This is a genomic window from Asticcacaulis taihuensis, assembly GCF_900100255.1.
GTDB lineage: Bacteria > Pseudomonadota > Alphaproteobacteria > Caulobacterales > Caulobacteraceae > Asticcacaulis > Asticcacaulis taihuensis.
Genome location: NZ_FMTS01000001.1, coordinates 1,307,231 through 1,364,901 on the forward strand (window position 1 = coordinate 1,307,231; position 57,671 = coordinate 1,364,901).

The window sequence follows — 57,671 nt, forward strand, 5'->3', positions numbered from 1 at the left end:
CGGCTTCAATGTCCAGCTCGCCGGCGGCATGAACCTGATGCGTGAACCGCGCAACGGTCGCAATTTCGAATATGGCGGCGAAGACCCGCTTCTGGCGGGCATCATTACCGGTCATGAGATCAAGGGTATACAGTCGAACCACGTCATCTCGACCCTGAAGCACTACGCCTTCAACGACCAGGAAACCAACCGCAACCAGATGGATCACCAGATCGAGGACAAGGCGGCGCGCGAATCCGACCTGCTCGGCTTCCAGATCGCCTATGAAACCGGCAATCCCGGCTCGGTCATGTGCTCCTATAACCGCGTCAACGGTCACTATGCCTGCGAAAACGACTGGCTGCTGAACCAGGTGCTGAAGACCGACTGGGGTTTCAAGGGCTATGTCATGTCGGACTGGGGCGCGACGCACTCCACCACCCAGGCTGCCAATGCCGGCCTTGACCAGCAATCCGGCTGGGCCTTCGACCGCTCGCCCTATTTCCACGGCGCCCTGCGTGAAGCCGTCAATAACGGCTATGTCTCTCAGGAACGCGCCAACGACATGGCTAAGCGCATCCTGTGGGCCATGTTCGAGGTTGGCCTGTTCGATACGCCGGTCAAGGGCGACCAGGCGACGACCATCGACTTTGAGAAGAACGGCAAGGTCAGCCAGACCGACTCCGAAGAAGGCATGGTCCTGCTGAAGAACACGCCGGGTCTCCTGCCGCTCAGCAAGACGGCGAAGTCAATCCTGATCGTTGGCGCCCATGCCGATGTCGGCGTGCTGTCGGGCGGCGGTTCGTCCCAGGTCTATCCGAAGGGCGGCTCGCCGGTGGCGGATGAATATGGCAAGGGCTTCCCAGGGCCTAAGACCTGGTATCCGTCCTCGCCGATGAAGGGGATTCAGGCCCGCACTACCGCCGCCGTCACCTATGTCGACGGCAAGGACGTGAAGGCTGCCGCCGCGGCGGCGAAAAAGGCCGATGTCGTCATCGTCTTTGGCGAGCAATGGACCGGCGAAGGCTTCGATGTGCCGGACCTGAACCTGCCGAACAATCAGGACGCCCTGATCTCGGCCGTGGCCAAGGCCAACAAGAAAACCGTGGTGGTGCTGGAAACCGGCGGCCCGGTCGTCATGCCATGGCTTTCCAAGGTCGGCGCCGTTATCGAAGCCTGGTATCCCGGCTCAAACGGTGGCGAAGCCATTGCCCGTGTCCTGACCGGCGAGGTCAATCCATCCGGTCACCTGCCGGCCACCTTCCCGGCCTCGCTCGACCAGTTGCCGCGCCCGGTGCTGGAAGGCGATCCCAAGCTCGATTCCGACTCGCATCCGATGAGCAATTACAACATCGAAGGCGCGGCCGTCGGTTACAAGTGGTTCGACAAGAAGGGCTATAAGCCGCTCTTCCCGTTCGGCCACGGCCTCTCCTACACCACCTTCGCCCTGTCAGACCTGACAGCCGCCGCCGAGGGCAAAGGCGTGAAGGCCAGCTTCTCGGTGAAGAACACCGGCGGGGTGGCCGGCAAGGAAGTGGCGCAGATCTACGTCTCCGGCACCGGTTGGGAAGCGCCGAAACGCCTCGGCGCCTTCCAGAAGGTCGAGGTCGCACCGGGTGAAAGCCAAAGTGTTTCCGTCACGGTTGATCCGCGCCTGCTGGCCACCTACGACTCCGCCAGCAAGACCTGGAACATCGCCGCCGGCGATTACAAGGTGATGCTGGCGACCTCGGCAGACGATATCGTCCAGACCGTCACTGTGCATCTCGATGCCCAGACTCTGGACGTCAGAGGCAAGTAATGGGCCTGCGTTTCGAGGTGACGACAGACACGGCGAAGATCGATTTCGATGCCGTCTATCGTTTCCTCAACGCTGAGTCATCGTGGGCTGAGGGCATTCCGCGCGATCTGTTTGACAGGGCGATGCGGAATGCCCTTTGTTTTGCCAGCCTTCTGGCGGGCGAGCAGATTGCCTTCGCCCGCGTGATTACGGACTGCGCCACCTTTGCCAATCTGGTCGATGTGTTTGTGGTGCCGGAATATCGCGGCAATGGCTACGCCACCCGTCTGCTGGAGCAGGTGTTCGCCCATCCGGACCTGGTAGGGTTGCGGCGCTTTACTCTGGCCACCAGCGACAAGCACGGCCTCTATGAAAAGTTTGGCTTTCATGCGCCTTTAAGGCCGGACACCCTGATGGAAAGATACGATCCGGACATCTATAAGAAATGATGCGCTATCTGCTGCCCGTCTTGCTCCTAGTCCTCGCCCCGGCCGCCCTTGCCGAGGATTACCAGAGTTCTTCCCCGCGCCAGCCGGCGGTCGAGAAGGACTGGGGGCCGTGGCTTGGGCCCTACCGTGCAGGCATCGTCGCCAAGATGGGCGAGGACTTCGGCGAGCAATATATCTATGCCGCGCAGAATGCCGCCCTGCCAGCCCCGGCGGCGAATGAACAGCGCGTGGTTTTTATCGGCGATTCGATCACCGACCGCTGGAACCTGGCCAAGTTCTTCCCCGGCAAACCCTATATCAATCGCGGCATCGGCGGACAGGTCAGCCCGCAAATGCTGGTGCGCTTCCATGCCGATGTGGTGGCGTTGAAACCGAAGGCCGTGGTGATCCTGGCCGGCATCAACGATATCCAGGGGGCACTACAGGTCGAGACCGAAGCCCAGATCGTGGCCAACTACACCGCCATGGCCGAAATCGCCGAGGCCAATCACATCAAACCTATCTTCACCCTGCTGATGCCGGTCAATAACTACACACCCAATGCGGTGACCATGCTCTCGGACCGCAAGCCGGAACGCGTGGCCTGGCTCAACGCCTGGCTGTCCGGTTTCTGTCAGGCGCATGGTTACGGCCTGATCGATTATGGCCCGATCCTGCGCGACGGCAAGGGCCTGCTGAAGGCCGAATATACCTCCGACGGCATCCACCCGAATGACGAAGCCTATGCGCTTATGGCGCCGGTGGCCGAAGCGGCTATTGAAGCGACGGTGAAAAAGTAAGCGGTTCAGTGCTTAGCAGCACTGGTCATTACAAGAAGTGATCCACAGATTACACAGATTGCACAGATTTTATTAGTTCTCTCTTACCGCCGATAACCTGTGGTGCGAAGCGCTATTCCACTATGAAGGCATTCACTGAATCGGCCGGAAACGTCCTGATAATCTGTGCAATCTGTGTAATCTGTGGATACCCTTCTTCTCTTGAGCCACCCTGAAAAGCCTGTTAGCGTCGCGCGATTATTGAAGGACCACAACCATGGGATTTGACCGTATCGCGGCGGCCGCTGATGAACCTGAGCGCATCGCCCGCCTGCGTCTGGCGCGTACCCAGCGCATTGGCCCGGTCAATTTCGCCCAGTTGATGCAGCGTTTCGGCACCGCCATCAGGGCGCTGGAAGAACTGCCGCATGTGGTCAGGCGTACCGGCGGCTCGCTGACGCCCTATCCGCTCGCCAAACTGGACGAGGAACTGGCCCGTGCCGATGCGGCCGGCGCGCGGCTGATCGTGTTGGGCGATGCCGATTACCCCGCCCTGCTGAAACAGATCGACGCCGCCCCGCCGGTTTTGTGGACCCTGGGGCCGCTCAAGCCGCGCCAGAAGGCCATCGGCATTGTCGGGGCGCGTAATGCCTCCGCCGCAGGCCAGAAGATCGCTCAGACCCTGGCCCATGACCTCGGTGAGGCCGGTTTTCACGTCATTTCCGGACTGGCGCGCGGCGTCGATACCCGCGCCCATGAGATGTCAGTGAAAACCGGCACGATCGGCGTCCTGGGTGGCGGTGTGGACGATATCTATCCGCCGGATAATCGCGGTCTGTACGAACAGATCCGCGCCCACGGCCTGCTGGTATCGGAAAGCCCGGTCGGCCACCGCGCCACGGCTTCGGACTTTCCCCGCCGCAACCGCATCATTTCCGGCCTGTCGCTCGGCACTGTCGTGGTTGAAGCCGAACTGCGCTCCGGGTCGCTGATCACCGCCCGCCTGGCCGCCGAACAGAACCGCGAGGTCTTTGCCGTCCCCGGTTCACCGCTTGATCCGCGCTGCCGCGGCACCAATGACCTGCTGCGCCAGGGCGCCAACCTGTGCGAAGGCGCCGAGGATATCATCCGCGTTCTGGAAGCCCAGATGGGCTTCAATGCCCCCGAAGCCAGTGAACCCGACTCCGCCTTGCCGGAAATCACCCTCCCGCCACAAAGTGAGGATGATATCGCCCGCGTCAGCCGCAGTTTGCTCGATCTGGTCAGCGAAACGCCGGTCCACCGTGACGACCTGCTGCGCTTATGCGGCGCGCAGACCTGGATCGGCCTGGCCGCGCTCAGCGAACTGGAAGTGGCCGGACGGTTTACGGTCAGTGATGGTGGTTTTTACAGCCATTCCTAACTGCGTTCGCCGTCAAGGCTGCTTGAGATATTTCCCTCATTTGACGAAATATCCCCGGAGCCATGCGCCATCATCAGCGCCCGTCTAAGATCATGCCCCAGCGCGACGCAACCGGCACGTTCGGCCATCTGCGCCAGTTCCTGGGCGATTTCATTGATATATTCCAGCACATCGCTTTGTTGATGAACCAGGCTATTATCTGAGGTCGTGGACATGTAAATACTCCCCGCGATTACATGGTTAATATGTATCATCGATTGCATTTAAAAAACTAACAATTTTAGATTGTGCTTTGAAATATTTTATTAGCGTTGACAGAAAACAATTCGCTCAGCATGTATGCCGCCTGTTCCTTGAGCATCCGGCCGGCCGCGACACTTGATTAATCGGCGCGGCGCATGATCTAAGGGCTGCGTTTGTCGTCCCCATTCCTTTGTCCGCACGTTCCTTCGCGGACGCGATTTTCGCCTGACAAGAGATTTTATGACCGTTGTTATCGTAGAAAGCCCGGCCAAGGCCAAGACCATCAACAAGTATCTTGGCAAGGGTTTCACCGTTCTGGCCAGCTTTGGCCACATCCGCGACCTGCCGTCGAAGGATGGATCAGTCAGACCGGACGATGACTTCGCCATGACCTGGGAGGTCGATCCGAAATCCTCGAAACGACTCAACGATATCGCCGACGCCATCAAGACGTCCGACCGCGTTATCCTCGCCACCGACCCGGATCGGGAAGGGGAAGCAATCTCGTGGCACGTTCTGGAAGTGCTCAACAAGAAAAAGGGCCTGATGAAGGACAAGCAGGTCCAGCGCGTCACCTTCAACGCCATCACCCAGTCCGCCGTCCAGACCGCCATGGCCTCGCCGCGCGACATCGATATGGAACTGGTCGATGCCTATCTCGCCCGCCGGGCGCTCGATTATCTCGTCGGCTTCACCCTGTCGCCGGTGCTTTGGCGCAAGCTGCCCGGCGCCCGCTCGGCCGGCCGCGTGCAATCGGTGGCGCTGAAAATCGTCGTTGATCGCGAAATCGAGATCGAAAAATTCAAGACCGAGGAATACTGGACGGTCGATGCCGAGGTCTCGGCCAATTCGCCCCCCTTCAATGCCAAGCTGTTCACCTATAACGGCAAGCGCCTGGGTAAGTTCGACCTGCCGAATGAAACGGCGGCCTTTGCGGCCCGCGACCTGGTGAAGCGCTCGCAGTTCACTATTACGGAGGTCGACCAGAAGCCCGGCAAGAAGTCACCGCCGCCGCCCTTCACCACCTCGACCCTGCAACAGGAAGCCGCGCGCAAACTGGGTTTCAGCGCCTCGCGCACCATGCAGACTGCGCAAAAGCTCTATGAGGGCGTCGATATCGGCGGTGAGACCGTTGGTCTCATCACCTATATGCGGACCGACGGCGTCTATGTCGAGCCGGGCGCCATCAACGAGATGCGCAAGGTGATCGGCGAGCGTTACGGCGCGCCTTATGTGCCGGAAAGCCCGCGTCTCTACAAGGCCAAGGCCAAGAACGCCCAGGAAGCCCACGAAGCCATACGCCCCACCTCCGCCTTCCGCCGCCCTGAAACCCTGCGCCTCGAAGGCGATCAGGCACGTCTTTATGAACTGATCTGGAAGCGTACCCTGGCCTCGCAGATGGAGCAGGCGCGCGTCGAGAACACCACGATCAACCTGTTCACCGCCGACAAGCAGACCTCCCTGCGCGCCACCGGCCAGGTCGTGACTTTCGATGGCTTCATGGCCGTCTATGAAGAAGGCAAGGACGATGATGGTGACGAAGACGGCGGCCGTCTGCCGATGGTCCAGGCCGGCACGATCGCCGATGTGCATACGTCTAAGGCCGACCAGCACTTCACCGAACCGCCCCCGCGTTATTCGGAAGCCACTCTGGTCAAGAAGCTGGAAGAACTCGGCATCGGCCGCCCCAGCACTTACGCCTCCATCCTGACCGTGCTGCGCGATCGCGCCTATGTCCGCATGGACAAGAACCGCTTCATCCCGGAAGACAAGGGCCGCCTGGTCACCGCCTTCCTGGATCAGTTCTTCCATCGCTATGTCCAGTACGATTTCACCGCCGACCTGGAAGAAAAGCTCGATCTCGTTTCCGCCGGCGAACTGAACTACAAGACGCTGCTGGCCGATTTCTGGAAGGATTTCCACGCCGCCGCCGAAGGCATGACCGAACTGCGCACCACCCAGGTTCTGGACGCGCTGAACGAGTCTCTGGGGCCGCTCATCTTCCCCGACAAGGGCGATGGTTCTAATCCGCGCGCCTGCCCGGTCTGCGGCAATGGCCAGCTTTCCTTGAAAACCTCGCGGTTCGGCGCCTTTATCGGCTGTTCCAACTATCCGGAATGCAAGTTTACCCGCCCCGTGGGTTCGCCTGACGCGGAAGGCGCGGAAAACGGCGCCTCAGGTGACCGCGAACTGGGTGTTGATCCCGAAACCGGCAAGACGGTGGCGCTCAAGATCGGCCGCTTCGGTCCCTATGTGCAGTTGGGCGAAGCGGAATCGAAAGAGGACAAGCCGCCGCGCTCTAGCCTGCCAAAGGCCTGGCCGGCCGCGACCATCGATCTCGAACGGGCGCTGAAACTGCTATCCTTGCCGCGCACCGTTGGCATCCATCCGGAAGACAAGACGCCGATCAAGGCGGGTCTCGGCCGCTTTGGTCCCTTCGTGGAAACCGGCGGCACCTATGCCAACCTGTCGAGCTTCGATGAAATCTTCGAGGTCGGCCTCAATCGCGCCGTTGACCTGATCGCTGAAAAGCGTGCCGGTGGTGGCGGCAAGGGCCGTGGCGCGGCCGCCGCGCCGCTTAAAGAGTTGGGCACGTTCGGCGAAGGCGGCGACAAGATCTCGGTCATGGCCGGGCGCTATGGCCCCTACATCAAGTGCGGCAAGGTCAATGCCACCCTGCCCAAGGACGTGACACCGGAGACGGTGACGCTTGAGCAGGCCATAGAGCTGATCAACGCCAAGGGCGGTCCCGCCACCCAGGCCAAGAAAGCGCCGGCAAAGAAGGCCGCTGCCAAGAAACCGGCTGCCAAGACCACGGCCGCGAAAAAGCCGGCTGCAAAGAAGACGCCAGCGAAGAAGGCAAAGGCAGGTTAATCTTGATCCTCCCCTGCGGAGCGGGGGAGGTGTCGAGCAAGCGTAGCGCGTCGAGACGGAGGGGGCGATCCTCTAACGATTGCCCCCTCTGTCGCGGCCTTCGCCGCGCCACCTCCCCCGCTTCGCAGGGGACGATCAACTACAGCGCCTTCCGAAACGTCAGATTGTAACGATGCCCACCTATGGGATGGTGTCCTGCCCTCAGCGTCAATACACCATGAAACGCCTTGCGCGCCGGGCCGCCCCAGACCACGACATCACCATGATGGAGCGTAATCTTCTCCACCGGATCGCTGCGTTTCAATCCGCCAAATTGGAAAGTTGCTGGCAGGCCCAAGGACACCGACACGATCGGCGCCGAGTAATCGCCTTCATTGATATCCTGATGTAGCCCCATCTTCGCGCCAGGTTCATAGCGGTTGATCAGGCAGCCATCGGGCGTGAAATCAAACCCCGCGACCGCCGCCGCCCGGTGCGCCAGATCAAGAAACACTGACGGCATATCCGGCCACGGTTCTCCGCTCAACGGGTCCAGACGATCATAACGATAGCCCTTGGTATCCGCCACCCAGCCGATCCCGGCATTGGTCATGGCCACCGACATGCGGCCGCCGCCCGGCACAATCATATGCCGAAACGGCGCGGCGGCCGCCACCGCCTTAATAGCTGCCACCAGGGCCATATCATCTGCCAGGGCAAAGCCGCGCAGGATCGCCACGCCTTCGCGCTCGAATGCCTCTCCAAACAGATCAGGCTGCGTCATGGAAAATGATACCCAGCGCATGCCGCCGCCCTGACCTGACCCGCGATACGCCGTGGCGCATGGTGACGCGATAACTGCCGCGCGTCCCCGAAACCGGCCGTTGCGACACGGCGAAGATCACCGCATCGCCCTGCTGGAGCGGCACCACCGATGGCACGGACTGCATTCGCGGGCGCTGCTCGGTCAGGACAAATTCGCCGCCGGTGAAATCCTCCTCCGGCCGCGACAACAGGATGGCCACCTGTAACGGAAAGACGTGCTCGCCATAGAGATCCTGGTGCAGGCAGTTGTAATCGTCCGCGCCATATTGCAGCAGAAGCGGCGTCGGGCGCGTTTGCCCGGCGGCATGACAGCGCGCCAGGAAATCTTCATGCGCGGCTGGAAATCGCACCTCCAGCCCCATGCGTTCCTGCCATCGGTTGGCGATCGGCACGAGTTGCGAATAAAGCCGTGCACGCAGGTCCGCCACCTTGTCCGGCAGCGGATAGGCGAAATATTTGTACTCACCGCGTCCGAAGCCATGCCGCGCCATATGGACCTGGCTGCGGAAGACCGGCTGTTCGTAAAGCCCAGCCAGCGCCTGGCAGGCTTGCGGCGCGATCAGCCCCGGCAGGACCGCGAAACCGCGCTCATCGAGATCGCGCCCGATGGTCTGCCATTCGTCGAATATCTGATCAGAGAAGAGATCGGCTTCAAACATTTTGGCCCTCCTTCAGCAAAAGCGCGCGCTTACGATCCACACCCCAGCGATAGCCGGATAATGCGCCGTCGGTTCGCACCACGCGGTGGCAGGGAATGGCAATGGCCAGGGCATTGGCGGCGCAGGCGCCGGCCACCGCGCGCACAGCGGCCGGGGCGCCGATCATCTGCGCCACCTCGGCATAGGAGCGCGTTTCTCCGGCCGGAATGGCGCGCAGGGCCTGCCAGACGCGTTGTTGGAAGGCGGTTCCGCGAATATCCAGCGGCAGGTCCAGCATTTGCCCCTGATCGATCAGGCCGACCACCCGTGCCACGGTCTGCTCGAACGCGGCATCCGCCCCGATCAGATTGGCCTTGGGAAAGCGATCCTGAAGATCGCGTACCAACGCCCCAGCATCGTCACCCAGCGTAATCGCGCAGATGCCCTTGTCCGATTGCGCCACCAGCACCGCGCCCAGCGAACACTGGCCGACAGCAAAACGGATATCGCCCGCCCCGCCCGTCTGGAAGGCTTTCGGCGTCATGCCAAGGATCGCATCCGAGCGTTCATAAAACCGGCTTGAGGAGCCGTAGCCTGCCTCATAAAGCGCCGCGGTCACCGCCTCGCCGGCGGTCAAGCCTTCACGCACCTTTTCTGCCCGGTGCGCATCGGCATAGGCTTTCGGCGTCAGGCCGGTGACCGCCTTGAAGCGACGGTGGAAATGGTGCGGGCTCAGCCCTGCCCGCGCCGCCATATCCGCAAGCGGAGGCGTTTCTTCCGCCCCTTCGATAAACCGGCAGATATCGGCGATCATTTCGGCCTGTTTAGTCCGCACACTGTCTTCACGCGGTCGGCAGCGCTTGCAGGCGCGAAAGCCCGCCATCTCAGCCGCCTCGCAGGTGGCATAAAAGCCGACATTTTCCGGCCTGGGCAAACGCGACGCGCAATCCGGCCGGCAGTAGACGCCGGTCGTTTTGACGCTGTAGAAAAAGTCACCGGCTTCGCGGCGCGTGAGGGTGTCCCAGCGCGGGTCTAGCGTCACCGATGTGGCGGTATCTGGCATAAGATCAAGCATAGCATTTTCCTTCCCAAAAGGCGTGTGAATTCCTGTTTAGATGAAGGCTGCGCCCGCAAAACTCCGGCCCTTGCGGTCTAATTCGCACAGGCGGGTCAAAATGCGAATCGCCACGCACTTTCCACATCGATTTTTTGTGCAAATTTAACGCACGAGACGTAAAGATCGCGCGCGGCATTCCCTTGCCGCATATTTCGAGGGCCCGATTATTCCTACCCCCACGACCCGTTTCGCCTTGACCGCCGGCCCAGTCATGCTGGGTCTGGGGCTTTTAGCGACGGCTGTTCAGGCCCAGGAAATGGCCCAGGAAACGACAGCAGTCGAAGTACCGGCGGTCAAGCCGGCCCAGGAAGAAGCGCCGCCCCTGCCCGACAATCCGCAGGACGCCCCGATCATTACGGATGACGATTTCAACGCCGCCCTGCCCCCGATCGAGGCAACGACCGCCCCACCAGCGGAACCCACGCCTGAGGCGACCCCAGACACCCTGCCTGAGGTCACCGCCACCGATGATCCGGAACTGGATGCCCCCTTGCCGGCGCTGGAAGGCTATGATGTCCAGCCGAACCAGATGGCCGCCACCGAAGAGGCCCTCCCGGAAATCCGCTATGTCACCGTGGTCGACGGCCTGCATGACATCCACCTGAACGATGAATTCAAACCCCTGTCGGCCCTGATGAACGGCAAGGGCAAGGCCGCCAATGTCGCCCAGGTGCGCGCCCGCGCCACCGAAGACGAAGCCCTGATCCTGCGTCTGCTGAAATCACAAGGCTATTACGACGGCACTGTCACCACCAGCCTCGCCCAACCGAGCGAGGCGGGCGGCCCGGTCCAGGCCCATATCGTCGTTACACCCGGCCCGGCCTATCACTTCGGCCTGATCATGGCCGATGCCCAGCCGACCCTGCCGCCCGACCTGATCCGCAATGCCCTGCCGCTTCAACCCGGCGAGCAGATCATCGCCACCCATGTGCTGGCAGCCGAGGCCAACGTCAGCGTGGTCCTGCAACAATCCGGTTACCCGTTCGTCAAGGTCGGCGAGCGCGATATCCTGCTCGATGGCGCCAAACTGACCGGTGACTATACGCTGAAGGTCGATACCGGCCACCGCGCGCGCTTCGGCGGCTTCAAATCCGATGGCAAGGAAGCCTTCAGCGCCGATCACGTCGCCGCCCTCACTCGCTTCGAGAAGGGCGACCTTTACGACAATCGCAAGGTTGATGACCTGCGCGAGGCCCTGGTCTCGACCGGCCTGTTCCGCTCCGTGGCGGTCGAACCCGTGGCCACCGGCATCTTCGCCGCTGACGGCTCGGAATATGTTGACCTGCTCGTCCACCAGCAGCGCGGCCCCTATCGGACGATCGCCGGTGAATTCGGCTACAATACCGGCGAAGGCGTCACCGCCACCGCTTCCTGGCAGAACCGCAACAAGTTCCCGCCCGAAGGCGCCCTGATCATCACCGCGGCACTGGGCACACAGGAGCAGGGCCTGACCACCACCTTCCGCCGCTCCAACGCCAAAAAACGTGACCGCACTTTCCAGCTTTCCTCGGCCCTGACGCACAATATTTATGACAGCTACGAAGCCTATACCTTCAATGTGGCCGGCTCCGTGGCGCGTGTCTCGACGCCTTTGTGGCAGAAGGTCTGGACCTGGTCCTATGGCTTCGACCTGGCCGCCTCGCGCGAAGCCACCGACGGGGTGGTCAATTTCAGCGACGCCGCCGATAACTACTATATCGCCGCCCTGCCGACCAAGCTGGCCTATGACCGGTCCGACAGCCTGCTCAACCCCGCCACCGGCTATCGCGCCAGCGCCGAGGTAACGCCGCTGATTTCGCTGTCAGGCGGCGGGGCCAGCATCCGCACCGTGTTTGACGCCAGCTATTACTATCCGATGGGTAACAAGGCGGTCATAGCCGCGCGCAGCCGCCTGGGTGTCATCTATGGCGGCGAACTGGACAAGATACCCCCGTCACGCCGCCTCTATGCCGGCGGCGGCGGCAGCGTGCGCGGTTACAGCTATCAGCAGCTCGGCCCGCATGATGCCACCGGCACCGCCACGGGGGGCTTGAGCCTGTTCGAAGCTTCGGTCGAATACCGTTACCGCATGGGCGATATCGGCATCGTGCCGTTTATCGATATCGGCCAGTCCTATGCCTCGACCACGCCGTCCTTCTCCGACCTGCGCGTCGGCTTCGGTATCGGCGCGCGGCTCTATACCAATTTCGGACCGATCCGCATCGATGTGGCTACACCGGTCAACCGCGACAAGTCCAACGGCGAGCCGCAGATCGCGCTCTATGTCGGCATTGGGCAAGCATTCTAATGGCGCGCAAACCGAGACAACCAAAACCGCCCGTGGAACCGGTGGAAACACCGGAGGCGTTGTCGCAGCCCGCGCCACTCCACAATGACGACCTTCACCTGAAGGATCGCGTGGAAACCGTTACCGAAGAGGTCGTGGAGACCGTCAAGGCGCGCACCGGTTTTGACCTGAGGCGCATCAACTGGTGGAAAGTATCACGCTATATCGCGCTGTTTGTCATAGGCCTGGCGGTGTTGCTGGTGGCGGCGCTGACCGCGCTAAATACCCCGCCGGGTCGCCGCCTGCTGGTCGAATTCGCCACCGGCATCAAGCTCAATTCCGGCTTGCAGATCGAGATTGGTGAGATCGACGGCTCGCTCTATGGTGAAATGACCCTGCACGACGTCAAGGTGAAAGACCTCAAGGGCGTCTTTATCCAGAGCCCGGCCATTCACCTCGACTGGCGGCCTTTCGGCTATCTCAACAAGCACGTCGATATCCGCGATTTCTCGACACCCAGGATAGAAGTCCTGCGCCAGCCGGTGCTCAATCCCAGCGAAACACCGAAGAACAATGGCCCGCTGCTGCCGGACCTCAATATCGACATCAACCGCCTGAAGGTCGACGCACTGGTGCTTGATGCGCCCGTGCTGGGGGAAGCGCATACGATCGCGTTCAATGGCCAGGCCCATCTGCGCCACAAGCGATTGAAGATCGACGCCGCCGCCATCAGCGAAAAGGGTGATCATGCCCAGGTGCTGATCGATGCCGCGCCGGATAAGAACGAACTCGATATCAAAGCCAATCTCGACGCCCCGGCCGATGGCGTAGCGGCTAAAATGCTCGGTTTCGACAAGGCCTTTACCGCCGATATTGGCGGAAAGGGGACCTGGAAACAATGGAATGGCCGCGCCATTGCCGATTTCGGGCCTGATAACCTGCTGAATCTCAATGTCACGGCGCAGAGCGGGACCTTCCATATCACCGGCGCCACACACCCCGATCTGGTCCTGGCCGGCGATACGGCTGCCCTTTTCAAGCCGGCGGTCATGATCGACCTGACCTCGAAGATGAAGGACCGGGTGTTTGACAATGTGCTGGCCCTCTATACCGACGCCCTGCGCGTCGACGCCAGGGGCACGGTCGACTTGGGCCATAACCATTTCCGCAAGCTGGAGTTTCATGCCCGATTGCTCAAGCCGGATGTGCTCGGCAAGGATTTCACGGCTTCCGACCTGCGCGCCGATCTGGTTGTCGATGGCAATTTCGACAGCCCCCGCATCGATTATGATCTGGCCGCCAAACGCTTCGATCTGGCCGGCATTAAGCTCGATGGGCTTACCGCCAGGGGCAAGAGCCGCATCACCGATGACGGCGTGATCCTGCCCATCAATGCGCAACTGATCTCCCTGACAGGCATCGCCGACCAGGTCGATCCGTTGCTAACGCACCTGAAGCTCGATGGCGAGGTCCGCCTGAATGACGGCAAGCTGACCAGCAACACCATCCGGATCAATTCCGATCGCATCAAGGCCACGGGCACGATCACCGGCAATCTGAAGGACAATCTGTTCCTGGCCAAGGTGAAAGCCAATCTCAATAATTACGCGGTCGAAGGCGTTGGCACGGTCAATGTCTCGACCGTCGCCGATGTCAGGTTGAACAAGGGCCGCGTCAGCGTCGCCGGCACCGCCAATGCCCAGACGACAAAGCTGGAAAACGGTTTGAAAGGCTTTCTCGGCGGCAATGCCAAACTGAGCGGCGCCTATGCCTATAGCGAACAGGGTGTGGTGACCTTGCGCAATCTCAGCGGCAAGGCACCCGACTTCACCCTGATTTCAGCTTCCGGTTCGCTGGCTCCTAACGGCACCATCTCGCTGAACGCCAGGGCCAATTCGACCCAATATGGCCCGCTCGATGCCGTGGCATCCGGCACGCTTGACCACCCCAACGCGGTCATCCACGCCGCCAATCCGGGCCTGGGTGTCCAGATGGTCGATGTCACGGCCAGGCTTTCCAGCACGCCGCAGGGTTTTACCCTCCTGGCCGATGGCGGCAGCGCCTACGGCCCGTTCGACGCCGATGCCCTGATCATTACCGAGGGAAAGCCCCTGCGCATCGATATCCACAAGGCGACTTTCGCGGGTGTAGATGCCTCGGGCCTGCTGACCCAAAGCGATGCCGGCCCTTTCACCGGCACACTGGCGATCAGCGGTTCCGGCCTCAAGGGCACCGCGCTTCTCTCGGCGCAGAATGGCGACCAGGCCCTGGCGATCAATGCCACCGGCAATGCCGTCACCGTGCCGGGCGACGTAAAGATCTATGTCGGCCGCACCCTCGTCGCGGCCAATATTGTGCTGCATGACCAGATGTCGCTAAATGCCGATGTCCAGATGGCCGACATGCGCTACCAGGATTTCGTGCTGGCCACCGGCCGCGCCAAAATTGCTATGACCGGCGAGCGCGGCACCATCCAGGCCGTCGCCACCGGCAAAAAGGATGTGCCGTTCAATCTCGCCGTAAATGGCACTATCGCGCCTGATACCTACACCTTCGCGGCAAAAGGGGCGGCCAATGATATTCCCTTCAAGCTCAATCATCCGGCGGTCATCCGCAAAAGCGGCACCGACTGGGTGCTCCAGCCGGTCAAGGTGGTGATGTCGGAAGGAAATATCGACCTCTCCGGTCGCTTCGGCGAAAACCTGAAGGCGCAGGCCCGCCTCAACAATCTCGATCTCAGCCTGGCCAATATGGTGCAAAAGGATCTGGGCCTGACCGGCACAGCCGATGGCGCCATCGACTTCTCCCAGACCGGCAACAGCTTCCCGACCGCCCGCGCCAATCTCAAGATCAGCCACTTCTCACGCGCCAGCGCCGCCGTGGTCTCCACGCCGGTCGATATCGTGCTCGACGCCCAGCTTAATCCCGATCGCAGCCCGGCCAATAACTATGTCCATGCCCTCATTCGGCAGAGCGGCAGCGTGGTCGGCCGCGCGCAACTGGCACTCACGCCCGCCAATGGCGGCGACTGGATCGCCGATATCAACAGCGGCGGTATCAGCGGGGGGGTGCGCTATAATGGCCCTGCCGGGATGCCCTTCTCGCTCGCCGGCCTGCCGCGCCAGCAGCTCTCCGGTGCCGTAGCTCTGGCGGCCGATATTTCCGGCCAACTCAATGCCCCGCGCCTCAACGGTGTGGTCAAGGCCACCAGCCTGACCTATGACAATGAAAGCATCGGCACACGCATCACCAATATCGCGCTGGATGGCCGCTTCACCAGTGATCGCCTGGAACTGACCAGCTTCACGGGCCGCGCTGGAGACGGCACGGTCACCGGCAATGGCTGGGTCAGCCTGGCCGCCGCACAAAAATTCCCCATGCTGATCCATGTCGAGATGAATAATGCCCGCCTGGCCCGCAGCGATGCGATCAACTCCACCGTTTCCGGCACGATCGATGTCACCAACAGCGAAGCCGACGGGGGGCTGATCAGGGGCGATTTGCGCCTGCCCCTGCTCAGATATGTTATTGTCAAACAGGCCGCGGCCGAGGTGGCGGTGCTGGATGGCGTCCGTCGCAAGGGCGAGGAGGCGATCACCCAGTCGGCCATCGCTCTGCCGGCCTTCTGGCGGCTCGATATCCGCGCCCGCGCCGATAACCAGATCTTCGTCTCCGGCATGGGCCTGGAATCGGAATGGTCGGCGCGCCTGCGCGTCACCGGCACAACGAAAGACCCGCGCATCGTCGGCGACATGAAGGTAGTACGCGGCAACTATACCTTCGCCGGCCGCTCCTTCGACATCGATACCGGCACCATCACCTTTGATGGCGGCCCGGTGGCTGATCCCGAAATCAACCTGACCGCCAGCGCCGATGTTCAGGATGTCACCGGCATCATCAAGGTGACCGGCTCGGCCCAGCGTCCGTCCATCGCCTTCTCCTCCACACCGGCCCTGCCGCAGGATGAAATCCTGTCGCGGATGCTCTTCGGCGAAAGCGTCGCCAATATCTCGCCCACCGAAGCCCTGCAACTGGCCTCGGCGGTCAATGGCCTGAACGGCGGCACCGACTACCTCAATCCGCTCGGCGCCCTGCGTTCGGCTACCGGCATCGACCGCCTGCGCGTGGTCGGCGCCGATACCACCACCGGCCGCGGCACATCGGTGGCGGCGGGCAAATACCTGACCAATAATGTCTATGTCGAGATTGTCACCGACGCCAAGGGCTTCACCGCCACCCAGCTTGAGGTCGCCCTGTCGCGCAGTCTGAGTATCCTCTCGACCACAGGAAATGCCGGCACGGGCGCGAGTGTCAGGTATTCAAAGGATTATTAAGCAAGGAACCCCACCACCATTGCTTCGCAATGGTCCCCCTCCCCGACAAGTCGGGGAGGTATAAGAAAAGGATGCACCTAATTTATACCTCCCCATCTCTGATGGGGAGGGGGACCGCGCCTCTCTTGAGGCGGGGTGGTGGGGCTTCTTGCTTTTTACTTTTCCAACTCAGCCAAATCCGCCAGAAACGCCTCAATCGCCGTCACGGCTTCCGGTTCATCCAGCATCGGCGCATGGCCGCGATTGGCGACCGTTACGGCGCGCATCCCCGGATGTGTCTCCAGCATCTTGCCGAAGGTCGCTTCCGATAAAAGATCGGACAGTTCCCCGCGCACACCCAGCACCGGTATCTCTTTCAGCGCCTCCCAGATGCCCCACATATCCGGCGGCGCCACCACAGGCCCATCCGGATCGAAAGCGCCGGAAATGCCCGGATCGTAGGCGGACACCGGAACGCCGTTCTGTTCGTGATAGGTCCGGCGCGCGAAAGCCAGCCAGTCGTCCTCCGTATAATCCGGAAAGGCGACATCATTGGTCTGTTTGGCCCGCGCCGCGGCATCGGCCCAGGAGCGGATCGGCGGCGACTTGCCGACATAGGACTTGATGCGCTCAAGCCCCGCCACGTCGATCTCCGGCCCCACATCGTTGATCACCATGCCGATCACCGCCTGCGGGGCGATCATGCCCATGATCATCGCCATGATGCCGCCCATCGAGGTGCCGATCAGAGCCGCGCGGGCAATGCCGAGATCGCCCATCAGCTTGAACATATCCTGCACATAAAGCGCCGGCGTATAGTTGGCCGGTTCCGCATCCCAGTCCGACCGACCGCGGCCGCGCTGATCGACCGCGATCACCCGATAGCGTTCTGCCAGGCGCGGCGCAATCACCTCGAAATCGGCTGAATTGCGCGACAGGCCGTGCATACAGATAACCGGCATACCCTGACCACCATAATCACGGGCATACAGCTTCACCCGCAGGTCATGGCTGTCGTAATAGACATCTTCATAAGCCGTCACGCACGATATCCCTTAGAAAGCGACATAGGGACCAAGCGTGCCGCCGGCATTGCGTCCGGCGATCGCCGTATAAACCTTGCGGCCATAAAAGAACGGCAGGCCGAAATCAAAGCTGTTGCTGTAGGGCTGGAGATTGTCGAACCCGTTCGGATCGCCGCCCAGGCCGGGCAGGACATAGTTCGGCCCCTGGACCAGTTGGTCGGTGTTGTCGAGGGTGAAATTGACCACCTTGCTGGCGCCGTTACTGCCCGTCAGACTGGCGCTCAGATCAAGCGACGAGGTCGGACAGTAGAAGCCGGCCAGGTCGCCGGTGCAGCCGGTAATGGCGCTGTCGCTGAAGCCATAGAAATTGGTGCCGCTGTCGATAAAGCTCTGGGTCAGGCCGACGCCCTTGTAGGTCGCCGTGATCAGGCCGTAATTGTTGGCGGTCAGTATGGTCTGGCTGCCCAACTGGTTATTGGTCTGGGTGCCTATGCCAAAATAGAGCTTGCCGGTCAGGCCGACCACACCGGGATGCGCCACCGCCGGCAGGTCGATCACCGTGCCGTTATTATTGACAGTCATGCGCGCCACCGGATTGGGCACCTGAGACGAGGTGGCCAGTATCGTGCCCGTGCAGGTGGCCGAAACACAGGTGTAATAATAGCCGTTGTTCGTCGTGCCGGCGCAATAGCTGCCGCAATCGCTGACGCCCATGCCGATGCCGATAATGCCATTGGCGCCAAAATCGGCGATGGTGTCGTGGCTGGTGCCGCCGCCCGATGAACAATCCGTCGGCACATTGGCATAGTCGCCGGTATCGCCGATCACCAGCATGGGCATGTTGCTCACGGATTCGCCGCCGATAGTGAAATCCGCCGTCCGCACCGAGCCGAAAACATAGCCATCGACATACTGGTAACATTCACCGACGCCCTTGCCGCCGGTCGTGGTGTGCGGCAGGGCGGCGCGCATGGCCGTGCTCAGGGCTTCGTTTTCGATACGCAGCCCCACCGAGCCGGTATCCATGATGATGTGATCGATGGTCTGGCAGGTGGCGGTGCCCGGCGCACAGATCTTCACCGTCACGAAGCCGATATTGACATTGCCCGCCACGCCCGTCGGTCCCGGATCAACCGAGACGGTGGTGTAATTGGCAAGGGTTACGCTGCTGGAAGACGAAGACGAAGACGACGAACTGCTGGAACTGCTGAATGAGCCGCCCCCACTAGACGAACCGCCACCGCCCCCTCCGCCGCCACAGGCGGCGAGCAGGAGCAGGAACCCGACCAGGAAAATATGCGGCTTCATTGGGCGCCTCCCTGCAGGGCCTGGACCGGGAAGCCGCCGGGTGCCGTCTGCGGCAGATAGGCAAAGCCCCAGAAGGCGCCGCTGTGGCCGCCGGTGCGCACCACGAAATCGCTGTGGCTCGAAGCCAGGCCCCGTCGCATACGGATGCGCGGATTGGCTTTGTTGTCCGCCTGGAAGCGGTTGAAATAGCTGTCACCGAAAAGCTGTTTGAGGTTCGGCCGCTGCGGTCCCTGCCAGCTTACCGCAAAAACCGTACCGTCCGGCCGGATGAATTCGCGTGCCGTCGTGCCGCTCTCAAGGGTCATTTCATGCACGCTGTAGGTCGCCTGATCGAGCCGCGAAGCTATGCGGGCATTGAGCCGCGCCCGATCGGTCTCGATGCTGGCCGCCTTACCGCCTAACGTGGCATGGGCGGGAACTGCCAGGGCCAGCATGGCCAGACATATCGACCCCGTAATGACAGACCGCATTTCAATACTCCTGTACCCAGCACCGGCAGACTATTCAATATGCCGGTTAATGCAATATGACCTGCCATCCGAATGGATCAAAGTTATGGCATATTATCTCTGGTCGAAGCTGGCGATCAGCCGGTAGGCGCCGCCATCGAAGACCTGCCGGACCGTGGTGATGCGTTCCGTCCCGCGCCATGTCCTGCGGTCGACCACCAGACAGGCCGTGCCCTCATCCAGCCGCAGATGGAGGGCGGTCTGCCCTTCCGCCGGCTGGGCGCTGATCTGGTTCTCCACATGCGTCCAGGGCACGACGCCAAGCAGCCAATGCCCCGGCGACTGACGGGTGAAATCAACACTTTCGGCCTGCGGCACCGCTTCGAGATTGATCAGCCGGCGCTCAAAGGCCAGCGGCTTGGCCGAGGCGAAATGCAGGCCGGTCAGCGCCAGAACCTTGCCGCTTCCGGCCAGTTCCCGTTCCTCGTCGCTGTTAGCCTTATGAAGGGCATAGGACAGCAGCTCAAATCGGTAGACTTCCCCGCGCGCCGTGATCTCATGCTGAATATCGGGAATATCGAGCACGGTCGAATCCAGCCGCGGCAGGCGCACAAACGTACCCGCGCGCTTGCGGCGTTCAATCAGACCGCCTTCATCCAGAGGCGTCAGCGCCTTGTTGACCGTCATACGCGAGACGGAATATTGCGCCATCAGTTCGTGCTCGAACGGAATGCGGTCGCCAGGCTTCAGTGCGCCTGAGCGGATCTGGTTCTCGATATCGTCACGAATTTTTTGGTGAAGCGGCTTCATGAGGCCAGTCTTTGCATCAGCTTGCGATAATCGGCAAGAACGGCGGCGCGTTTGATATGGCGGCCGCCCTCTACCTGTTTGCGGCCAAAGCGCCAGACGCAATCGATCGGTGACCGCGCCGAGGCGAAAACGAAGCTGTCCAGGTCGCACTCCAGACTGACGATATCCGCCGGCTGGCCGATAGCGATTCCTGATTGAACGCCAAGCGCCTGCGCGCCATCGAGCGCGCGGATATAGAGGCTTTCTCCACATGAAGAATTGGCCAGCACATTGCGTTCACAGTGGATCAGGCGCTGGCCATATTCGAGCAGGCGCAGCTCCTCGGCGGCGCTGATCAGCACATTGGAATCCGAGCCAATGCCGAAGCGCCCACCCTGCTTCAGATAGTCGCGCGCCGGAAAAACACCATCCCCCAGATTGGCCTCTGTAATTGGGCACAGGCCGGCTATGGCGCCGGATTTGGCCAGGCACGTCGTTTCCTCCGGTGTCATGTGCGTGGCATGGACCAGGCACCACTGATCATTGACCGGTGCATGGTCGAGCAGCCATTCCACCGGCCTTTGCCCCGTATGAGCCAGGCAGTCCTCGACCTCCTTCACCTGCTCGGCGATATGAATATGAATCGGCGCGCGCGGCGCCAGCGGGATCAAGGCCGTCAGTTCTTCCGGTGTGACGGCACGCAAGCTGTGCGGCGCTATGCCAACCACCGCATCATCCAGACGTGCGGCATGTCCGTGACTGGCATCGAGCAGCCGCTGGAAACCATCGAGATCGTGGATGAAGCGCACCTGCCCCGGCGTCGGCGGCAAGCCACCAAAACCGGAATGGGCATAAAAAACCGGCAGAAGCGTCAGGCCGATGCCCGTGGCCTCGGCCGCCGCCAGGATACGCCCGCCCATCTCCGCCGGATCGGCAAAGGGCCGGCCGTCAAAATCATGATGCAGATAATGGAATTCGCCGACACGGGTAAATCCGCCCTCCAGCATCTCCATATAGGCCAGTGCGGCGATAGTTTGCAGCTCATCCGGCCCGATCCGCGCCTGGAATTTATACATCTGCTCGCGCCATGACCAGAAGCTGTCTTGTTCCGAGGTCCGCCGTTCCGTCAGGCCGGCGATAACGCGCTGGAAGGCGTGGCTGTGCAGGTTGGGCATTCCCGGCACCCCAATCGCGTGGCGCTCTCCCTGAGGCATCGTGTTGGTTTCAATGCTCGTAATCCGGCCATTTCCGATGGTCAGCAACACATTGGACTGCCAGCCGGACTTGAGCAGCGCTTTTTCAAACCAAAGTGATGACATGTGCCTTGCGCTCAATATGTCTATACATTATGAATTATGTATAGACATATTAGGCGAGTCTGAGAAGCCATGCAATGCGATACGGTCTGGACAAATTGCCGCCTGCTGGCCCGCGCCGGTCAGCCGCTGATCGACAAGGGCATGATCGCCGCAAAAAACGGGCGCGTCGTATATGCCGGGCCCGCGACGGATTTCGACGCCCCGACCATCGATCTGGGCAGGCGACTGGTGACCCCCGGCCTGATCGATTGCCATACCCATTTGGTCTTCGCCGGCAACCGCGCCCATGAGTTCAAGCTGCGGCTCGATGGTGCCACCTATGAGGAGATCGCCCGTGCCGGCGGCGGCATCCTCTCGACCGTCACCGCCACTCGCGCCGCCTCCGAAGACGAACTGATCACCGCCGCCCTGCCCCGGCTGGATGCCTTGATCGCTTCCGGCGTCAGCACCATCGAAATCAAGTCCGGCTACGGCCTGACTCTCGAAGATGAGCTGAAAATGCTGCGCGCCGCGAAAGCCCTGGAACGCCGGCGCCCGGTGCGGGTCATGACCACGCTGCTCGGCGCCCACGCCCTGCCGCCGGAATACAAGGACCGGCCAGACGCCTATATCGATGCCGTCTGCCACGAGATGATCCCGGCCGTGGTAGGCCTGGCCTCGGCGGTTGATGTCTTCTGCGAGGGCATCGGCTTCTCGCCGGCTCAGACGGAGCGCGTCTTCCAGGCCGCCCAAGCGCATGGCCTGCGCGTCAAGCTGCACGCCGAACAGCTCTCCAACCTGCACGGCGCAGCCCTGGCGGCACGTTATGGCGCCCTGTCCGCCGACCACCTCGAACATCTTGACGCAGATGGTATCGAGGCCATGCGCGACGCCGGCACGGTGGCCACCCTCCTGCCCGGCGCCTTCTACTTCATGCGCGAGACTTATCTGCCGCCGATCGAAGGTTTGCGCGCCGAAAACGTCCCCATGGCCATCGCCACCGACTGCAATCCCGGCACCTCGCCGCTGACTTCGATCCTGATGGCAATGAACATGGCTGCCACCTGCTTCCGCCTGACAATCGATGAATGCCTGGCCGGCGTCACCACCAATGCTGCGCAAGCGCTCGGCCTGTCGCACGAAATCGGCACCTTGGAGGCCGGCAAGTCATGCGACCTCGCCATCTGGGACTGCGCCGAACCGGCCGACCTCGTCTATTTCATTGGCGCCTCGCCCCTCCATTCCCGCGTATTCCAAGGTCAAACTATATGATCCTCACTCCCGGCTCCGTCACCCTGGCGCACTGGCGCGCGATCTATCGCGGCGAAGCGTTCTCGCTCGATCCCGCCTGCCTGCCGCACGTCGCCGAGAGCGCCTCGGCCATCACCCGCATCCTGGCCAAGGGCGAGCCGGTCTATGGCATCAATACCGGTTTCGGCAAGCTGGCCTCGACGCGCATCGATGACGCCGATCTGGCGACGCTCCAGCGCAATATCATCCTCTCTCATGCTGCCGGTGTCGGTGCGCCGTCGCCGAAACCCGTGGTCCGCCTGATGCTGGCGCTGAAACTGGCCTCGCTGTCACAGGGCGCTTCCGGCATCCGGGTCGAGACGCTCGAACTGATGGAAGCCCTGCTGGCCCACGATCTGATACCAGTCATCCCGTGCCAGGGATCGGTGGGGGCTTCCGGCGATCTGGCGCCGCTGTCGCATATGGCCGCCGCCATGCTGGGCGTTGGTGAAATCGAAGCCGCCGGGGTGCGCAAGCCCGCCCTGCAGGCCCTGACAGATGCCGGCCTGAAGCCCCTCGATCCCGGCCCGAAGGAAGGCCTGGCCCTGCTCAACGGCACGCAATTCTCGACCGCCAATGCGCTGGCCGGCCTGTTCGAAGCCGAGGTGCTGATGCAGACGGCGCTGATCACCGGCGCGCTCTCAACCGAGGCCGCCAAGGGTTCGGATGCCCCGTTTGATCCGCGCATCCACACCCTGCGCCGCCATCGCGGCCAGATCGATACCGCCCACACCTTGCGCGAACTGATGAGCGGTTCAAGCATCCGCGCTTCCCACCTGAAAGGCGACGCGCGCGTCCAGGACCCCTATTGCCTGCGCTGCCAGCCCCAGGTTATGGGCGCCGCGCTCGATGTTTTACGCCAAGCGGCTGCCACGCTGGAAACCGAGGCCAATGGCGTCACCGACAATCCGCTGATTTTTACTGATCGCGACGGCACGGCGGATGAAGCCCTGTCTGGCGGCAATTTCCATGCCGAGCCGGTGGCCTTCGCCGCCGACATGATCGCGCTGGCGATCTGCGAGATCGGCTCGATTGCCGAGCGGCGTATCGCCATGCTGGTCGATCCGGCGCTGTCGGGCCTACCGGCCTTCCTGACTCCAAAGCCCGGCCTCAATTCCGGCTTCATGATCCCGCAGGTGACCGCCGCCGCACTGATTTCCGAAAACAAGCAGAAAGCCTATCCGGCCAGCGTTGATTCCATCCCGACCTCGGCCAACCAGGAAGACCACGTCTCCATGGCCGCCCATGGCGCGCGCCGCCTGATGGAAATGGCCGAGAACGCCTTTGCCGTCATCGGTATCGAACTGCTGGCCGCCGCCCAAGGCTGCGATTTCCACGCCCCCCTCACCTCGTCCGAGGCGCTGGAACGCGTCCGCACCCTGACCCGCTCGTCTGTGCCCGCGCTCGATCACGACCGCCATTTCCATCCGGATATGGCCCTGGCCATTGAGCTTGTCCGTTCCGGTGCTGTCATCAAGGCGGCGAACATAAACCTGCCGACGGTGGAATAGACACAATCGATCTCCCCCTCTTGGAGGGGGAGCTTGGAAATTGCGTTCAGCAATTTTCAAGAGGGGGTAAATGCCCCCGACAGAGTTACCCCCTCCGGCGCTGCGCGCCACCTCCCCCTCCAAGAGGGGGAGATTTATAGAAGGATGAGCCACCCATGACCCGTCTCGATAATTCCCGCATCATTAAGCCGGCCACCGGCACGACCCTCTCCGCCAAATCCTGGCTAACCGAAGCCCCCCTGCGGATGCTGATGAACAACCTGCATCCGGATGTCGCCGAACGTCCGGAAGAACTGGTCGTCTATGGCGGTATCGGCCGGGCAGCACGCGACTGGGAAAGCTATGACCGCATCGTCGAGACCTTGAAGCGCCTGGAAGCCAACCAGACCCTGCTGATCCAGTCGGGCAAGCCGGTTGGCGTCTTCGAGACCCACGAAAACGCCCCGCGCGTCCTGCTGGCCAATTCCAATCTGGTGCCGCACTGGGCCAACTGGGAACACTTCCACGAACTCGACCGCAAGGGCCTGATGATGTACGGCCAAATGACCGCCGGCTCGTGGATCTATATCGGCACGCAGGGTATCGTTCAGGGCACCTACGAGACCTTCGTGGAGATGGGCCGCCAGCATTATAAGGGCGATCTCAAGGGCAAGTGGCTGCTGACCGCCGGTCTCGGCGGCATGGGCGGCGCCCAGCCCCTGGCGGCGGTGATGGCCGGCGCCTCGTGCCTCGCCATCGAGTGTCAGGCCTCGCGCATCGATATGCGCCTGCGCACCCGCTATCTCGATTACCGCGCCGATACCATCGACGAAGCGCTGGAAATGATCAAAAAGGCGGAAAAGCCGATTTCGGTCGGCCTGCTCGGCAACGCGGCCGATATCCTGCCGGAGCTTTACCGCCGTGGTGTCCGCCCGGACCTGCTGACCGACCAGACCTCGGCCCACGATCCGGTCAATGGCTATCTGCCCTCCGGCTGGACGGTCGAGGAATGGCTCGACAGGCGCGAGCGCGATCCACAGTCCGTGGCGAAGGCCGCCAAGGCGTCTATGGCGCAGCACGTCCGGGCCATGCTCGATTTCCAGGCGGCCGGCGTGCCGACCGTCGATTACGGCAATAATATCCGTCAGGTCGCCTTTGATGAGGGTGTGACCAATGCCTTCGATTTCCCCGGCTTCGTGCCCGCCTATATCCGTCCGCTGTTCTGCCGCGGCATCGGCCCGTTCCGCTGGGTGGCACTTTCGGGCGATCCGGAGGACATTTACAAGACCGACGCCAAGGTCAAGGAACTGCTGCCCGACAATAAACACCTGCATAACTGGCTCGACATGGCGCGCGAACGAATCGCCTTCCAGGGCCTGCCGGCGCGCATCTGCTGGGTTGGTCTCGGTGATCGCCATCGCCTCGGCCTGGCCTTCAACGAAATGGTCCGCAAGGGCGAACTGAAGGCGCCGGTCGTCATCGGCCGTGACCATCTCGATTCAGGCTCTGTCGCCTCGCCCAACCGTGAGACCGAGGCGATGAAGGACGGCTCCGACGCCGTTTCCGACTGGCCACTGCTCAACGCGCTGCTCAATACGGCTTCCGGCGCCACCTGGGTATCTTTGCACCACGGCGGCGGGGTCGGCATGGGCTATTCGCAGCATTCCGGCATGGTCATTGTCTGCGATGGCACGGAAGAGGCCGACAGGCGGCTGGCGCGCGTACTGTGGAACGATCCTGCCACCGGCGTCATGCGTCATGCCGATGCCGGTTACGAAATCGCTATTGATTGCGCACGCGAAAAGGGCTTAGACCTCCCCAGTCTTTAAGTGAGCCTGTCCTGTGATTACCCATCTCCCTGCCTTGCAACGTGTCCCCCAGCCCTGGAAAAACGGCGGCGGGGTGACGCGCGAAATCGCCGTCTTCCCGGAAGGCGCAGGGCTGGAGAATTTTCACTGGCGGATCAGCATGGCCGAGGTCACCGAACCCGGCCCCTTTTCGCGCTTCGAGGGCATCGACCGCCATTTGACCGTCCTCAGCGGCCGGATGCGGCTGGATATGCCCGATGGCCGCCACGTGCTTGATGCCGGTGACAGTTCCGCCTTCGCGGGTGAAACCCCTGTCGAAGCCGCGCCGCTCCTGCCGGTGATCGACCTCAATGTCATGACCCGCCGCGGCCACGCGCGCGCCGAAGTCCGGCATATCACATCCGGCGTCATCCTGCCGTCGGATCTGGTGTTTCTGGTGGCCACAAAGCCGATGATCGTCACCGCCAATGGCCAGCGCTATGCGCTCCAGCCCCATGATGCGCTGAAATTTGAAGGCCTGGAAGGCGAACCTATATCGTCGGGCGACGGATATCTGGTGGTCTTTCCATAAGTTAAATCCACAGATTGCACAGATTAGCACAGATTAAGAAAGGAAAGGGATTAAGTGGGGTTCATCTCCTGATTTCCTGGTCAGTGCAGGACGCCTTATCTTAAAGAGCGCAAAGCGCTCAAGAGTAAGTCAGTTCCCGCACATTCCTTAATCTCTAAGTAGTGGACGAACACGTCCGTTTCTCCCCTTAATCCTCTTCCTTTCTTAATCTGTGCTAATCTGTGCAATCTGTGGATTCAAAATCTTAAACTATCTCCACCGCCACCGCCGTTGCCTCGCCGCCACCGATGCAGACAGCGGCCACACCGCGTTTCAGCCCGCGCTGTTTGAGGGCGTTGATCAAAGTCACGAGGATGCGCGCGCCCGAAGCCCCGATCGGGTGGCCCAGCGCGCAGGCCCCGCCATGGACATTCAATTTGTCATGCGGAATGCCGAGATCGTGCATGGCGATCAGCGCCACCACGGCGAAGGCTTCATTGACCTCGAACAGGTCGACATCTCCAATGCCCCAGCCGATCTTGTCCAGCAACTTGCGGACCGCCCCCACCGGCGCCCGGCTGAACCATTTTGGTTCCTCGGCATGGCTGGCATGACCGACAATGCGGGCGATGGGCGCCAGCCCCCTGGCCTCCGCCATCGAGGCGCGGGCCAGCAGCAGCGCCGCCGCGCCATCTGAGATCGAACTCGAATTAGCCGCCGTCACCGTGCCATCCTTGGTAAAGGCCGGTTTCAGGGTCGGTATCTTTTCCGGTCGCGCCTTGGCCGGCTGCTCATCGGCCGTGATCAGGCCCGCCTTCGTCTCCACCGGCGTGATCTCGGCGCTAAAATCCGCTTTCAGGGCGCGGTCGAGCGAGGCCAGGGCATAGTCGTCCTGCATCTGGCGGGTGAACTGATAGTGCGTGGCCGCTTCGTCGGCGAAAGAGCCCATCAGGCGGCCCTTGTCATAGGCATCTTCCAGGCCATCGAGGAACATATGGTCCTTGACCTCGCCATGCCCCATCCGCATCCCGGCACGCGCCTTAGGCAGCAGATAGGGCGCATTGGACATGCTTTCCATGCCGCCGGCCACAACCATACCCGCCGAGCCCGCCGCGATGGCGTCGCAGGCCAGCATCACCGCCTTCATCCCGGAGCCGCACATCTTGTTGACCGTGGTGGCCGGCACCGATACCGGCAGGCCCGCACCCAAGGCCGCCTGGCGCGCCGGCGCCTGTCCCTGCCCCGCCGGCAGCACGCAACCCATGATCACCTCGTCAGGCACCTGTCCGTTCAGCACGGCGCGGATTGCCGCAGCCCCCAGTTCTGGCGCGGTCACGGCCGCGAAATCGCCCTGAAAACCGCCCATGGGCGTGCGGGCCGCGCCCGCAATGATGATTGTCTCCGGCATGATCGTTTCCTCTTGTTATTATAAGAAAATTACACATGAAACTATTTTTCACAAGCGATTTGCCACGCGCCGTTTCACGCAACCATATCGCTTTTTTTCATAATTAGCGTAAGAGACGGGATAGAATATGATCGCAATCAAGGAATCCGCCATGCGCCTTCATACTGTCGCTCTCACCGCCCTCGCCTTGATCCTGCCCGCCTGTGCCCAGGCCGGCCCCAAGCCGGACGATGCTCAGATTACGCCGGACGCGCACGCTTTCAGGATCGGCACTTACCAAGCCTGGAGCCTGCGTGACCTGACAAATGTCGTGCCTAATGACAACAGTGTCATCGGCCAAGGACAGACGCCCGAAGACGTAGCCGTCGTGCTGAAAGCCGCCGGCCAGCCGACCGATCATATCACCCTGTCGATCGATGCCCTGCTGGTGAAGGCTGGCGATCATCTGGTGCTGATCGATACCGGTATGGGACCGAAAGCGCACGGCGTACTGATGCAGAGCCTGGCCAAGGCCGGCGTGACACCCGATCAGGTCACCGATGTGCTGATCACCCACAGCCACCCGGACCATATTGGCGGCCTGCTGACCGCTGAGGGCAAACCCGCCTTCCCGAAAGCCGTGGTGCGCCTGACAGATGCCGAATGGGCCTCCGTGAAAGCCAATCCGCAACAGGCGGATTTCGTGACCGCCATCACGCCGCAGATACAGACCTTCGCCGGCGGCGCAGAAGTCCTTCCCGGTATCACGTCCGTTATTCTGAAAGGCCATACCCCCGGCCATACCGGCTATGAGATCACCTCAGGTGACGCGAAACTGCTCGATATCGGCGACATGGCGCACAGCGTCGTGGTCTCTCTGGCCAAACCCGAATGGCCCATGGGCTACGACGCCGACAAACCGGCCGGTGAAACCACCCGCCGCGTCGAACTGACTGTTCTGGCCAAAAACGGCGAAACCATTTTCGCGCCCCATTTCCCCTTCCCCGGCACCGGCCAGATCGTCGCCAAGGATGATGGCTTCGCCCTGAAACCAATCGAATAAAATTACCTTATCCAAAAATCAAAAATTACTGATTTTATTTGTTCTGACGCGCGGCGCACACTGATGGCACCCAAACCAAAGGAGATGCCCGCGTGTCAGAACAAGCCCCCAAATGCCCGTTTCACCAGACGACTACGGCCGGCGCGCCGGTCGTCGATAACCAGAACAGCCTGACCGCCGGTCCACGCGGCCCCGTGCTGCTCCAGGATTACCAGCTTATCGAAAAGCTGGCCCACCAGAACCGCGAACGCATCCCGGAACGCGTCGTCCACGCCAAGGGCTGGGGCGCACACGGCACCTTCACCGTAACCCATGACATCACGCGATATACCCGCGCCGCCCTCTTCGCCCGCGTTGGCAAGCAGACCCCGCTGATCACCCGTTTCTCGACCGTCGCCGGCGAGCTGGGCGCCGCCGACGCCGAACGCGACGTGCGCGGCTTTTCGGTGAAGTTCTATACCGAGGAAGGCAACTGGGATCTGGTCGGCAACAACACACCGGTCTTCTTCATCCGCGATCCGTACAAGTTCCCGGACTTCATCCACACCCAGAAGCGCCACCCGAAGACGCACCTGCGGTCGCCCACCGCCATGTGGGATTACTGGTCGCTGAGCCCTGAGGCTCTGCACCAGGTCACCATCCTGATGTCGGACCGCGGCATTCCCGTCTCGCCCATGCACATGAACGGCTACGGCTCGCATACCTATTCGTTCATCAATGCCGTCAATGAGCGTTTCTGGGTCAAGTTCCACTTCAAGCCCCACAAGGGAAAGGTGAACCTGACCAATGAAGAGGCCGCCAAACTGATCGGCAAGACGCGCGAAAGCTACCAGGAAGCCCTGTTCGGCGCGATTGAAGCCGGCGACTTCCCGCGCTGGGACTTGTTCGTGCAGGTCATGCCGGAACTGGAGGCCGAAACCACGCTCTATAACCCCTTCGACCTCACCAAGGTATGGCCGCACGGCGATTACCCGCTGATTCCGGTCGGGGTCATGGAGCTGAACCGCAATCCGGACAACTATTTCAACGAGGTCGAGCAGGCCGCCTATTCGCCGTCGAACATTGTGCCGGGTATCGGCTTTTCACCGGACAAGGTTTTGCAGGCGCGCATCTTCTCCTATGCCGACGCCCACCGTTATCGCTTAGGGACTCACTACGAGGCCCTGCCGGTCAATGCGCCGAAATGTCCGGTCAATACCTATCACGCCGATGGTCAGATGCGCTTCTTCGCGCAATTCGGCGGCAATCCGGATGCCTATTATGAGCCCAACAGCTTCGGCGGGCCGAAGGAAGCGCCGGAATACAGGGAACCACCGCTGAAGATTTCGGGTGATGCCGACCGCTATAACCACCGCGACGGCAATGATGACTACAGCCAACCGCGTGCGCTTTTCAATCTGTTCTCGGACGGTGAAAAGCAGCGCACCTGTGCGAGCATTGCCGGCTCGATGAAGGGCGTGCCGCAGTTCATCATTGAGCGTGCCCTGACGCACTTCGACCGGATCGACCCGGCCTATGGCGCCGGCATCCGCAAGGCCCTGGCTCACGGCGGCGACGCCGAAGTCCAGGCGACACGCAGTCTCGACTGATACAGAAACGCCGCTGTCTGTTACGAGACGGCGGCGTTACTTTCTCAGGCGTAGTGCCGATAAGGGAGTTCGCTGCGGGCGGGTGGCGTCTTGGCCTTCACCGCCTGTTCGACCACGGGCCGGACATCGGGATGGATGGACTGCTGGTGGATTTCATAATTGGTATCCAAAAACCAGGCATTTTCCAGGGCTTCATCGAGCACCAGCGACCAGACATTATGCGGCAGTCCGAGGCGATCTATAAGGGATTGTGAAATGTCGGCTTTTTCAAACATCAAATCTGCATTCAGGGACATGGGTTTCATCCATATGTGACGGTGGCAGCAGGTTCAGCACCGGCACTATGGCGTTAACCTTTGGCTGTGGCGACTCAATTCGACGCCCCAAAAACGCTGCGTAAAAAGGCACTTTCAGACCTTCCTCCGCCTACGGATCAATGGCCTTATTACGCTTCCCCTGGCCTTTCAGACATGTCATTGAGTCCATGCCGTGAATCCGGACAAGCCGCCACGCCCTCTTTCGCTGTCATGAGCGAAAACCATTCTGACACACGCCTGACATCTTATGTTCACAAATTGTGACAATCGACCCCGCCCCCCCCTTATCAAAGGGCGTTTGTGAGACGGATTAGCGTTTCACCCGCACATTGGCCTCATTGACCAGTTCGATATAGGCGGCGCCAACATTGATAACATATTCATTTTCGCCCCAGAAGAACGGCCAGTCCTCTTTGTTTTCAGGGAAGTCAGGCTTGAGCACCAGCACGCCCGGCACCACGCCGCCAGCGATGAAGCTGAAATCGGCGCGATTATTGCCATAGGCCACTTCCTTTGAAACGGTGCCGACGCCGGACACAAACGATACGTTCGAGCCCGGATGCGTGCCGTAAATGTAATCCAGCGCCTGATAGACCGCATCCGTGCCGACAATGTCGGGAAATTCCCGGTTCAGCGCCGCGGCTGTCAGGCCGTATTCGACCACCGTGCCACCGCCGGCCCAGCCACCTTCGGTGATCGGCACACCGAACGGATTGGCCGTGGCCAGCTTATCGGCCTCAGCCTTCAAGGCCACAACCGTCGGCCGGACCTTGGCTTTGAAGGCTTTCGGCATCAGCGGCAGCGCCTGGGCCAGGGTCGCGGCATTGGCGCTGAAGGTCTTGTTGACCTCCGGCCACAGGGCCTCGATCCGTTTGGCGTATTGCGGCTCTTTCGTGGTGATCAGCAGTTCGACGGCGGCGGAAAGCTCTTCTTCAACCAGGTCGCCACCTGTGGTATTGCCGTGATGATAGAGGTTCGGCGCATGGCTGTGTTCCTCGGCCCAGATCCGTTTGGCGATCGCCAATGACTTGTCAGCCAGTGGATCGTCGAAGTCTTTCAGCGCGCGGCTGGCGGCGGCCAGCGCCGCGATCGAGCCGTAATTCAGTGCCGAGGTGGTATTGGTGAAGGCCCAGCGATCGTCGGGCATCCCGCTCTTGCCATCCTTCACCTCGTCACGCGCCAGGGACGGATCATAGATCAAGCCGTCAGTCTTGGTCACGGCATCGCCGAGGTGCGGGTATTCCGCCACGTCCGGCTCGACAATGCCATTGATGGCATGGCCCACGGCATCGAACTGCGCCACCAGTTGCAGCGTGCCGTGCTGGATCTGCTGCAACAGGTCGGGCTTGCCATCCGGCACATGGATATCGACGTAACGGCGCTGATGATCGATCAGGGTATCGTCGCGCGTGAGGCCGAACTTTTCCCAGCTCTGCACCAGAGACCGCACCACGGCATAATGAGTCTGGGTGCGGATGTCGAAATCGCCGGCATCAAACCAGCCGCCGACATTCAGTCCCGGAATATGCTCATAGGGCTTGTATTTTGTGTCCGTGCTTCCCGGCTTGGAGGCGTAAAGATCGATATGATCATCCCCCGGCGGCGCCTGCATGGCGTCGTCGCGGTGGCTGTCACCGTGCCAGACCCGATAAGCCTCATTGACCTTCATATGGTCCATCGCCACCGGCAGATAGACATCGAGCGTCGGCTCCCAGGCCGTGGCGTAGATATCCGGCGCGATACGGAACGGACTGGTGCGCTGGCCTTCATATTCGATGACATACAGGCCCGGCCTGGTGACGCTGGAGAAATCGAAGGTGCGGTAATCATAGCGCAGATAGTGCCCCCAGGGCTTGGCCTCGGCGGTCAATACCGGCGTGAAGCTGCCATCCGCCCCCACCTCAAGCAGACGCGCCTCGGCGGCAGGCTTATCGTTCGGATCGAGTTCGATGACGGCCTTCTTGGCCTGCTGCGGCGCGTAGCCCAGTTGCGAATGGGCGATCATCGGTGGCCGCACCCAGCCGGCCACCGAATTGGCGGTCAGGGTCCAGGAAACCACCTCACCGACTTTTCCGGCCGGCAGAAGCGAGCGCACGACATACCAGCCGTTCTGCGCCTGGTTGCGGCCGTCATAAAGGGCGATATCGCTGTCGGAGGTCAACGCCACCCGGCGCGCCGGATCTTCCGGCGCCAGCACAAAACTCTTGCCGTGCGCCAGCGGCAACGGCTCGGTCTGCGGCAAGAGGCGCGACATCGGCACGCCCTCGCCCAGGCTCTTCATCGGGCCCGAAGGATAAAGCGGGAACGTCCCCGCCACACCATCGGCGAGATAGCTCTTGTGGAAATAGGCGGCCGGCAGGAACTCCATGTTTAGCCCGGCCCTGCCAATCAGGGCTTCCGGCAGGGGTTTGTCGAGGATCACGCTCAAGGCCACGCCCTCGCCTTTCGGCTCAACGCGCACCTGATAGGTGAAATCATATTTCGGATAGCTGATCGTGGTGGTGACAACGCCCGTTGCCTGATCCACCTGCCGGTCCTTCACCAGCCCCATCTCGTCCCACTGGCCCGGCGTCGGCATCAGGCGGACATCGCCATTAGTAGCCGTGCGCACGCCCTGCTGGATAAGCTCGACCCCGGCGATCTTGGCATCATTAAACAGGCTGTTGGCGCCATTGGCAAAGACCAGCACATTGACGCCGCGCGTCTCGAAATAGCCTTTGTCGTTCAGATGCAACGGTTCGGCCTGGGCGGCTACCGATAACATGACACCGGTAGCGACCGTCAGCATAAGCCTGTTCAGATGACGCATGATACTTCCCTGTTTATTTTTATGATAGCGGTAACATATCCCTTCAGACGAGACTGTCAACCAGCTAGTCCAGCCCGTTACCGGTTCAGTTTATTGAGCAGCAGGGCCCGCAGACGGCGGGCCTTCATCTCATCCATCGGCCCCAGATTGCCGCGGGCATGTTCGGGCAAATGCGCGCCGGCGCGATCGGAGGGACCGAAAACATAGTAGTCGAACAGGTCACGCCAGGCATCCTTTTCCGCCTGCGGCCTGTCGCGCAAAGACAGCAGCGCGTGCAACAGGGTATTCTGCGGCGTGTCCATGAAGGCGGGTGAGGTGTTCCACCAGTAATTGATGAGGATATTGAAGGGTTCCAGCGCCTCGACATGATGCCACCACAGGGCGGGATAGAACAGCACGTCACCGGGTTCCAACTCGGCCACCTGTCCCGCCGCCACGGCCTCCCGGAAACGCGGGTAGCGCTCGAAATCCGGATTATTGAAATCGACCATGCTGATCACCTGCCCGCCGGGCGTCGGCTCCAGCGGACCGGGGTAGAGATTGGCCACCTGGTTCGGCGGAAACAGGGTAAAGCGCCGCTTACCCGCTACGCAGACCGCCAGATTGTGCGACATGTCGTAATGCGCCGTGGCCGTGGTGCGGTTGCCGATCCAGATACTGGCCAGCGGCGGATTGGCGTCAAACATCGGGTGGTTGAGCACCAGTTCGTCATGCGCTCGCAAGCCCGGCAGGAACAGGTCGAGATCAGTCGAACCGATGTAAAAAGACGGCGGATTAGGATCGCCCATATGTTCGGCAATCCGATCAAGCGCCTCATTGAGGTCACTCCGCCCGCCCTGGAAATTGAAGCCGGTGACGTCTTCATTGTAGGCAAATCGCCCCGCCTGTTCAGGTTCGGCGACAAACAATGTCACCGGCCGCCCCTGATAGAACCGCCTCAGGTAATCCATGGCAGCCTGTGCAGAGGCGAGCCCCGCCTGCACCAGCGGCCAGTCCCGCGCCACGCCCTTCATGATAACCGGGGCCTGGGCGGCCATCAGGTCGTCATAGGGTATCCGATCCGGCACGATGCCGGTGATGATCCGGGTTTTGGCCGTAACGCCCGACATATCCGTTAGGCGCCCTGTAGCTTGCGGTTTTTGAGAGCGATCAGGTGCGGCATATTGCCGAGTGAGGTCAGCACATAAAAAGCCATGGCCAGATAACCGCGCGCATTCAGACCGGCCAGTGCGGCACCATCCAGCCCCGCCAGGGTCTCACCGCTGATGGAGAACAGGTCTGGAATTTCATATCCCAAGTCATCATCGATACGAACATCAACCTTGACCGGCGCCACCAACCCCGCCTCAAGCCAGGCAGCAAAAACATCATCGTTCAGGCCCAGTCCACCGTGCAGCGTGCGCAGAACCTGAAGATAATGCTCCAGAACCGGCGCATTGCCACCGTGCGGTTTGAACAGCGGCTCCCCCTCGCTGCGGCTGAGACGGGGATGCCCAGGCTCCATCAGCATCATCGGCCCTTCACCATCGCTGCCTTCACGAAAACCCAGCAGGAAGGGACCGCGCGCCTGCTCGGCCGGTACATAGCGAGCGTTCCAGTCTTGGCTGTCGAGAAACAGGTTTTCGTCACGATCAAAACCCAACAGGGCGATGGCGTAAAAAGTCCCTTCCGCGTCACGGCGGAAGAAGATGGGATATTCCCGCTGGACCTCGGCAAACTCGTTCGGATACACGCGGACCTGGTTAATGGCGTCACCAAAGCCGGCGGCATGACCGGTCATGACACGCAGATCGTGATGCTCGATATTGTCGAGAAGCACGGGTTTACTGTTTTCCATAATCGTCAGGTCCATTTAAGCTATAGCGGTCGGGCAATACTGTTTCAGGAAGGCGTCTTGCGGCATCATATTGGCCACGGTGTTATCAACCGTCGCCTTCAGGCCGTCAAACACCTGGTTCATTTCGGCCGGATTCATGAGCGCGCCCAGACGATGCCACCCCTGCGGCTCCAGCCGTTGCCCCAGCATGACCTGCGCCCAGGAATCCGTCCGGAACAGTTCCCCCGGCTCCTGGTAAGCCATGCCGGACTCGCGGAAGAGATCGATGCGGCTCTGCAAGGAGTCAGGCACGGTCATCTCCGCGTTTTCCGGCCAGAACGGGCTGTCGGTGCGCTCGGTCAGCTTGTAATGCAGAATGACAAAGTCCCGCGCATACTCGGCTTCCCGGTCCGACAGCTCATTATAGCGCGCCACCAGCGCATCCGTGATGCCGAAGAACGGGAAATTCTGAATCAGGTTCAGGATCGATTTCTGGAACAGGTGGATGCTGGTCGATTCCAGCGGTTCGATAAAGCCACTGGAAAGTCCCATGGCCACGCAGTTCTTGTTCCATATTTTCCGGCGCCGGCCGGTCTTGTATTTGATCACGCGAGGCGTGTTCACCATCGGCGCATCCAGGCTTTTCGTCAGCAGCGCGTGCGCCTCGTCGTCCGACATATGGGCGCCCGAATAGACCAGGCCATTGCCGACGCGGGTTTGCAGCGGAATACGCCAGCGCCAGCCGGCGGTATGGGCCACGACCTTGGTATAGGGCAAGGGGGCGCCCGCCGATTCAGTCTGCACCGCCAGGGCCCGGTCGGTGCGGATCCAATGGCTCCAGTCCTCATAGCCCGTTTTCAGCGTTTCCTCGATCAGCAGGCCGCGGAATCCGGTGCAATCTATGAACAGGTCACCTTCGATCACTTCCCCGCTCGCCAGGGTGACCGAGGCGATAAAGCCTGTGCCGGCGTCCTGCTGCACGCTGACAATCTGCCCTTCCTGCCGCTTGACACCGGCCTCTTCGCTCAGCTTGCGCAGATATTGGCCATAGAGGACGGCATCGAGATGATAGGCATAATTGATGGACAGGTTCTTATGGAGCTGAAACTTCCCGGCCATCGCCGCTTTCGTTTCCAGGCTGTAATCATCCAGCGATCCGCCAAGCCCTTTTGAGCGGGCCTCAAGCCAGATATTGTAGAAATGCGCCATCCAGGGCGACTTGCCGAGCGTGCCGAAAGAGTGGAAGTACCGGTCGCCCTGTCGCGCCCAGTTTTCAAAATCGATACCCAGTTTAAAGGTCGCATTCGTCTCCCTCATGAACGCCTGTTCGTCCACGCCAATCAGATGGTGAAAGGCCCGCACGGTGGGGATGGTCGATTCACCGACCCCGACAATACCGATATCGGCCGATTCAATCAGCGTGATATCCAGCACCGAACCAAGCAGGCGTGACAGGGCAGCGGCCGCGCACCATCCCGCGGTTCCGCCGCCGGCGATCACCACCTTTTTTATCATCTGCGCATTCATATGCCCGTCCCTGTTCACTTGACCGTCTGTAAAAAAAGGAAGGCCGCATTGTTATGCGGCCTTCCCCTCAAGTTAAACCGATATCTGGTTTAGAACTTGTAACGAATACCCACGTCGTAACGTGTATCGAGTTCCTGATACATGACAACATCGGTCGGCACGCGGATATATTGCACCACATGTTCGCGGTTGATGTTCAGGGCCTCGAACGTCAGCATGAGGTTCGGGCGCAGTTCGTAGTTCAGAGTCGCATCCCACTGACCGAAGGCCGCGACATAACGACCACCGTTTTGCGAGGCATTGGCCTGAGCCAGATACTTGTCGCGCCAGTTATAGACGATCCGGCCTTCGAAGCCATACTTCTCGTAGATACCCGTGATGTTGTAGGTATTGCTGAGACCTTCCAGAGCGAACTGGTTGCTGCCGAGCGGATCGGCACCGTCGTCCAGAGCCACGTCACCGTTAACCGTGGTGCCGCTGGCGGCGATACCGAAGCCGGTGTCACCGAAGAAGTGCTGGATGGCGAATTCGAAACCGTCAATATTGGCCGTGTGGTTATTGACTGGTTGCGAAAGGACGAACGTCGCCAGAGGATCGGCGCTGTTGCTGACGACCTTCCAGTTCGGGTTGGCCCACAGATAGACCGACAGCGCATCCGTATCCACAGAAACGTGTCCGTCCGGCGCGGTATTGGTGTTCCACTCGTTCAGCGCCGTCGCCACGTCCCCGCCGGCCTGATCGATAAGGATCGTCATGGCAGACAGATTATTGGTGTTGGTGCTTGCACCGATGCTTTGAAGGGCAGCGACCGCAGCCCCCGAACGCGTGCCCGCCTTACCGGAAGCCGGATCGGTTATGCCGAACAAGGTGGTGTTGGTCGTGCCGTTACCAACGAAGTTCTGCACGGCCTTGCGGTAATAACCCAGCGAGACATAGCTGTTCTTGCCGTAGTACCATTCAGCCGACAGATCGAAGTTTTTCGATACCAGCGGCTTCAGAGCCGGGTTACCGGAAGAGGCCCGGTAGATACCGCCATTATAGCTGGCATCGCCCGGCGCACCGACGCTGGTCGTGGCGTACATCTGGCTGTATTGCGCACGAGCATCGGTCATGGAGGCCGACATACGCGCGATGAAGTCATCCGTCACGTTCCAGGCCATGTCGAGGCTCGGCAGCCAGTTGCTGTAGTGCGATTCCACGGCATAGGGCTGGACGCTGGTGCCCTGAACAACCGAGAAGTTGTTCTTCTGATCCCAGCGCAGGCCGGTCGGGATGTTCTGGTAAGCCGTCACCTTGACATTGGTGTCCTCGAAACGAACGCCACCCAGGATCTTCAACGGACGCGACAGGACTTCAGTCTTCAGCGAGTACTGCACGTAGGCCGCGTTGACCTTTTCCTCGACTTCGTTATGAGCGAAGCCGTTGAGGTTTGGCGTATTGGCCTTGGCATTACCGGTTACGCCGTTGGTGACAACGTTCTGGAACGCTGCACCGCTGCCATAATAGGCTTTCAGACCGTTATAGGCATCGACAGCGTTAAAGCGGTAAGCCGTACCATCTGCCGTCGGCATGTCAACCGAAGTGAACTGGCAGGACAGACAGAATGCCTTGATATCCTGGGTGCCGTACTTCTGCAGGTCACCGGGGTTGAGACCGCCCCAGTCACCGAACTGCGCCTGATAGCCGGTGAACTCGGATTCGTTGACGTTCTTGTAGGCGTCGACGCCGAAGCTCAGCTTGTTGCTGTCGTTGATCTGATAGGTGGCATCAAACTTCGCCTGCTCGAGATCGTCGGTCTGTCTTGAGAAGAACTGATTGCTGTAACCCGAAGCGATGGAGGCGATGTCCTGCTTACCGGTCACCGACTTGGTCGGATCTAGCACCACATTTTGAATAGGCGCCGCCAGTTCACCAAAGGTGGTGGTGTTCGATTTCACATAGGTCTGGGCCGCGCTGACGGTGTCAGACGACGAGCCGTCCGGATTATTGCCGCCCGAGCTGGACTTGGAGGCCGACAGATCGGCCGACAGTGTCCAGCTGTCGTTCGGATGCCACTTCACGTTCAGGCCCGTTGACTGGATCGTGGATTCCACGGCACGCAGTTCATTTTCGTAGCCCTGGTCCTTACCGGTCGGGATCGTGTCGGTTGCCGAAATCGCCGACTTGATGATCGGGTTATCGTCAAACGTAATGGCCGCATAAGGGCTGCGCGAGAACCAGTTGGTCAGCTCGGAGCGGGCTTCCTCGGCTTCCAGATGCGTGTAGAAGCTGTTGGCCGTGACGGTCAGATCTTCGGTCGGATTCCAGCGCAGGGTGACGGCGGCATTGGAACGCTTCAGCGAATTTTCCGCATAGGTCAGACGGCTGTCGGTCGGCACGGCGATCAACTGATTCATGTCGGTCGGTGCGTTGGTGATATTGGCCGCCGCAGGCGCCTGGCCGGTCGTCAGCCATTTTGCATAGGTCTGGACGTTCCAGGAGTTAACGGTGTCCGAACGCGTCGAACCGGTCTTTTCCTGATACGAACCAAACAGGGCGATGCCGAAATTGCTGCTGTCATTGGTCCACTGATAGGCGCCGGAGATTTCCGGTGTGACGCTCTTCTTCTTCAGAACCGTGCCGAGACCAGGATTGTCCGTGGTCAGAGCCTTGACCGTGAAGCTGCCCTTCGAGCCCGAATGGACGAGCGGCTGCAGGGTGGCGATATTGATCGTGGCGCCGATGCCGCCGGAATTGAGGTCGGCGCGGCCGGTCTTGTAGACCTGAACGGCCGAAACGCCATCCGATGCGATATTGCTGAAATCGAAGGCGCGGGTATTGCCCTGATTGCTGTCAGCGCCCTGACCGCCGCCAATGACGCCGATGGTCGAGGCCGGCATGATGCGGCCGTCAACGGTCGTCATGTTATAGCCGGGACCGAAACCGCGAACCGTGATCTGCTGGCCTTCGCCGTTGACGCGGTTGATCGACACGCCGGTGACGCGCTGCAGCGAGTCAGCCAGGTTGGTATCGGGGTATTTGCCAACGTCTTCAGCCGAGATACCGTCGACCACACCGTCGGCGTTCTTCTTGATGTTCATCGAACGCTGCAGCGAACCGCGAATACCGGTGACGACAATCACGGTTGAATCATCTGCCGGCGCTGCCGCCGGGGCGGCGTCCTGAGCTGCGTCCTGTGCAAACGAAGGCGCGGCGATGGCGCAAATGGCCAGCGTCGAAACGCCACCCAGGAACGCTGTACGCAACACCCTACCGGCGCGTTTCCTATTTACTCTACTTGTCATGTAGTCCTCCCAACTTTGGTTTTTATGACAGACAGCGCGTCAGCCTACGGGCTTCGTTCGCAAACGATCACCTGAAGGCAGACGCGTTTTTCCGGCCCGCGACACCAGCTTATCCGGCATCCGGTGGAAATTTTCGTGGGAAGCTGCGCCCCCAACGGACACGCCCCCACCCTACTAACGCTTACTAATCGAGACCTGACACGAGCCTATAAAGTCCTGCAACCCGTTCAATTTTCCCCGACAACGTTGTCAGTATCAAATTTGATCGCTAAACGCTATAGCCCCATTTTATGCCGTAATGAAAATTCCGGCGCTTCCTTCTCCAAACCTATCATTATCGCCGCGACTGTTTTTAATGGCCGCGATCAGCCTAGTTGCCTTTCCGGATATGGCTTTTCCACCCCGGTCCGGTTTTGGTACGTTAGCGGTAACACTCAGCCTTGAAACCGTCAATTATGGAAAAAGACCAATGCACATTTTTATGTGTGATTTGCAATTATGCAACAATACCGACGCGTGAAACACTGCCACAGCCCAAAATTGTAATATTATTAAATTTATTGATATTACAATTAAGCGCGTTTTTTAGACTTTTAGCTATAGGATTGATTCGCCTGAACGACAGCATCCGGTAATTTTTCACTGTCGGAAGCTGGCACATACTACCGAATAATAGCTTCCATTCGCGGGCCGCTTCATACGCTCAACTCACCCACCATGAAAGAAATCATGGATCTTCTGCGCCAGGGCGGCACTAATGCCTTCGATCTTCATCAGCTCATCGACCGTGGCACGCCCGACCTCGCGGCCGGAACCAAAGGCCGCCAGCAGGGCGCGCTTCTTGCGCGGGCCGATGCCTTCGATCTCATCGAGCGGATTTTTGGTAATGGCGGCATCGCGCTTCTGGCGGTTGGCACCGATAGCGTAACGGTGGGCCTCGTCGCGCAGGCGCTGCAAATAATAGAGCACCGGTGATTTCGGCTCCATCATGAAGGGCAAACGTCCGGGCATGAAGAAGCGTTCCATGCCGGCATCGCGGTCCGGCCCCTTTGCCACGCCGACGATCGGAATATCCTCCAGCCCCAGTTCGCTCATGACCGCCAGTACGGCATCAAGCTGCCCCTGTCCGCCATCCACCAGCACCAGGTCCGGCCGGCCAAAATTCTTCTCGCCTTCGGGCAGATCCTTTTCCTTGATCAGGCGCATGAAGCGCCGCCGGAAGACCTCCGCCATCATCGCGTAATCATCACCCGGCCTGGTATCAAGATCACGAATGGTGAACTTGCGGTACTGGCCTTTCAGGAAGCCTTCCGGCCCGGCCACCACCATGCCACCGACCGCATGGGTGCCGCCCAGGTGAGAGTTGTCATAAACCTCGATCCGCATGGGCGGCGCGTCCAGCCCAAAGGCTTCGCAGACCCCTTGCAGAAGCTTCGATTGCGCGCTGCTTTCCGCCAGCCGGCGGCCAAGCGCGGCGCGGGCATTATTAAGCGCGTGCTGCACCACCTCGCACTTGTCCCCGCGCTGGGGCCGCAGCACCTGAACCTTGCGTTCGGCTTTAAGGCTTAACGCCTCCATCATCAGATCGGCTTCATGCAAATCGTGCGACACCAGGATCAGGCGCGGCACCTGGCGATCCTGATAGAACTGCCCCAGAAACGCATCGAGAATGCTGCCGGCATCATCTTCCTGGTCGACACGTGGAAAATAGGCGCGGTCGCCCCAGTTCTGGCCGGCACGATAGAAGACGACCTGGACACAGGCCGCGCCGCCTTCGTTGAATACGGCGAAGACATCGGCTTCTTCCTCGCGCAGATCGACCGAGGAGGACAATGACACATGGTTCAGCGCCCGCACCCGGTCGCGCAGATGAGCGGCGCGCTCGAAATCCATCTCGTCCGAAGCCTGCATCATCTCCTTCGACAGCCGGTCGATCACCGACCGGCTCTTGCCTTTCAGGAAGTCATGTGCCTGCCGCGCCAGGTCGCTGTAATCGGCCAGGCTGATAACGCCTGTACAGGGTGCGCTGCACCGCTTGATCTGGTGCAACATGCAGGGCCGGGTGCGCGAAGCATAGACGCTGTCGGTGCAGGTGCGCAGGAGGAAGGCTTTTTGCAGCGTATCGAGCGTATGATTGACCGCTGACGTCGAGGCGAACGGGCCGTAATAGTCACCCGGAATGGTATGGGCGCCGCGGTGCTTGGTGATCTGCGCCGCCTCGTGGTCTTTGCGCACCAGAATCTCGGCGAACATCTTGTCGTCACGCAGCAGCACATTGTAACGCGGCTTCAGCGCCTTGATCAGCCGCGCTTCCAGCAGCAGGGCCTCGCCCTCGGTATCGGTACGCAGCAGCACCATTTCGTGGGTCAGGGCCACCATGCGGGCGATGCGCTGGGTATGAAATCTACCTTGCGCATATTGCAGCACGCGCTTTTTCAGCGATTTCGCCTTGCCGACATAAAGCACTTCGCCATCATGGCCCAGCATCCGGTAGACACCTGGCTTATCCGGCGCCAGGGCCGCCTCACGCCGGATCAGGGCCGCGCCGATCAGCCGGGCGTCCGGCGCTTCGATAGTGATTTCGGGGTCTTCGGCGTCTGGGGTCATTATTATGTATGCTTAGCATGAATCGCAGCCAATATATGGGAAGCCTGACGCAAAATCACACAGGTTTCCGGCAGCATAGGCCGCAACTGAAACAATCCGGCAATCACGCATCCGTGATTGTGATTTGGTGTATGGCGCGCATTGCCCTATATGGGGGCATTACCTCCGCCATCGAGACTCAATGACGCCCGCCGCTTCCCTGACGCCTGCGCCGAAATCGCGTGAAATCCGCGCCCTCACGGGCCTGCGCGGCATCGCAGCCCTGTATGTGGTCTTCTTCCATGCCAATGGCCTGCACGCCTTTCCTATGGCGGTGCGTCCGTTCGTCAGCCACGGCTATATGGCGGTCGACCTGTTCTTTATCCTCAGCGGCTTCGTCATGGCCATGACCTATGGCGGCCTGTTCGAGCACGGCTTCGACCTGAAGAATTTCAAGACATTCCTGCTGCTGCGCCTGGCGCGCATCTATCCGCTCTATATCCTGATGACGGTCATCACCGCCGTGATGATCACCACCGTGCTGAGCGACACCTACCGCTTCGATGATAATGTCCTGCGCGCCCTGCCCTTCAATATCACCATGAGCCACGTCTGGGGCCTGGCCTATTCGATCGTGCCGCCCTCCTGGTCGATCAGCACCGAATGGGCGGCCTATCTGCTGTTTCCGGTCAGTATTCTGCTCGCCCTGTGGCTGCCGCGCCGCTATGCCCTGCTGGGCGTGGTGGCCGCCTTTGGCATACTGATCGCCGTGGCCTATGGCCCACAGTGGATGACTCATCATCCTCATAGGGGCATCGGCAGGCTCGATGTCGTCCATTCCTATGCGCCGGGCACCACCCTGCGCTGTCTGGCGGGTTTCTATATCGGCCTCGTTGCCTTCCGCTTCAAGGATCTCGTGCCGGCGCGCGCCGCCGGTCTGTTCCTGCCGCTGGCGCTTTTTCTGCTGTGCTACAAATCGAACGATGTCTGGCTGATCGCCGTCTTCGCCGGCCTGATCATGAGCCTGAGCCACGACGAAGGCGTGATCGCCCGCCTGCTGCAAAACCGCGTCATCTACTGGCTCGGCCTGGTCTCGTTCGCCCTCTATCTGGTGCATGACCTGGTGCAGAAGATCATCTTCAAATCGCTGCCGGTCTGGGGCGCCGATCTCGGCCTGTCGAAAATGACCTGGGTGTTCGTCTCGGTCGCCATCTCTCTCGGCATCGCCGCCCTGGCGCACTACTATTATGAGAAGCCGTCACGCATCTGGGCGCGCAACCTGATCAGGGCGCTGGAAAACCATGCCCCGGTCTTCAGCCGCGCCAACTATGTCAAACTGACCAACTATGTGCGTTCAGTCGCCGTGCGCCCGACGACACCAGCGGAATAATCACCAGAGCGGGTCCGCAGGAAAGCCCATCAACGCTTCCTGAATCCGCCGCAATGATCCTTCGTTGATATTATCCGGCAGGGCATCGAGCGCGAAAAAGCCGACATTCTTGATCTCGGCGTGTGAGGTCATCGGCACGTCTTCATACCGGTCGACGCGAAACAGCAGGACATGATCACCGGGGAAGAACCGCTCATTGCTATGCACCGACAACAGCCTGGGTTGCTCCAGCGGATTGACGCCGGCCTCTTCGCGCAGTTCGCGCGCCACAGCCTGATGCGCCGTCTCGCCGGCATCCACCCCGCCGCCCGGCAGCCACCAGCCTTCGAGATAGGTATGCTCGATCAGCAGCACCTCGCCCTTCGGATTGACCACCAGGCCGCGTACGCCGAGCGTCTTGCCGCGTGTCGCCCGGGAATAGGCAAAAAACAGCGGCCGTGAATAGGGTTCTACAACGCGTTTCCAGTCTTCCATGAATATACGATGGCGGCATCGGGGCACCGATGCAAGACGGCAACGACAATCTGTCTGATTAAATATCGTTTATGTCAGCGTGATTAAACTTGATTGGCGGGCGCTTGCCCCCTTGTCTCCGGCACGCAAGCCGGTTATCAAAAACCATTCATTTGCGGAGTCTGTCCATGCTCGCCATCTCGATCCTCGGCCTGTTCCTTATCTTTATGGCCGTCATGAACATCATCGACTTCGGCCGCGTTGACTAAACGGGTCCTTCAAAGGACAGCCTTAGTCACCGGCGCCGCCAAGCGGATCGGCCGCGCCATCGCCATTGCCCTGGCCAATGCCGGTTATGATATCGGCGTCCATTATGGCCAATCGCGTGATGACGCCCTGGCGCTTGTCCGCGAACTGGAAACACTGGGCGTAAAGGCCTACGCCATTCAGGGCGATCTCAGCGATGTGGCCAGTGTCGCCGGCCTGATCGACAGGGCCCGTGAAGCGCTGGGCCCGATCGATGTCCTTGTCAACAACGCCTCCGTCTTCGCCGATGATCGCGCCCGCAGCCTGACCTTGGATAGCTGGCAGATGCACATGGACACCAATCTGCTGGCGCCGGTTCTGCTCTCCCAGGCATTTGCCGCGCAGAGCGATATCCGCGAAGGCGCCTCGATCATCAATATGATCGACCAGCGGGTCTTGAAGCCCTCCCCGCCCTTCTTCAGCTACAGCATGTCCAAGGCCGGCCTGTGGCACGCCACACGTACCCTCGCCCAGGCACTGGCGCCTCATATCCGCGTCAATGCGGTGGGGCCGGGCCCGACGCTCAAATCGATCCACCAGAGCGAGGCCGACTTCGCCCGCGAGGCCCGCTCGACCCTGCTGCAAAAGCCGACCTCGCCGGAAGAGGTGGCGGCAGCCGTGATCTACCTGCTCAGCGCGCCAAGCGTCACTGGCCAGATGATCTGCGTCGACTCAGGCCAGCACCTGAACTGGCGAACCTTGGATATGTTTGATCTTTAATGATCCTCCCCTGCTTGCGGGGGAGGTGTCACGGCGAAGTCCGTGACGGAGGGGGCACGACTAGCTTTTCAGTTTATCCCGAACATACCGCACAATCCCATCGCCGACATCATGCGCATCCGCCATTATATCGGCCGCCGGTATTCGCATGGTTTCGATCCCTCTTTCCGCAAACCACTGATCGCGCATGACATCGCGCTGCGGATGGTCATGGCGCTCGTGTATCTGACCATCAACTTCAATGACAAGCTTGGCTTTTGCACAGTAAAAATCCGCGATAAACGGCCCTACCGGATGCTGTTTGCGGAAAGAGAAACCATCACGCGAATGCCCCTTCAATCCTAGCCACAACAGGACTTCGGCGTGAGTCATCTGCCTGCGAAAATGACGCGCCAATTTGATTTTCGCGCCTTCACGCATAATGCCCCCTCCGGCTCGACAGGCTCGCCACCTCCCCCGCTTCGCAGGGGAGGAAGATAAACTCCGATCCTCCCCTGTAGCGAAGCGTACGGGAGAGGTGCCGGCGCGAAGTCGCCGGCGGAGGGGGCAAAACCGCCCCTACCGCCGCTTGGCATTCCCCATCATGCCGCGAATCAGCGAACCGGCGATGGCAATGCCGATCGAACGAATGATCGGCACGGCGACCGACGTCACCGTCTTGGTCATCTGGGCCGCGGCCTTTTCCTTCGCCTTCTGCTCAGCCAGCCGCTCACGCTCTTCCAGTTTGGCCTGTTGCGCAGCAGCCTTGGCGGCTTCCTTTTCAGCGGCGGAAGGCGGAGGCGGCGGCGCATCCGCCTGCGCCTGGGCAAGCTTCGCGCTCAGGATTTCATAGGCCGACTCACGGTCTTTCACCGTATCGTAAACCCCCGCCACCGGCGACTTGGCCATGATATCGGCGCGCTCGGCATCGCTGGCCGGTCCCATGCGCGAGGCCGGCGGACGGATCATCGCCCGGTCGCAGATATTGGGGATGCCCTTGATGTCGAGCAGCGACACCAGTGCCTCACCCGTGCCCAGTTGCTGGAGCACTTCGATCGTCTTGAAGGCCGGATTCTCGCGGAAGGAATCCGCCGCCGCCTTCAGGCCCTTCTGTTCGGAAGGCGTGTAGGCGCGCAGGGCGTGCTGGACACGGTTACCGAGCTGCCCCAGCACCGTATCGGGGATATCGGCCGGATTCTGGGTGATGAAATAGATGCCGACGCCCTTGGAACGGATCAGGCGGACGACCTGCTCGATCTTTTGCAGCAGGGCCGGTGACGCCTCATTAAACAGCAGGTGCGCCTCGTCGAAGAAGAAGACGAGACGCGGCTTTTCCGGATCGCCGACTTCCGGCAGTTCCTCGAACAGTTCCGACATCAGCCACAGCAGGAAGGTCGAATAGAGCTTCGGATTCTGCATCAGCCGATCGGAGGCCAGAATATTGACATAGCCCTTGCCGGAAATATTCGTCCGCATCAGGTCTTCCAGGCGCAGGGCCGGTTCGCCAAAGAAATGGGCCGCGCCCTGGTTTTCCAGGGTCAGCAGGTTGCGCAGGATGGTGGCCACGGTGGTCGGGGAAATCTGGCCGTAGGTCTGGCTCAGGTCCTTGGCATTATCCGAAATATGGTTGAGCATGGCGCGCAGATCGTTGAGATCGAGCAACAGCAGGCCCTCTTTGTCCGCTACGGCGAAGGCGATATTCAAAACGCCCTCCTGTACGTCATTCAGTTCCAGCAGGCGCGCCAGCAGCAGCGGCCCCATCTCGGAAATGGTGGCGCGGATCGGATGGCCCTTCTGACCGTACAGATCCCAGAAGATGACCGGCGCGGCGGCGGGCTGGAGATCGAGGTTCATGGATTTGGCGCGGTCCAGCACCTTGTCATTAAACTGGCCTGGCTGCGAAATGCCCGACAGGTCGCCCTTGATATCGGCGGCGAAGACCGGCACGCCGGCATCGGAAAAGGCCTGGGCCAGGATCTGGAGCGTGATCGTCTTGCCGGTGCCGGTGGCACCGGCCACGATGCCGTGGCGATTGGCGCGGCCATAGAGCAATATTTCCGGCTGGGTGGCCTGCCCGACAAAAGCACCTGTAGAATCCGCCATGATCTTGCTCCTCTGTAAGATGACCTGTTTTTACCGCACTGCCGGGCTTGGCGCCAGTAAGGGCCGCAAGCGTTTGGTGAGATATCGCCGCGCCGGCATTTCGAGATAGTGGAAACTGAGCCACCCCAATCCGCTGGCCAGCGCCATGAAGATCAGCAGACTTAAGGGCGAACCGAACAGGGCCAGTCTCACGGCCGGAGACAGGCCCGACAGCCCCAGCATGATCGTCAGTTGCAGCGGAAAATGGATCAGATAGACCGAATAGCTGATGTCGCCGATCCAGGAAATGCGGTGCAGGCTGTCCCGGCTCAACCACTTCACCCGCCAGTGCCCCTGCATCAACCCCAGGGCCAGCAGGCTCAGCGGCAGGACGACATAAAGAAATACCGGCACGCTCAGCCAGGTGCCCATAAGGCCCGGCTCCATCAGCACATTGACCGGCCGAAAGCCACGCACATAGCTGATAATCCAGGCCACCGGCAGGATCACACATAGCCACAGCATCACCCGCCGTCGCCAGGTTTCATGCCGGCTCAATAACTGGACCGCATAATAGATCAGCCCGCCCTGAAAGAAGCTCGGCACGCCGCGCACGAAATCGACCGTCGGATCGCTCATCAGCCGCAGGATCGCCCCGGCCACAAACAGCCCGCCAAGCACCCAGGGCCGGTTCCAGCCGAAAAAGCAGATGAGGAAAAACAGCGCGTAGAGAAAGACCTCGACCGAGATCGACCAGGCCGGCCCGTTAAAGGACTGCACCGCATAGGGCACCCATTGCTGCACCATGAAGAGGTTCAGCACGAAATTCAACGGGGTGTCCTGGCGGTAGATGAAGTCATCGCCCGGATAAAGCGCCTGAAGCGCCACCACGACCAGAAGGGTCACGATATAGAGCGGATAGAGGCGGCTGAACCGCGCCACGAAAAATGCCCACGCGCCGGTATGCCGGCTGGCAATCGCTTCGGCATAGAGCCAGAAAAAGACATAGCCCGATATGGCGAAGAACAGTTCCACAAAGAACTGGCCATAGAGATAGAGCGGCATGAAAATGGCGCTCAGCGGCATATGGGCATAGTCAAAACCGGCCGCATCGCTGATCAGCAGGAAGTGCTTGTAGTGGAAAAACACCACCACCAGGGCCGCCACGCCGCGCAGGATATCCAGCTCGTAGAAGCGGGCCTTGTGCGGATGGAGTGCGGCGTCTGACAAGAGCGGTTCAGGCCATCATTCTAGGTTTGGCGTTCGACGCTGTAGACGGCGAGATTTTCCAAAGCGCTCCGCCACGGGCCGGCCTCGAATATTTCAAGCGATGCGCGCGCCTTGTCGGCATAGGTGCGCGCCACGGAGCGGGCCGCATCCAGCGCACCGGAAGAAACCATCAGCCCCTGAGCCCGCTGGAAATCGCCATCTGCCTGCTCACGCCTGCCGATCACACGATCCCAGAAGGCCGCTTCCGCCGGCGTGGCCTGCATGGCCAGGATCAGCGGCAGGGTGGCCTTGCCCTCGGCGAAATCGTCGCCCGCATTCTTGCCGAGATCGGCGGCCGACCCCTGGTAATCGAGGATATCGTCCTGGATCTGGAAGGCGAGGCCGAGATTCATGCCGTAATCGTACAGCGCCTGGATCTTTTCTTCCGAAGCGCCCGAAGCCACGGCGCCGCTTTCCGAGGCCGCGGCGAAAAGGGCGGCCGTCTTCGACGAAATGATCTCGATATAGTCGGCTTGGCTGAGATTGAGGTCGAACGCCTTCATCAGTTGCAGCACTTCGCCCTGCGTAATCACTGCCGAGGCTTTCGACAGGATATCGAGGGCGCGCAAAGAGCCCGTCTCGACCATCAGCTCAAAGGCGCGGGCGAACAGGAAATCACCGACCAGAACGGAGGACGGCGCGCCCCAGATCAGGTGCGCGGCCACCTTGCCGCGACGCAGTTGCGAGGAATCGACCACATCGTCATGCAGGAGCGTGGCGGTATGGATGAACTCGACCGCCGCGGAAAGATTGTAATGATGCGTATTTCCGGTGCCGCACAGGCGTGCCGCCGCCACGCACAGAAGCGGGCGCAGACGCTTGCCGCCGGCCGCGATCAGGTGCGCCGCCAGGGCCGGAATCACCGCCACTTCGGACTGCATCCGCTCGGTGATCAGGGCATTGATATCGACCATGTCCGGATCGCACAGGCTGACCAGCGCTTTCACGTCCGGTTTTGCCGTGGTCTGAACCGCCTCCGGTGCGGGGCGCACAGTGTCGATATTGGCCGAATCCAAAGCTGATACTCCTGAACTTTAACCTTTAGGCCATAAACCGCCTTGACCGCGCAGGCAATGGGCCGCGATACTATTTAGCCACTTTCCGTGTGACAGTTTGCGCGACTGTGGCGCAAAAACGATCAGAAAACGATCTGGAATATGACTGGACACTTAGCAGAAATAAGTCTGCAATCCGACATAAAAACAACCGCGACCCATCTGCTCGGCGGCCGCGTCAAATTGATGCAGCCGAAGACCGGTTATCGCATCGGCATGGATGGCGCCCTGCTGGCGACGGCCTGCGCCAGCCTGCCAAAGGTCAAGACCGCGCTTGAACTGGGCTGCGGCGTCGGCGGCGCGCTTCTGTCACTGAAAATGCGCCGCCCGGCGCTGGCCCTGACCGGCATCGAGCGCGAACCGGACTATGCCGCCCTGGCCCGCAAAAACATTCGCCTCAACGATCTCTCCGACGTGACGATCATCGAAGGCGATATCGGCCAGGGGTACAAAGCCCCCCTATCCTCCCCTGCGTTAGCGGGGGAGGTGGCGGGCGAAGTCCCGCCGGAGGGGGCAAAACACCCTCCCCGCTTTGATCTCGTCTTCTCCAACCCCCCCTATTTCGACGACCCCGCTACCCTGCGCGCGCCGCACGAGGCCAAGCGTCCGGCCTGGATCGCCGATGACGGCCTGAACGCCTGGCTCGATTTTGCCCAAAGCGCCGTCGTCGATCAGGGCCATATCGTCTTTATTCATCGCGCCGACCGGCTGGCGGATATTTTAGGCGGCCTGTCTAAAAAGTGCGGATCATTCGTTATCCGTCCGATCCAGCCCTTCGTCGGCAAGGAGGCCAAACGCGTTCTCGTCCGCGCCCAGCGACTGGGCAAGGCGCCCCTGCGCCTCCTGCCGCCCCTGATCCTGCACGATAATGCCGCGCGCAAGCACACACCGGAAGTCGAATCTATTCTGCGTGGGGAAGCGGAATTGGGCTGGTAAGCCGTCTCGCCCCGGCCATGCTCAAATGCTGGCCATTAAAATAGAGCACACCGGCCGCCGGATCGTACACCCGGCAACGCTGCGCATCACACAGCACATCCGAAGGCCGTAAGGTCGCCAGATTGTGGCTCTGGGAGAAAGCATCGAGCGCGGCAATCGTCTGGCCGTTTTCGCGGTCGTACTGCGCGCGCGACATGCCGACACTTGAAGGATCACGTCCCAACCGCAGGGCCAGCCCCACCTGTGACGGCGGGTCGAAGTCATAAACCGGCACCGGATAGAGCAGCACGACCCGTTTGCCGGCGGCCTGAAGATCGAGTGCACTTAGTTCCAGCCCGCCCATCATGGCGGCGCTGTTTTCCGCGTCATAGCGGCGATAATTGACCGCCAGGATCACCGTTCTGATGTTCGGATCGGATTTCAGGTGCAGCAGCATATCGGCATTATGATCGCGACAGGCGCGGTTATAGGCGATGGTATAACCGACACTTGGCGGACAGGCCGAAGCAGTAATCTGGCGCACATCCTCGCCCTGATCCGCCAGCGCTCTGGCTAATTCGACGCCCTCGCTATCCCCCCACACGGCCACCGATGGCACGGCACCGCCAAGCACACAGGTGTCCCGATAGTCCCGGCGCGCATTCTGGGCGATATGGCAGCGTTTTCGATCCGGGCTGAAGTCGTCAGCAGCAGCAAAGGCGGCGCGTTCGGCGGCATTGAAACGCTGCGGCATTCCCTTGGCGCCAAAAACCAGCAGGGCACTGACAATCGAGATCGTCATGGCAAGGCCCGCCCATAGCCACAGCCGGCGCGGGCGTTTTTCCAGAAACGGCCGCTCGATATAGCGACGCGACAGAGCGGCGAAAACGAAGGCCGCGATCACCGCCGCAAGCGCGATCCACCACGCCTCGCCAAGGACGATCCGTGCGAAAACCAGAAGCGGCCAGTGCCAGAGATAGAGAGAATAGGACATATCACCGGTCCAGACCAGGGGCGGCGCAGCTATCAGTCTGTTGCCCCAGCCATCGGCGGTCAGCAGCAACAACGCCGCCCCCAGGCAAGGCGGCAAGGCCCACAGGCAGGGAAATGGCACGCGATCATTGAGAAAAATCAGGCTGGCGACGAGCAGAAAAATGCCCAGCACTGACAAGAGCCGCTTTATTTTGTCACCCAGGATAAAGCGATCCTGCGCCCAGACGGTCAGAGCCCCGATCAGCAGTTCAAAGGCGCGGGTCATTGGCAGGTAGAAGGCTGCCTCCGGTCGCGTCGTTATCTGGGCTGCGATCAGCGATACCAGGGCCAGGGCCGCCAATACTGGCCACAGAAAGCGCCTCGCAAACCGCCGCAAGGCCAGCAGAAGCAGCGGGAAAACGAGGTAAAACTGTTCCTCGACACCCAGCGACCAGGTATGCAGCAACGGTTTCAGACTGGCCGATGCGTCGAAATAATCCGCCAACCGGGCAAAGGCGAAGTTCGACAGGAACAGCGTGGTGAAAAATTGGCTATAGACCAGTTCGCTCAGCAGCTTGGGCGGCAGGATGATCAGCCCGGCCACCAGAGTGAAGGCCAGCACCGCAAACAGCGCCGGGAACAACCGCCGCACACGCCTCTGGTAAAAATCGCGCAGGCGAAAGGCGCCCGCCTCCATATCCCTCAGCAGAATTTGCGTGATCAGATAACCCGAAATGACAAAGAAGATATCGACGCCGGCAAACCCGCCGGGCAAGGCGGCATGACTGATATGAAACAGCACCACGGCCAGCACGGCAATCCCGCGCAGGCCCTGAATATCGGCGCGTTTCTGCGGGTGCGCGTCAGCCGTCATTCGCCGCCTTCGCCACGCCATCAAGATAACGCTTGGTCGCATCGAGCCGGTTGTCTTTCAGGGCCGCGCGGCGGCCAAGCAGGTCCGGGCTGCCGGCATTATAGTCGGCCATCAGTTGCCGCACGAAATCGCCCGACTGCACATCTTTCAGCACAGCCTGCATGGCCTGCTTGCTGGTTTCGTTGATAATGCGCGGACCGGTCAGGTAGGCGCCGTATTCCGCCGTATTACTGATTTTTTCGAAACCGCCGGACATGCCGAGCTCCCACAGCAGGTCGACCACCAGCTTCAGTTCATAACAGGTCTCGAACCACGCCACCTCCGGCGGATAACCCGCATCGACCAGGGTCTGGAACCCTTCGGTCACCAGATTGCGCGTGCCGCCGCACAGCACAACCTGCTCACCGAAAAGATCGCTCTCGCACTCGTCCTTCATGGTGGTTTCCAGAATGCCCTTGCGGCCGCAACCCAGCGCCGCGGCAAACGACAGCCCCAGCGCTTTCGCGTGTCCGGTCGCATCCTGCTGGACGGCGAACAGGCAGAAGACACCCTCGCCCGCCACATAGATATCACGGATGCGCGGCCCGATGCCCTTGGGCGAGACCAGCAGCACATCGACATCGGCGGGCGGTGTCACCAGTCCGAAATTACAGGAAAGCCCATGCGCGAATATCAGCGCCTGACCGGCGCGCAGGTGCGGATTGATCTCGTCGGCAAAGAGTTTCTGGTGCGCTTCGTCCGAGGTCAGGACGATCAGCACATCGGCCCACTGCACACCTTCGGCTACCGTCACCACCTCAAAACCGTCGGCCTCGGCTTTGGCACGGGTCTTCGAGTCCGGTTTCAGCGCCACCCTGATCTGCGTCACGCCGGAATCGCGGGCATTCAGCGCCTGAGTGCGGCCCTGAGATCCATAGCCGATCACCAGCACCTTGCACGCGCGAATGACGGAGAGATCACAATCGCGGTCATGATAAACGAGCAGTGGCATGGGGAGAACTCGCAAAAGAATCGTACAAGAATGCTTGTTTTAGGCTATTAAGGAAGCCCCCTCCACCCCATTCGGGGTGGCGGCACTACCGCTTCGCTGTTTGAGTGCGGTGGTCCCCCTCCCCCGCTTCGCAGGGGCGGAGAAGAGGAAAGCAGTCAAGTCGTCGTGGAAGTGCCCATGTTTGATCACCCCGAATACCAGTATCTCAATCTTGTCCGTGATATCATGGAGAACGGCGTGGCGCGGGCCGACCGCACCGGCACCGGCACACTGGGGCTGTTCGGCCGGCAGATCCGTTTCGACCTCTCCAAAGGCTTCCCGCTCCTGACCACCAAGAAGGTGCATTTCAAGTCGATTGCGGTGGAGCTTTTGTGGTTCCTGCGCGGCGATACCAATGTCAAATATCTCCACGATCACGGCGTCACCATCTGGGACGAATGGGCCGATGAAAACGGCGACCTGGGCCCCGTCTATGGCAAGCAGTGGCGTTCCTGGGCGGCGCCGGATGGCCGTGTCATCGACCAGATGAAAAACCTCGTCGAGAACCTCAAGACCAATCCCTTTTCGCGCCGCCATGTCATTTCCGCCTGGAACCCGGCCGAGGTCGACGATATGGCCCTGCCGCCCTGCCACTGCCTGTTCCAGTTCTTTGTGGCAGATGGCAAGCTGTCCTGCCAGCTTTACCAGCGCTCGGCGGATATATTCCTGGGCGTGCCGTTCAATATCGCTTCCTATGCCCTGCTGACCCATATGGTGGCGCAGGCGGTCGGCTTAGAGGCGGGTGATTTCGTCCATAGCTTCGGCGATGTCCACCTCTACACCAACCATATGGAGCAGGCGAAGACCCAACTGGAACGCACGCCGTTCGACTTCCCGACCTTGAAAATGGCCCCGAAAACCGACCTGTTCGGCTTTGACTATGCCGATTTCACCATCGAAAACTACCAGTCGCACGGCGCACTGAAGGCGCCTGTCGCCGTATGATCGGAAAAGTCATACTGGCGCTTGTCGTTGCCATGAGCGACAACGGCGTGATCGGGCGTGACGGCGGCCTGCCGTGGCACCTGCGCTCCGACCTGAAGCGTTTCAAGGAAATCACCCAGTTCAAGCCGATCATCATGGGCTCGACCACCTGGGACTCGCTGCCGAAAAAGCCCCTGCCCGGCCGGCTGAACATCGTCCTTAGCCGCGATCCCCGCATGGAGGCTGAGGGCGGTATCATCTGCACCAGCCTGATGGAAGCGCTCGATATTGCCCGCGAACACGCCGCCGATGACGGGGCTGACGAAATCTGCGTGATCGGCGGGGCCAATGTCTATGAACAGACCCTGCCCAAGGCCGACCGGCTCTATGTCAGCCATGTCCATGCCGATGTCGAGGGCGATGCGCACTTCCCCCCCATCGATCCGGCGGTGTGGCAGGTGACCTCGGAGGAGTCGTTCTCGAAGACCGAAAACGATGACCACGATTTTACCCTGCGCGTCTATGATCGGGTGAAAAAGTAAGACGCCCCACCACCACGCCCGAAGACGGGCGCGGTCCCCCTCCCCATCAAAGATGGGGAGGTACGAGAATTTTCTATGCTTCTACCTCCCCAGTTTACTGGGGAGGGGGACCGCACGACGCGCGAAGCGCTAGATGCGGTGGTGGGGCATCTCACTTTCTAAGGAATCCCCGCACCGGCCTTGAGCATATCGCCCAGGCCGAAGCCCTTTTTCTTCTTTTTCTTGTCACCGGCCGGCGCGCTGTCATCCCCCTGATTGCCGCCCATCATACCGGCCATATCCTGGCCCAGCATCCCGCCGGTTGAGGTCTTGTAACGCACCTTGGTTTCCCAGGCGATGTTCCACGGCGTTTTCGGATCGGCCGGGCGCGGCGGATAGCTGAAATTGGCCTCCCCGCCATAGGCCGTAATGCCGTAGATCGCCCCTTGCACGTTCTGCCCTACCTCGGCCGGCACGGTGCAGGTGGTGGTCTCGCCCGGCAAAAGCGCCTTGTTGCCCAGCAGACGGTCGATATCGTTCGGCGTCAGATAGTCCGGCGCCATGCCCATCCAGCCGGTCTGCACCTGGGCCGATGTCCACATCACCATCACCGTCTCGCCATTTTGCTGGCCGCCGCCCATGGCCGTGGCGACGATCCCCTTCGCTCCGGGAATGGCGGTCCAGGTCAGGCGCGTGGCGCCCGTGGCGTCGGTCGCATTGCCGGTGACGTCGATCGGGTCCATGAAGTCCTGCGCCTGGCTCAGGGTGAAATCGATCTGCGGGCTGTAATTGCCCTTCACCGTATGGGCGCCGGCGAGCGATCCTTTAACGTCCTTTGCGCTCTGGCTGTTGGGCCATTCGCCATAGGTCTTGGCTGTCGTTGGCGACGGCGGATGCACCGCATCGAGCGCGATCGGCTTGAACATGGACAGCGCCATGGTCTGACGCTGCGTCGGATCGGCAATCTTCGCCAGATCGATCACCAGCGGCTGGCCGGCCGGGGCGTGTGCGCCACAGCCCCAGAAGATCAGTATCTTGCCCTTGGGCGTTTCGTGATCGGTCGTCTCGCCCGGCGCATAGTCGCGCTTGACCGGCGTGCCCGGCGTATAGCGCAGCGGCAGATTACCGGTGCCCAAACCGGCCGGCGGCAGGTGATCGGCCGCCGCGGCACCGCTGGCTGCCTGACTGGAACCCAGCCGTAAGTAAAGGCTGTGATGGACATTATCCCCGCCGCCCATCATGCCCATGATCGAACTCATGGAAGGCTTGCCGCCGCCGAGTGACATGCCGCTGGTCGTGGCGGTATCCACCCAGTAGCGCGCCACCGGACCGGTAACGACTTGCTTGACGGGCGCCGCCGCCTCAACCGGGCCAAGCCCCACGCCCACCCCGGCCATTACGCATAAAACTGACAGACGCTTTACAGAACGCATAGCCACCTCCGCGCCGATCGGCATTTCCAGTTTGCAATTTCAGAGAATTATCGCAGACTGGATACGCCGGATCGGCGCGGCTGGCAATGTGAAAGAACGCCGTTAGACGAGCGATCCGAGAAGCGCGCGTTCAAAGCCCTTCGCTTCCGTGCCGCGGCCGGCGCGGATCTTTTCCACCCATTCCGGATCGGCCAGAAGCGCGCGCCCAACGGCCACCAGATCAAATTCGCCGGCATCGAGCCGCTTCAGCAGCCCATCGATCGAGGCCGGTTGCGACACCTCGCCGCCGAAAGCCGCGATGAACTCGCCTGACAGCCCGACCGAGCCGACCGTAATCGTCGGCGCGCCGGTGATCTTCTTGGCCCAGCCGGCAAAATTCAGGTCACTGCCCTCGAACTCCGGCTCCCAGAAACGACGTTGCGAGCAGTGCAGGATATCAACGCCGGCATCCAGTAGCGGCGTCAGCCACTCCTCCATTTCGTCCGGCGTTTTGGCGACCTTGGCGTCATAGACCGGCGACTTGAACTGCGACAAACGAATGATGACCGGGAAATCCGGACCGACCGCGGCCCGCGCCGCCTTGACCACCTCGACCGCAAAACGCGTGCGTTCGCCCACCGTAGCGCCGCCCCATTTATCGCTGCGCTTGTTGGTGCCGTCCCAGAAGAATTCGTCGATCAGGTAGCCATGCGCGCCATGCAGTTCGATGGCGTCAAACCCTATCCGCTTCGCATCGCCCG

The 57,671-nt window shown here is 60.9% G+C and carries 44 protein-coding genes (2 of these 44 running past the window's edge); 18 read left to right on the plus strand and 26 right to left on the minus strand.

From position 1 onward, the window contains the following. The 4 genes from BLO49_RS06230 to dprA all read left to right on the plus strand — a co-directional run. Window positions 1-1,780 carry the 3' portion of a glycoside hydrolase family 3 C-terminal domain-containing protein gene (locus tag BLO49_RS06230; RefSeq protein ID WP_090645593.1) on the plus strand. Its footprint begins 545 nt before the window's first position, so only the last 1,780 of its 2,325 coding nucleotides appear in the window; its start codon lies off the left edge, out of view; it ends in the stop codon at window positions 1,778-1,780. Beyond that, complete coding sequence (locus BLO49_RS06235; RefSeq protein ID WP_090645595.1) at window positions 1,780-2,208, plus strand: GNAT family N-acetyltransferase; 429 nt, start codon at window positions 1,780-1,782, stop codon at window positions 2,206-2,208. Before BLO49_RS06230 ends, BLO49_RS06235 begins: the two co-directional genes overlap by 1 nt. Further along, window positions 2,205-2,987, plus strand: a complete 783-nt coding sequence (locus tag BLO49_RS06240) for a GDSL-type esterase/lipase family protein (RefSeq protein ID WP_245678877.1) — start codon at window positions 2,205-2,207, stop codon at window positions 2,985-2,987. Before BLO49_RS06235 ends, BLO49_RS06240 begins: the two co-directional genes overlap by 4 nt. 256 nt (window positions 2,988-3,243) lie before the next feature. Next, a complete protein-coding gene (gene dprA / locus BLO49_RS06245; RefSeq protein WP_090645599.1) occupies window positions 3,244-4,368 on the plus strand; it encodes a DNA-processing protein DprA in 1,125 nt (374 codons plus the stop codon). On the opposite strand, the gene BLO49_RS06250 is transcribed toward dprA, so the two are convergent. Further along, on the minus strand, window positions 4,365-4,583 hold the full coding sequence (locus tag BLO49_RS06250) for a hypothetical protein (RefSeq protein WP_139159626.1): 219 nt from the start codon (window positions 4,581-4,583) through the stop codon (window positions 4,365-4,367). The genes dprA and BLO49_RS06250 overlap by 4 nt on opposite strands. A 268-nt stretch (window positions 4,584-4,851) precedes the next feature. Here BLO49_RS06250 and topA point away from each other — a divergent pair, with 268 nt between their 5' ends. After that, entirely contained in the window at window positions 4,852-7,485 is a 2,634-nt protein-coding gene (gene topA / locus BLO49_RS06255; protein ID WP_090645604.1) for a type I DNA topoisomerase, read from the plus strand. A 139-nt stretch (window positions 7,486-7,624) separates the two neighbouring features. Here topA and alkB read toward each other — a convergent pair whose 3' ends face one another. The 3 genes from alkB to ada are packed head-to-tail and all read right to left on the minus strand — an operon-like array spanning window position 7,625 to window position 10,002. Further along, a complete protein-coding gene (gene alkB / locus BLO49_RS06260; RefSeq protein WP_181444854.1) occupies window positions 7,625-8,248 on the minus strand; it encodes a DNA oxidative demethylase AlkB in 624 nt (207 codons plus the stop codon). Beyond that, entirely contained in the window at window positions 8,235-8,948 is a 714-nt protein-coding gene (locus BLO49_RS06265; RefSeq protein WP_090645609.1) for a 2OG-Fe(II) oxygenase, read from the minus strand. The genes alkB and BLO49_RS06265 overlap by 14 nt, the downstream gene beginning before the upstream one ends. Further along, complete coding sequence (gene ada / locus BLO49_RS06270) at window positions 8,941-10,002, minus strand: bifunctional DNA-binding transcriptional regulator/O6-methylguanine-DNA methyltransferase Ada (protein ID WP_090645612.1); 1,062 nt, start codon at window positions 10,000-10,002, stop codon at window positions 8,941-8,943. The genes BLO49_RS06265 and ada overlap by 8 nt, the downstream gene beginning before the upstream one ends. Before the next feature lie 235 nt (window positions 10,003-10,237). Between ada and BLO49_RS06275 the strand changes: the two genes are divergently transcribed. Continuing rightward, window positions 10,238-12,331: an autotransporter assembly complex protein TamA gene (locus BLO49_RS06275; protein ID WP_245678878.1), complete on the plus strand. Its 2,094-nt coding sequence runs from the start codon at window positions 10,238-10,240 to the stop codon at window positions 12,329-12,331. Window positions 12,332-12,363: 32 nt separating this feature from the next. Next, window positions 12,364-16,644 (plus strand): translocation/assembly module TamB domain-containing protein, encoded by a 4,281-nt coding sequence (locus tag BLO49_RS06280; RefSeq protein ID WP_245678879.1) that lies wholly within the window; start codon window positions 12,364-12,366, stop codon window positions 16,642-16,644. A 155-nt stretch (window positions 16,645-16,799) separates the two neighbouring features. On the opposite strand, the gene BLO49_RS06285 is transcribed toward BLO49_RS06280, so the two are convergent. The 5 genes from BLO49_RS06285 to BLO49_RS06305 form a co-directional block, all read right to left on the minus strand. Continuing rightward, the gene (locus BLO49_RS06285) at window positions 16,800-17,666 is read right to left on the minus strand and encodes an alpha/beta fold hydrolase (RefSeq protein WP_090645620.1); all 867 of its coding nucleotides are present in this window, start codon (window positions 17,664-17,666) and stop codon (window positions 16,800-16,802) included. Between the two features lie 12 nt (window positions 17,667-17,678). Continuing rightward, window positions 17,679-18,956, minus strand: a complete 1,278-nt coding sequence (locus BLO49_RS06290; RefSeq protein WP_090645623.1) for a DUF3443 domain-containing protein — start codon at window positions 18,954-18,956, stop codon at window positions 17,679-17,681. Further along, window positions 18,953-19,426 carry a DUF2844 domain-containing protein gene (locus BLO49_RS06295; protein WP_090645624.1) on the minus strand — a complete coding sequence of 158 codons (474 nt, stop codon included), beginning with the start codon at window positions 19,424-19,426 and terminating at the stop codon, window positions 18,953-18,955. Before BLO49_RS06295 ends, BLO49_RS06290 begins: the two co-directional genes overlap by 4 nt. A gap of 93 nt (window positions 19,427-19,519) precedes the next feature. After that, window positions 19,520-20,215, minus strand: coding sequence for a histidine utilization transcriptional repressor HutC (gene hutC, locus BLO49_RS06300; protein ID WP_090645627.1), 696 nt, complete (start codon window positions 20,213-20,215; stop codon window positions 19,520-19,522). Continuing rightward, window positions 20,212-21,513, minus strand: coding sequence for a formimidoylglutamate deiminase (locus tag BLO49_RS06305; RefSeq protein WP_090645629.1), 1,302 nt, complete (start codon window positions 21,511-21,513; stop codon window positions 20,212-20,214). Before BLO49_RS06305 ends, hutC begins: the two co-directional genes overlap by 4 nt. Window positions 21,514-21,582: 69 nt before the next feature. Here BLO49_RS06305 and hutI point away from each other — a divergent pair, with 69 nt between their 5' ends. From hutI to BLO49_RS06325, 4 genes are all read left to right on the plus strand, one after another. Then, on the plus strand, window positions 21,583-22,764 hold the full coding sequence (gene hutI / locus BLO49_RS06310; protein WP_090645632.1) for an imidazolonepropionase: 1,182 nt from the start codon (window positions 21,583-21,585) through the stop codon (window positions 22,762-22,764). Continuing rightward, on the plus strand, window positions 22,761-24,293 hold the full coding sequence (gene hutH / locus BLO49_RS06315; RefSeq protein ID WP_090645634.1) for a histidine ammonia-lyase: 1,533 nt from the start codon (window positions 22,761-22,763) through the stop codon (window positions 24,291-24,293). Before hutI ends, hutH begins: the two co-directional genes overlap by 4 nt. 155 nt (window positions 24,294-24,448) lie before the next feature. Beyond that, the gene (gene hutU, locus BLO49_RS06320) at window positions 24,449-26,101 is read left to right on the plus strand and encodes a urocanate hydratase (protein WP_090645635.1); all 1,653 of its coding nucleotides are present in this window, start codon (window positions 24,449-24,451) and stop codon (window positions 26,099-26,101) included. Between the two features lie 13 nt (window positions 26,102-26,114). Beyond that, window positions 26,115-26,651 (plus strand): HutD/Ves family protein, encoded by a 537-nt coding sequence (locus tag BLO49_RS06325; protein WP_090645638.1) that lies wholly within the window; start codon window positions 26,115-26,117, stop codon window positions 26,649-26,651. Window positions 26,652-26,895: 244 nt separating this feature from the next. On the opposite strand, the gene BLO49_RS06330 is transcribed toward BLO49_RS06325, so the two are convergent. Beyond that, window positions 26,896-28,038 (minus strand): acetyl-CoA C-acyltransferase, encoded by a 1,143-nt coding sequence (locus BLO49_RS06330; protein ID WP_090645640.1) that lies wholly within the window; start codon window positions 28,036-28,038, stop codon window positions 26,896-26,898. A 151-nt stretch (window positions 28,039-28,189) separates the two neighbouring features. Between BLO49_RS06330 and BLO49_RS06335 the strand changes: the two genes are divergently transcribed. Further along, on the plus strand, window positions 28,190-29,080 hold the full coding sequence (locus BLO49_RS06335; protein WP_090646203.1) for an MBL fold metallo-hydrolase: 891 nt from the start codon (window positions 28,190-28,192) through the stop codon (window positions 29,078-29,080). Window positions 29,081-29,172: 92 nt separating this feature from the next. Next, window positions 29,173-30,669, plus strand: coding sequence for a catalase (locus tag BLO49_RS06340; RefSeq protein ID WP_090645643.1), 1,497 nt, complete (start codon window positions 29,173-29,175; stop codon window positions 30,667-30,669). A gap of 44 nt (window positions 30,670-30,713) precedes the next feature. On the opposite strand, the gene BLO49_RS06345 is transcribed toward BLO49_RS06340, so the two are convergent. From BLO49_RS06345 to uvrC, 7 genes are all read right to left on the minus strand, one after another. Further along, window positions 30,714-30,965 (minus strand): hypothetical protein, encoded by a 252-nt coding sequence (locus tag BLO49_RS06345; RefSeq protein ID WP_090645645.1) that lies wholly within the window; start codon window positions 30,963-30,965, stop codon window positions 30,714-30,716. A 331-nt stretch (window positions 30,966-31,296) separates the two neighbouring features. Then, the gene (locus BLO49_RS06350; protein WP_090645648.1) at window positions 31,297-33,795 is read right to left on the minus strand and encodes a glycoside hydrolase family 9 protein; all 2,499 of its coding nucleotides are present in this window, start codon (window positions 33,793-33,795) and stop codon (window positions 31,297-31,299) included. A gap of 77 nt (window positions 33,796-33,872) precedes the next feature. Continuing rightward, window positions 33,873-34,904 carry a cupin-like domain-containing protein gene (locus BLO49_RS06355; protein WP_090645650.1) on the minus strand — a complete coding sequence of 344 codons (1,032 nt, stop codon included), beginning with the start codon at window positions 34,902-34,904 and terminating at the stop codon, window positions 33,873-33,875. A gap of 5 nt (window positions 34,905-34,909) precedes the next feature. Beyond that, entirely contained in the window at window positions 34,910-35,647 is a 738-nt protein-coding gene (locus BLO49_RS06360; protein WP_245678880.1) for a SapC family protein, read from the minus strand. Then, window positions 35,648-37,138 carry a tryptophan halogenase family protein gene (locus BLO49_RS06365; RefSeq protein WP_090645653.1) on the minus strand — a complete coding sequence of 497 codons (1,491 nt, stop codon included), beginning with the start codon at window positions 37,136-37,138 and terminating at the stop codon, window positions 35,648-35,650. An 89-nt stretch (window positions 37,139-37,227) separates the two neighbouring features. Then, window positions 37,228-40,386 (minus strand): TonB-dependent receptor, encoded by a 3,159-nt coding sequence (locus BLO49_RS06370; RefSeq protein ID WP_170828218.1) that lies wholly within the window; start codon window positions 40,384-40,386, stop codon window positions 37,228-37,230. 744 nt (window positions 40,387-41,130) lie between these two features. Next, the gene (uvrC, locus tag BLO49_RS06375; protein ID WP_090645658.1) at window positions 41,131-43,029 is read right to left on the minus strand and encodes an excinuclease ABC subunit UvrC; all 1,899 of its coding nucleotides are present in this window, start codon (window positions 43,027-43,029) and stop codon (window positions 41,131-41,133) included. A 181-nt stretch (window positions 43,030-43,210) separates the two neighbouring features. Between uvrC and BLO49_RS06380 the strand changes: the two genes are divergently transcribed. After that, a complete protein-coding gene (locus BLO49_RS06380; RefSeq protein ID WP_090645661.1) occupies window positions 43,211-44,398 on the plus strand; it encodes an acyltransferase family protein in 1,188 nt (395 codons plus the stop codon). Here the strand turns inward: BLO49_RS06380 and BLO49_RS06385 are convergent, their stop codons facing one another. After that, window positions 44,399-44,872 carry an NUDIX domain-containing protein gene (locus BLO49_RS06385; RefSeq protein WP_090645663.1) on the minus strand — a complete coding sequence of 158 codons (474 nt, stop codon included), beginning with the start codon at window positions 44,870-44,872 and terminating at the stop codon, window positions 44,399-44,401. 240 nt (window positions 44,873-45,112) lie between these two features. Between BLO49_RS06385 and BLO49_RS06390 the strand changes: the two genes are divergently transcribed. Continuing rightward, window positions 45,113-45,877, plus strand: a complete 765-nt coding sequence (locus BLO49_RS06390; protein WP_090645666.1) for an SDR family oxidoreductase — start codon at window positions 45,113-45,115, stop codon at window positions 45,875-45,877. A 60-nt stretch (window positions 45,878-45,937) separates the two neighbouring features. Here BLO49_RS06390 and BLO49_RS06395 read toward each other — a convergent pair whose 3' ends face one another. From BLO49_RS06395 to BLO49_RS06410, 4 genes are all read right to left on the minus strand, one after another. After that, a complete protein-coding gene (locus tag BLO49_RS06395) occupies window positions 45,938-46,297 on the minus strand; it encodes an endonuclease domain-containing protein (RefSeq protein WP_090645668.1) in 360 nt (119 codons plus the stop codon). 138 nt (window positions 46,298-46,435) lie between these two features. Continuing rightward, window positions 46,436-47,959 carry a helicase HerA-like domain-containing protein gene (locus tag BLO49_RS06400; RefSeq protein ID WP_090645671.1) on the minus strand — a complete coding sequence of 508 codons (1,524 nt, stop codon included), beginning with the start codon at window positions 47,957-47,959 and terminating at the stop codon, window positions 46,436-46,438. A gap of 30 nt (window positions 47,960-47,989) precedes the next feature. Next, window positions 47,990-49,168 (minus strand): acyltransferase family protein, encoded by a 1,179-nt coding sequence (locus tag BLO49_RS06405; protein ID WP_090645674.1) that lies wholly within the window; start codon window positions 49,166-49,168, stop codon window positions 47,990-47,992. Between the two features lie 20 nt (window positions 49,169-49,188). Next, the gene (locus BLO49_RS06410) at window positions 49,189-50,223 is read right to left on the minus strand and encodes a polyprenyl synthetase family protein (protein ID WP_090645676.1); all 1,035 of its coding nucleotides are present in this window, start codon (window positions 50,221-50,223) and stop codon (window positions 49,189-49,191) included. Window positions 50,224-50,364: 141 nt separating this feature from the next. On the opposite strand from BLO49_RS06410, the gene BLO49_RS06415 reads away from it, so the two are divergent. Further along, window positions 50,365-51,198: a tRNA1(Val) (adenine(37)-N6)-methyltransferase gene (locus tag BLO49_RS06415; protein WP_245678881.1), complete on the plus strand. Its 834-nt coding sequence runs from the start codon at window positions 50,365-50,367 to the stop codon at window positions 51,196-51,198. On the opposite strand, the gene BLO49_RS06420 is transcribed toward BLO49_RS06415, so the two are convergent. After that, window positions 51,164-53,023, minus strand: coding sequence for an acyltransferase family protein (locus BLO49_RS06420; protein ID WP_170828219.1), 1,860 nt, complete (start codon window positions 53,021-53,023; stop codon window positions 51,164-51,166). The two genes, BLO49_RS06415 and BLO49_RS06420, sit on opposite strands and share 35 nt — an antisense overlap. Beyond that, window positions 53,013-54,014 (minus strand): ketol-acid reductoisomerase, encoded by a 1,002-nt coding sequence (gene ilvC, locus BLO49_RS06425; protein ID WP_090645684.1) that lies wholly within the window; start codon window positions 54,012-54,014, stop codon window positions 53,013-53,015. The genes BLO49_RS06420 and ilvC overlap by 11 nt, the downstream gene beginning before the upstream one ends. 177 nt (window positions 54,015-54,191) lie before the next feature. Between ilvC and BLO49_RS06430 the strand changes: the two genes are divergently transcribed. Together BLO49_RS06430 and BLO49_RS06435 are read left to right on the plus strand one after the other, a co-directional pair. After that, entirely contained in the window at window positions 54,192-54,998 is an 807-nt protein-coding gene (locus BLO49_RS06430) for a thymidylate synthase (RefSeq protein ID WP_090645687.1), read from the plus strand. After that, window positions 54,995-55,519: a dihydrofolate reductase gene (locus BLO49_RS06435; protein WP_415499573.1), complete on the plus strand. Its 525-nt coding sequence runs from the start codon at window positions 54,995-54,997 to the stop codon at window positions 55,517-55,519. The genes BLO49_RS06430 and BLO49_RS06435 overlap by 4 nt, the downstream gene beginning before the upstream one ends. 158 nt (window positions 55,520-55,677) lie before the next feature. Here BLO49_RS06435 and BLO49_RS06440 read toward each other — a convergent pair whose 3' ends face one another. Both BLO49_RS06440 and BLO49_RS06445 read right to left on the minus strand, forming a co-directional pair. Beyond that, complete coding sequence (locus BLO49_RS06440) at window positions 55,678-56,931, minus strand: hypothetical protein (protein WP_139159627.1); 1,254 nt, start codon at window positions 56,929-56,931, stop codon at window positions 55,678-55,680. Between the two features lie 102 nt (window positions 56,932-57,033). Then, on the minus strand, window positions 57,034-57,671 hold the 3' portion of the coding sequence (locus BLO49_RS06445) for an NADH:flavin oxidoreductase (RefSeq protein ID WP_090645692.1). 457 nt of this gene lie beyond the right edge of the window; the window shows 638 of its 1,095 coding nt (coding positions 458-1,095); its start codon lies off the right edge, out of view — the gene reads right to left on this strand; the stop codon is at window positions 57,034-57,036.

Bases quoted from the DNA above. Each gene is read 5' to 3' on its own strand.
- BLO49_RS06235 (WP_090645595.1), top strand. From the start codon at position 1,780: ATGGGCCTGCGTTTCGAGGTGACGACAGACACGGCGAAGATCGATTTC.
- BLO49_RS06240 (WP_245678877.1), top strand. From the start codon at position 2,205: ATGATGCGCTATCTGCTGCCCGTCTTGCTCCTAGTCCTCGCCCCGGCC.
- dprA (WP_090645599.1), top strand. From the start codon at position 3,244: ATGGGATTTGACCGTATCGCGGCGGCCGCTGATGAACCTGAGCGCATC.
- BLO49_RS06250 (WP_139159626.1), bottom strand. From the start codon at position 4,583: ATGTCCACGACCTCAGATAATAGCCTGGTTCATCAACAAAGCGATGTG.
- topA (WP_090645604.1), top strand. From the start codon at position 4,852: ATGACCGTTGTTATCGTAGAAAGCCCGGCCAAGGCCAAGACCATCAAC.
- alkB (WP_181444854.1), bottom strand. From the start codon at position 8,248: ATGACGCAGCCTGATCTGTTTGGAGAGGCATTCGAGCGCGAAGGCGTG.
- BLO49_RS06265 (WP_090645609.1), bottom strand. From the start codon at position 8,948: ATGTTTGAAGCCGATCTCTTCTCTGATCAGATATTCGACGAATGGCAG.
- ada (WP_090645612.1), bottom strand. From the start codon at position 10,002: ATGCTTGATCTTATGCCAGATACCGCCACATCGGTGACGCTAGACCCG.
- BLO49_RS06290 (WP_090645623.1), bottom strand. From the start codon at position 18,956: ATGAAGCCGCATATTTTCCTGGTCGGGTTCCTGCTCCTGCTCGCCGCC.
- BLO49_RS06295 (WP_090645624.1), bottom strand. From the start codon at position 19,426: ATGCGGTCTGTCATTACGGGGTCGATATGTCTGGCCATGCTGGCCCTG.
- hutC (WP_090645627.1), bottom strand. From the start codon at position 20,215: ATGAAGCCGCTTCACCAAAAAATTCGTGACGATATCGAGAACCAGATC.
- BLO49_RS06305 (WP_090645629.1), bottom strand. From the start codon at position 21,513: ATGTCATCACTTTGGTTTGAAAAAGCGCTGCTCAAGTCCGGCTGGCAG.
- hutI (WP_090645632.1), top strand. From the start codon at position 21,583: ATGCAATGCGATACGGTCTGGACAAATTGCCGCCTGCTGGCCCGCGCC.
- hutH (WP_090645634.1), top strand. From the start codon at position 22,761: ATGATCCTCACTCCCGGCTCCGTCACCCTGGCGCACTGGCGCGCGATC.
- hutU (WP_090645635.1), top strand. From the start codon at position 24,449: ATGACCCGTCTCGATAATTCCCGCATCATTAAGCCGGCCACCGGCACG.
- BLO49_RS06330 (WP_090645640.1), bottom strand. From the start codon at position 28,038: ATGCCGGAGACAATCATCATTGCGGGCGCGGCCCGCACGCCCATGGGC.
- BLO49_RS06335 (WP_090646203.1), top strand. From the start codon at position 28,190: ATGCGCCTTCATACTGTCGCTCTCACCGCCCTCGCCTTGATCCTGCCC.
- BLO49_RS06345 (WP_090645645.1), bottom strand. From the start codon at position 30,965: ATGTCCCTGAATGCAGATTTGATGTTTGAAAAAGCCGACATTTCACAA.
- BLO49_RS06350 (WP_090645648.1), bottom strand. From the start codon at position 33,795: ATGCGTCATCTGAACAGGCTTATGCTGACGGTCGCTACCGGTGTCATG.
- BLO49_RS06355 (WP_090645650.1), bottom strand. From the start codon at position 34,904: ATGTCGGGCGTTACGGCCAAAACCCGGATCATCACCGGCATCGTGCCG.
- BLO49_RS06360 (WP_245678880.1), bottom strand. From the start codon at position 35,647: ATGGACCTGACGATTATGGAAAACAGTAAACCCGTGCTTCTCGACAAT.
- BLO49_RS06365 (WP_090645653.1), bottom strand. From the start codon at position 37,138: ATGAATGCGCAGATGATAAAAAAGGTGGTGATCGCCGGCGGCGGAACC.
- uvrC (WP_090645658.1), bottom strand. From the start codon at position 43,029: ATGACCCCAGACGCCGAAGACCCCGAAATCACTATCGAAGCGCCGGAC.
- BLO49_RS06380 (WP_090645661.1), top strand. From the start codon at position 43,211: ATGACGCCCGCCGCTTCCCTGACGCCTGCGCCGAAATCGCGTGAAATC.
- BLO49_RS06385 (WP_090645663.1), bottom strand. From the start codon at position 44,872: ATGGAAGACTGGAAACGCGTTGTAGAACCCTATTCACGGCCGCTGTTT.
- BLO49_RS06395 (WP_090645668.1), bottom strand. From the start codon at position 46,297: ATGCGTGAAGGCGCGAAAATCAAATTGGCGCGTCATTTTCGCAGGCAG.
- BLO49_RS06400 (WP_090645671.1), bottom strand. From the start codon at position 47,959: ATGGCGGATTCTACAGGTGCTTTTGTCGGGCAGGCCACCCAGCCGGAA.
- BLO49_RS06415 (WP_245678881.1), top strand. From the start codon at position 50,365: ATGACTGGACACTTAGCAGAAATAAGTCTGCAATCCGACATAAAAACA.
- BLO49_RS06420 (WP_170828219.1), bottom strand. From the start codon at position 53,023: ATGACGGCTGACGCGCACCCGCAGAAACGCGCCGATATTCAGGGCCTG.
- ilvC (WP_090645684.1), bottom strand. From the start codon at position 54,014: ATGCCACTGCTCGTTTATCATGACCGCGATTGTGATCTCTCCGTCATT.
- BLO49_RS06430 (WP_090645687.1), top strand. From the start codon at position 54,192: ATGTTTGATCACCCCGAATACCAGTATCTCAATCTTGTCCGTGATATC.
- BLO49_RS06435 (WP_415499573.1), top strand. From the start codon at position 54,995: ATGATCGGAAAAGTCATACTGGCGCTTGTCGTTGCCATGAGCGACAAC.
- BLO49_RS06440 (WP_139159627.1), bottom strand. From the start codon at position 56,931: ATGCGTTCTGTAAAGCGTCTGTCAGTTTTATGCGTAATGGCCGGGGTG.